A 57,671-nucleotide genomic window follows, 5' to 3' on the forward strand; every position below is an offset into this window, starting at 1 on the left:
TGTTTCAGAAAATATGCATGTTAATATGAAAAGCATTAGTTTTGAAAGCGAGGACGGCTTGTTCTCTGGAAAAATCAACCTTGTAGTAAAAAACAACACCATTATTAAAAAGATTCTTGAAAAACTAAAAAAAATTAATGGTATAGATAAGGTTACTAGAGTGTAAAAAATGTGTAAATTTGCACACGGAAATTATGAATGCAAAATCGGATACAAAAAATCAGGATATCGTAAAAAATGTTTTTACGAGCTTTTTAGAAAATAACGGGCACCGTAAAACGCCAGAACGTTATGCTATATTGCAGGAAATATATAATAGTGAAGAACATTTTGATATAGAGTCTCTATATCTTAATATGAAAAACAAAAAGTACCGCGTATCTCGCGCAACACTTTATAACACTATAGAACTACTTTTAGAATGTGGTTTGGTAAGAAAACATCAATTCGGACAAAACCAAGCCCATTACGAGAAATCATACTTCGATAGACAACATGACCATGTTATATTGACCGATACCGGTGAAGTGATAGAGTTTTGTGACCCTAGAATTGAATCGATCAAAAAAACTATTGAAGAAGTTTTCGATATTAAAATTAACAACCACTCACTCTATTTTTACGGAAATAGAAAATCAACAACAAATAACTAATATTCACAATGGCGGTAGACTTACTACTAGGATTACAATGGGGAGACGAAGGCAAAGGAAAGATTGTTGACGTTCTTACCACAAACTATAATATTATAGCTCGTTTTCAAGGTGGTCCAAATGCAGGACACACTCTAGTTTTTAACGGTAAAAAACATGTTTTACATACTATTCCTTCAGGAATTTTCCATGATAACGCTACCAATTTAGTAGGAAACGGCGTTGTTATAGACCCTGTAATTTTTAAAGGTGAACTTGATAAACTTGAAGAACAAGACGTTGATTATAGAAAATCATTACTTATTTCAAGAAAAGCACATATCATTTTACCTACGCATCGTTTATTAGATGCTGCTAGTGAAGCTTCAAAAGGTAAAGCTAAAATTGGATCGACCCTTAAAGGAATTGGCCCAACTTACATGGATAAAACTGGAAGAAACGGTATTCGTGTTGGTGATTTAGAACTAAGCGACTGGAAAGAACGCTACAGAGCATTGGCTGATAAACACGAGTCAATGATTAAATTTTACAATGTTGAATTAGAATACAACTTAGAAGAGTTAGAAGTTGAATTTTTTAAAGCTGTTGAAGTTTTAAAATCTTTAAAATTTATCGATTCTGAAGAATATATATACCAATCTCAAAAATCTGGGCAATCCATTCTTGCTGAAGGTGCTCAAGGTTCATTATTAGATATCGACTTCGGAACTTATCCGTTTGTAACATCTAGTAATACAACTGCTGCTGGTGCTTGTACAGGTTTAGGTGTTGCCCCAAATCAAATAGGAGAAGTTTTTGGTATTTTTAAAGCTTACACCACACGTGTTGGATCTGGCCCATTCCCTACCGAACTTTTTGATGAAGATGGTGCAACTATGGCCAAAGTTGGAAATGAATTTGGAGCTACTACAGGACGACCAAGACGTTGTGGTTGGTTAGACCTTGTGGCTTTAAAATATGCTTGTCAAGTTAATGGGGTAACTCAATTAATGATGATGAAAGGTGATGTGCTTTCTGGTTTTAAAACCTTAAAAGTATGTACAGCTTACAAATATAAAGGTGAAGAAATCTCGCATCTTCCATATAATATAGAACCAGAAAATGTAGAACCTGTTTATACTGAATTTAGTGGTTGGAATGAAGATTTAACAGAAATGTCTGAAGCTTCTCAAATGCCAAAAGCTCTAAACGACTACATCGAATTTTTAGAAAAAGAATTAGAAACGCCTATTACTATTGTATCTGTTGGACCAGACAGAAAACAAACTATTTTTAGACAGAAATAGTAGCGTTGATACATTTTAAAATACAAAAAAGACCACATTAAATGTGGTCTTTTTTGTACTTGGATTTTACTTAATCCTTTTCCGCAAGTTCCTTTAATTCCATATTCATTTTCTCAAACCCACTCTTGGTATCCTTATCCAGGCTCTTAGAAAACAATTTCACCAAAATGCCACTAAATTGTTCACTCTGCTCAAAATTGGTTGTACCATTTCCATTATCAGTCAGAATAAATTTATGTTCTCCATCGAAAAGCCCCTTAAACCAAAGATGACCAAGCCATTTCAATTCGCTGTTTTCATTTAAGACCAACACCGTTGGTTTAAACGTCATTCCTTGTAGCTTTATAACGATTTGATTTCCAACTTTGACATCTCCAGAAACGGACCTAATAAAAGAATTCCATTTCGGATAATTTTCGAAGTCCGTTAATATGCTCCATATTTTCTCTTTGGTTGCGTTTATTGTTATCGACGTATTTATTTGCTTTGCCATAAGAATCATTTTTTTGACAAAGTTCGTTGCAATTTGAGTTGTTGCTCTTGACAAAAATCAAGAAATCTTTTTATTCCTAATTCGGCTGAACGTTTCGGGAGACATACCTAACATGGATGCGATATACTGCAGAGGAACTTGATTAAAAAGCACCTTGTTACTCTCAAAAAGTTTATCATATCGTTCTTCAGCACTAAGTGATAAATGACTAAAAACCCGATCTTCTAATTGAACAAAACAACTGGCAATAAATTGTTTTTCCAGCTCTACCCAATTTGGTAAGAGTTTGTTTAAAAGGGCATAATTTTCCTTATCAATGGTATAAAGTGCACAATCTGTTAAAGCTTGTATGTTCCATCTTGCTCTCTGCTTAAAAGCGAAGCTGTACAAATCGGTTATAAAATAGCCTTTACAAGAAATCCATTGCGTTATTTCCTTATCATTAGCATTTGCAAACACTCGAATAAATCCACTTCTTTGAAAACTCAGTTTTTCACAATATTGACCAGACTTTGTGAAATATTCGCCTTTTTTGAGTATTTCCTCTTTGAATAAGGCAGTTATTTTCTCCATATCCTGGTTGGTAACACCAAAGTAAGTCGAGATATAATTTTGTAATTCTGTCAATTTATTGAGTGTATTTTCACATTAAATAATACGATAATATAAAACATATGGCATTATTCAAAGTGATCATATTTATTAATTGTAGAATGCAACATAATTTTTGAAGCGTTTTTTGTTTCCATATCATAAATCATTTTTTTAATCGTTATTTTTGCGACAAATTTTTTATACTTTGAATAAACTTCAAGTCTTACTATTATTATTAATTGTTTGTTTTGTTTCAGTAAATAACGCTCAAGAGAAACGTAAAATTCAAATTGAGTACGCTGGTAAACTCACCATAGACGAAGAAAATTATCCTGGTGCGAAGGTTCTCACCCGTGACGACAAGCAACAAGTTCATATTATTCATGGCGGCTCCAACATGTGGTGCGACAAAGCCATTCACTACGGTGAAGAAAATTTTGTGGAAGCTTACGGTAATGTTTCTGTAAAACAAGGCGACACGATTAATATGACTTCCAAATATGTGGAGTATAGTGGTATAACCGAACTTGCTTTTGCTAGTGGCGACGTGGTTTTAACAGACCCGCATTCAACAATAACATCAGACACCCTTTACTTTGATCGTGTAAAACAACAAGCTTTTTATAGAAATGGTGGTAAAGTTGTAAAAGATTCATCTGGTACGATAACAAGTAAAATTGGTAGATATTACATGGATATCAAAAAATACCAATTTGTAAAAGATGTGGTTTTAGTTAATAAAGAATCAACCATCAATTCTGATTACTTCGATTTTTATTCTGATACGGGCTTTGCTTATCTTTTTGGACCTTCCACCATCACCACTGAAACCAGTAAAACCTATTGTGAAAAAGGATTTTATGACACCAAATTAGAAGTCGGATACGCCATTAAAAATGCGAGAATAGATTACGACCATAGAATTATTGAAGGAGACAGTTTATATTTTGATAACAATCAAAACTTTGCATCAGCAACCAATAACATCAAAGTAACAGACACCCTCAATAAAAGTGTGATAAAAGGGCATTATGCCGAAGTTTACAAGGCAAAAGACTCCCTTTTTATTACCAAACGAGCCTTAGCCATAACCGTTCAAGAAAAAGATTCTGTGTTCATGCACGCCGATAAAATTATGGTTACCGGAAAACCCGATAATCGTATTGTGAATGCTTACTATAACGCCAAACTTTTTAAATCGGATATTACAGGGAAATCAGATTCTATTTATGCGAATCAAAAAACAGGGATCACCAAATTAATAAACATTCCGAGGCTATCGGCTGGCGATAAATTTGCAAAAGCACGTAAACCCGTCTTATGGAATTTCGAAAACCAAATGACCGGTGATACCATTCATTTAATTTCAAATAATAAAACAGAAAAAATAGATTCACTTTTAGTTTTTAACCATGCTTTCATTATTAGCAAAGACACTTTAAGTACAGATGGATACAACCAAATTTACGGCTTAAGACTGGTGGGGTTATTTAATGATGAAAATGTTTTAAGAGAGGTTAACATCATTAAAAATGCCGAATCCATATTCTACGCACGTAATGAAAACCAAGAACTTATAGGGATTGATAAAGCCAAGTCGGGAAGTATTAAAATATTATTTGCTGAAGGCGATATTGAAGAATATTCCAGATTTAACCAAGTAGACGGCGATTTAATTCCGGAATCGAAATACCCTCAAAAAGACAAACGCCTCAAGGGTTTCGATTGGCGTGAAGAGGAACGCCCCAAAAGCGTAGAAGACCTCTTTAATGACGACCCTCCGTTGGAATTACCTGTTATTAAAGGCCTCGAAGATTATATACCATCGGGTCAATTCTTTGATCAAGACATGTTGGAGCGCATAAAATTAGCAGGAAAAGGGGAACCTCATCATAATAAAGCTGCTAGAAATATTCCTATTGACCATGAGTCAAAAAACTTGATTGAATACCCTAATGAATTTGAGCATCCAAGATGGTTTAAATCGGCCGTTAAAGCAAACATTAGCTCCATGGCAACGCCTGACGGTAAAAGTGTCGCCGATGAAATTACGGGGCTAGGAGAAAGCGACGGTCATATTTATCAAGTATTAAGCCATACCGAAGGTACTTTCAAATTCTCAATTTGGATGAAAGGCAAAGGAAAAACAAGACTACGTTTTCAAAGAGCGGATAAAGATTATGCCGTTTATAACACCCTAGTTATCAACCTTACTGATGACTGGAAGGAATATACCCTAACGGGCACTAAAAAAGCAGACGGCAGCAAGTTGCGATGTTTAATTAGTGATATTCAAACCGACGACACCATATACATGTGGGGCGCAAAAGTTATTGAAGTAAAAAAGGAATAACAGTATATGATTTCAGATTTTTTTAAATACCAAGCGCAAACTTCCACACACCCGTTGGCCATGGAAGTATCGCATGCTTCTGGCTCGTATATTTATGATACCTCGAACAAAAGGTATTTAGATTTTGTTGCTGGAGTTTCAGCTTGCCCATTAGGTCATAACCACCCAAAAGTAGTTAGCGCCATAAAAACGCAACTGGACAAATACATGCACGTCATGGTTTACGGTGAATATGCACAGCAACCCGCCGTGGAACTGACCAAACTTATCGCTAAACAACTACCCGCTCCTTTCGAAAAAACCTATTTAACCAATTCTGGCACAGAAGCGATTGAAGGCGCCTTAAAACTAGCTAGACGCGCAACAGGCCGTAGCGAATTTATAGCTGCAAAAACTGCTTATCACGGCAACACCATGGGTTCTATGAGTGTTATGGGTTATGAAGAGCGTAAACAAGCTTTCAGACCGTTAATTCCTGATGTAAGGTTTATTCAATTTAACGTTGAAGAAGATTTAAATCTAATCACATGTAAAACAGCCTGTGTGATTTTAGAAACCATTCAAGGTGGCGCTGGGTTTATTGAGCCTCAAGATGATTACTTGGCTAAAGTTAGAGCACGATGCCATGAGGTTGGCGCCCTTTTAATTTTAGATGAAATTCAGCCTGGTATCGGCCGTACAGGAAAACTTTTCGGATTTGAAAACTACAACTGTATTCCAGATATTATCGTATCGGGGAAAGGCCTTGGTGGCGGTATGCCCATAGGAGCGTTTACCACGTCTAGTGCCCTTATGGATTTATTACAAGATAAACCCAAACTTGGTCATATTACCACGTTTGGAGGGCATCCCGTAATTGCAGCTTCAGCTTTAGCGACCTTAAAGGAAATTACAGAAACCAATTTAATGGCCGAAGCTTTAGAAAAAGAAGCCCTTTTTAAAAAGCATTTGGTACACTCATTAATTTCAGAAATAAGAGGAAAAGGCCTTATGTTAGCCTTAATTTTACCAACGCCTGACATTGTAAACCAGCTGATTTTAACCGCTCAAGACCGCGGATTAATCTTGTTCTGGCTACTTTTTGAGCCTAAAGCAGTAAGAATTACCCCGCCTTTAACGGTTTCAAATGAAGAAATAATTGAAGGATGTCAGGTGATTTTAGACATTCTTGATGAAATTCAGTCTTCTTGACCAAAATTTAACCATTTGATTATCAACCACAAACAAATAAATCTTCGACAAAACACGACCTTTGTTGATTACTTTGTTGAAAACATTTAGTCCTTTTACGACTAACCTTAAAATAGAATAGTAACTTTAATAAAGTTGAACCTCACAAATGTGCATATGGAGTTTAGTCAGGATGACAACAATAATTTGCCGCTTACCAAGTTTGAATCGATGTTAAAAACAAATCATGTTTTATTCTTTGATTCTGAAGAATTTGAAAACATCATTCATCATTATCTTAATCAGGGTAAAATAGCATTGGCAAAGAAAGCTATTAAGTTAGGATTAGATCAACATCCAACGTCCATCAACTTAAGGCTTTTTAAAGTTGAAATATTTGTTTTCGAAGACAAACTCATAGAAGCCGACACCTTATTAAGTGAATTGTATAGTTTAGATCCTAATAACGAGGAAATCTACATTCAAAAAGCCAATATTTTTTCTAAACAAGATGATCATAAACAGGCTATTTCTGTTTTAAAAAAGGCACTAGAACTTACCGATGATGTTATAGACCTTTATTCCCTTATAGGAATGGAATATTTATTTTTAGACAATTTTGAAGAAGCTAAAGTTTACTTCATGAAATGTTTAGAATCCGATCTGGAAGATTACTCGGCTTTATATAACATCATTTATTGCTTTGAATTTTTAAATCAGCATGAAGACGCCATTTCATATTTAAACCTATTTTTAGATAAAAATCCATACTGTGAAGTCGCTTGGCACCAGTTAGGTAAACAATATTATCTTTTAAAAGATTATAAAAAGGCTTTAGCAGCTTACGACTTTGCCATCATTTCCGATGATACTTTTGTTGGCGCCTATTTAGAGCGTGGAAAAGTTTTAGAAAAACTAAAACGTTTTAAAGATGCCATTGAAAATTATACGATTACGTTAACTCTAGACGACCCTACTTCTTTTGCATTACTGCGAATTGGAAACTGCTACGAACAATTAGGAAACCATGAGTTAGCGCTTCAATATTATGACAGAACCGTTCATGAGGATCCCTTATTAGATAAAGGTTGGATAGCCATAACCAAGTTTTACAAAAAAAAGAACGACTACCAAAAAGCCTTATACTATATAAATAAAGCGATAAATATCGATTCTGAAAATGTGACGTATTGGAAGCTTTATTCACAAATTAACCACAGGCTAAATTTCTTTGAAGAAGCCGAAAGAGGATACAAAAAAACCTTAGAATTAGGAAATTACGAGTTAAACACCTGGTTATCACGTGGCGATTTACTAATAAAATTAGGTGAAGCTGAAGCTGCGATATATAACTTCGAACAAGCCATAGAGTTTTATCCGGAAAATGCCGAGATTGAATACCGATTGGCAGGCTTATATTTTCAATTAAACGAAAATGACAAGGGGAGTTTTCATTTAAAAAACGGCCTAAAACACAATCATGAATACTATTTTATTATTGATGAATTGTTTCCAAAAGTTTCTAATAAACGGTTGGTAAAGAAAATACTTAAAACAAATCTGTAACACATCCTTTAATTAAATTGTATACCTTTGGTTTTCTTAAAAAACCGACTATGCAACGACGTTTTAGTGACTACTTAATCATTACATTTAAAGGGTTAGCTATGGGGGCTGCCGATGCCGTTCCAGGGGTTTCTGGAGGAACAATCGCTTTTATTTCTGGAATTTATGAAGAGTTAATTTCCACGATAAGCAATGTTAATGCATCCCTTTTTAAAACACTGTTCAGTAAAGGTTTTAAAGCCTTTTGGGCACAGCTTAATGGCAATTTTATTTTAGCCCTTTTAACAGGTATTATAATCAGTTTTGTCACTTTTATGAAACTGGCCAACTACCTCCTTTTATATTATCCTATTTTAATATGGTCCTTTTTTTTCGGACTCATCCTTGCTAGTATCTATTTTGTTGGAAAGCAAATTACCAAATGGAATGCAGCCACTATTATAGCCCTTATTATAGGTGCTTCAGTTGCTTTTTATATTAGTAAAATGCCTTCTCTAGGCACTAATGATAGTTCCCTGTTTTTATTCTTTGCTGGTGCCCTAGCCATTTGCGCTATGATTCTCCCAGGAATTTCGGGTTCTTTTATATTAATTATCATAGGGGCATACAAAACCTTAAGCGATGCCATACGTGACATCGATATAAAGAAAATAATTATTTTCGGGACCGGTGCTGTTATTGGGTTGCTTAGTTTTAGTCATGTATTAAAATGGCTCTTTAAACACTACCACAATGTAACATTAGCCGTTTTAACTGGTTTTATTTTTGGATCTTTAAACAAAGTATGGCCATGGAAAAACACGCTTACTTGGCATACCAGCTCGAAAGGCATAAAAACACCTTTACTTCAAGAAAGCATTTCACCCTTTAATTTTGAAGGTAATAATTATGTGCTTTTAGCCGTAGGTTTAATGATTCTAGGATTTTTAACTATTTTTATTCTTGAAAAATTAGGTTCTAAAAAACAGTAATGCAAAGTACCAGAACATTCACCGATAAACTTTTTCTAGTTCTAAAAGGATTAGGTATGGGCGCTGCCAATAAGGTGCCTGGAGTTTCTGGTGGTGTGGTTGCTTTTGTAGCTGGCTTTTATGAAGAATTTATTTATTCCTTAAAAAAGGTGAATAAAAAGGCTTTTGGACTCCTCTTTAATGGACGCTATAAAAGCTTTTTCCATTATATCAATGGGCGATTTTTAAGCTTGCTTTTTCTTGGTATGCTTATTAGCTACTTCAGTATTTCTAAAGTATTAGATTTTCTTATTAAGCATTATGAATTGTATGTTTGGAGCGTATTCTTCGGCATGATTATCGGATCCATTTATTACATCTACAAAGATTTTGATGATTGGAATTCTAATACCTACCTTTCCCTTGGTATAGGTATAATCATTGGTCTAAGTATTAGTTTTTTAAATCCTGCTAAAGAAAATGACAACCTGTGGTTTGTGTTTTTCTGCGGCATCATTAGCGTTTCCGGTATGACTTTACCTGGTTTTTCTGGATCTTTTATCCTCATCCTTTTAGGCAATTATGTGCTGCTATTAGTTGATTCTGTTAATGCACTATACGATACCGCTTCAGAAATTATTACTGGTGATTTCAGTTTTATAGAAAATGCCCAACGTATTAGAATGCTTAAAATACTGGCCGTTTTTACCTTGGGTTCAATAACCGGTTTGGTCTCCTTTTCCCATTTATTGAGCTATATTTTAAAACGCTATAAAAGCATCACCCTTTCTTCCATTATCGGATTTATTGTGGGATCACTTGGCGTGGTTTGGCCTTGGAAAGAAACCGTCTATAGAACGCATGAAAACGGACATTTGTTAAAAGACTCCAAAGGACAACATATTGTACACAATTACCACCGTTATATACCAGAACTTCATACCGAAACCTACTTGGCCTTAACCTTTATCATTTTAGGCGTTGCCATTGTTTTAGGATTAGAGTGGTACGGACAAAAAACTAGAAAAACCACATGAACAAACTAGGATTATTAGGAAAAAATATTTCTTATTCATTTTCCAGAGCATACTTCAAAGAAAAATTTGAAAACGAAGCCATTACAGATGCATCTTATGAAAATTTCGATATCGAAGACATTAAAAATTTTCCAGATATCATAAAAAACACCCCAAATTTAAAAGGCTTAAACGTAACCATTCCGTATAAGGAGGACGTTATGCCCTACCTTGATAAAATTAACAAAAAAGCCAAAGCCATAGGTGCTGTTAACACCATAAGAATCACTAAAAAAGGCAAACTTATTGGATACAATACCGACTGTTATGGGTTTAAAAAAACCTTAGAACCATTTGTAAAACCACATCACAAAAAAGCTTTAATTTTAGGTACAGGAGGCGCCAGTAAAGCCGTGGCTTATAGCCTTAAGGAATTGGGAATTGAATACGCTTATGTCTCTAGAAAACTATTAGATCAAGTACAATTTTCATACGATACCCTAACAGAAAATGATGTTAAAAATCATGAAGTTATTATCAACTGTACGCCACTAGGGACCTTCCCAGATATAGAAGATTGTCCGAACATTCCCTACCAAGGTATAGGTGAAAATCATATTCTTTTCGATTTAATTTATAATCCAGAACAAACGACATTTTTGGGTCATGGCAAAAACAATGGCGCCACTATTATAAACGGCGCTAATATGCTAAAACTACAAGCCGAAAAATCTTGGTCGATTTGGAATCTTTATTAAATCCTCTATAATTCAACAGGTTAAACTTTTTTAATATGCTAAAAAACGGTCTTTTTTCGGCCATTTTTTAGCATAATTCATTCATAGCCCTGCTATGCATTTCAAAAAAGGTTTCAATTGACTAAAAATTTTTAAATTTCGATTAAACGCAAGAAGGTTAAATAAGTTAAAACACTAGCATGTCCTTTGTTTATACTTTACTTGTTAGTATCTTTAAACTCGAAAATAATTGATGAACCTTAACATTTTTAAAAATGTCTGACAACGAGAAATCACAAAAACCGGAAGAAGTTGATACACCTCATTCTATTGAAAATTCTACAGAATTAAATGAGAATCAAAACTTGGAATCAACATCGAATGCTGAAGTAGAAACTGTAAATTCTGTTGAAGACGCTAATGAAAGTGCTGAATCAGAAACTATTAAAAATTCAGCTGATGCTGATGACCAAGATGAAGTCTTAAATGAAATTGACGAATCGAATGCTGAAGACGCTGAAGATGAAGGAAATAAAGATCGTCATAAAATAGAAGTTAAAGAATACGACACCATGTCGTTAGAAGCTTTGGCCATAGAGTTGGAACGCCTTGTTTCAACCGAAAAAATTCAAGCCATTCGTAACCATGTTAATAGCATAAATTCAGAATTTAAGCAAAAACTACAATCTATTATTGATGAGAAAAAAGAAGATTTCATCAATGATGGTGGCAATGAAATAGACTTCTACTTTTCATCTCCTGTTCAAAAAAGATATAAGGATGCTTATAAAGTATACCGCACAAAACTTAATGAACATTACCAAAGTTTAGAGAAAAACTTAAAACAAAATTTAGAAGATAAATTAGCGATTATTGAAGAGTTAAAAGGACTAATTAACGTTGAAGAAAACATTAATACCACCTATAAACACTTTAAAGATCTACAGGAACGCTGGAGAAATACTGGTCCGATTCCAAGAGACAAATACAACAATGCTTGGAACAGCTACCACCACCATGTGGAGTTGTTTTATGACTTCTTACATTTAAACCGCGACTTACGTGATTTAGATTTCAAACATAATCTAGAAAAAAAGTTATTAATTATTGAGCGTGCCGAAGAGTTATCTAAGGACGATAATGTAATGCGTGCTTTTAGAGAACTTCAAGAACTACATAAAATGTGGAAAGAAGAGCTTGGTCCTGTAGGCCAAGAGCATCGTGAAGAAATCTGGGAGCGTTTTAAAGCAGCTACAAAAATTATTAACGACAAACGTCATGTTTATTACCAAGAAATTGACAAAGTCTACGAAAAGAATCTAGAGAAGAAGCTTGAAATCATTGAAAAAATAAAAGCTATTAGCGCCACGGGTTGTAAATCTCATGGTACGCTTCAGAAGAAAATTAAACAAATTGAAGCCTTACGAGAAGAATTTTTCAATGCCGGAAAAGTGCCTTTAAAGGTGAATGAAAAAACATGGGCAGAGTTTAAAGAGGCTGTAAGAACTTTTAACAGACAGAAAAATAGCTTTTACAAAGATTTAAAAAAGGAACAGTACAAAAACCTTCAATTAAAATTAGACTTGATTAAGGTGGCCGAGGACAATAAGGAAAGTGACGATTTTGAAACGGTGACGCCATTAATGAAGAAAATTCAAAGTGAATGGAAAAAAATTGGTCACGTTCCTAGAAAAGACAGCGATAAAATCTGGAAGCAATTTAAAGCGGCTTGTAATTACTATTTTGATAGAATTCATGCTAAAAGAAATGCTGCTAGCGCCGAACAAATAGAAGCTTATAATAAGAAAAACGAGTTTTTAAATACTTTAAAAGATCTTAAGTTACCTGAAGACAAAACAGAAAGTATTGCGTTAATTAAAGAGAAAATTAAAGATTGGCAGGCTTTAGGTCGTGTCCCTCAAGACAAACGTTATATTGATGCTAAGTTTCAAAAAGCAACCGATCAACTGTTATCTAACTTAGATCTTGGCAAGGTGGAGGCAGAAATGATTAAGTACGAAAACAAATTGGATGTCCTTAATGCTGCAGATGATGATAACAGAAACTTAGACAATGAACGAGTATTCATTAGAAAGAAGATAGACGAAGTTAAAAGTCAGATTAATCAATTGGAGAACAACTTACAGTTTTTTACTAATGTGGAAGATGACAATCCTTTAGTTAAGGAGGTTCATAACAACATTAAACTTCATGAAGAATCTTTAGAGTTATGGAAATCTAAACTTAGAAAAGTTAAGGATCTCTACTAATAAAGAGTTCTTCTTAAACATATTTAAAAAGCGAAAACCCTGTGAAAACAATTATTCACAGGGTTTTTCTATATATAATGATTTACTTGGGTCATTTTGTGATTTTCATAAACTCTCAATAAATAAAGATTAACTGCTGTAGGTAACCACACCTACAGCAGCTCCATTAATCTTTAAAAACCAAACTAAACTAACTTTATGAAAAAAATGTAATTACTTCTAATTACACTACAAATTTACGCCTGGTTAATCGTTTTTTTTACGACATAAGATGTCGGATCTCATATACAAGCAAAGTTTTAGAAGAAAAACATGAATCCGAAACTCAATCGTAAGGCATCACGTTGAAAAGTATCATTTAAATACAGGTTATTATTGGCACCACCTTCAATATCTAATTGTTTTATACCGTAATCGACTTCCAGACCAATAACCATTCTCTCATAGGCATCATACATCACATTTAAAATTCCGTAATACTGGTTATGCCCAAAATCTCCAGCAATTTCTGTTAAATCTAAAGAATCGGTTAAAACATAGCGTGATGAATCTGTTAAACTAAAACTTGTCATTCCAAAAACGGCATTGGTATGCCATTTTTCAGACCAAAAATATTCATAAGCCATCCAGCCTCCAAAAGCAGGTGTAGCCTTAAACATATTATTATCTTCAGGGTAACCATCGTAACCAAAACCAGAAATGGTGGTTAAATACGAAGATATGCCTTTACCGCCCACAACTTGATATTGAAAACTATTTTTATTAGGTTTATAAATACCACTTAAAGTGAGTCCGTAACCCATAAAATAATCTTTATTCCCTTCAAGCTTATAGTTGATATGCCTTAGTATGGATGATGCTCTTAAGTGGCCCCATTGACGTTTATAAGTAACCGCAAAGGTGAAATCGGGAGTTGTTTGGTGTGTATCTTCAACAAAAGGCTGAATGTCTTCATAAGCAAAGTAATCATCTTGAGGTGCTTCAACACTCACCTCATATTTCCATTTGGGGCTACCAAAGCTATTCATATATTTAATATGAGGGTTACGCAGCCATATTCCTGAAGGTGGTCCCTCCCATTCCATGATATTGGGCCAAAGGTCTTCATCACCAAAATTATTCCAGTTTTGTCCGATTTGCCAATGGTCTGTCTCAACATAGGCCTTTCTTAGTCTTAATCTTCCATTACCTCCCCAAAAATCAGATTCAACAATAGCTTTTATTTGCTTTCCGTTAGGCATTACCAAGGTGGTTTCCCATTTAATTTGCGTTTGATACAAATCAACATTTAAACTATTTGAATCATCGGAACCAAATACATTTATTTTTCCAACGTTAAATGTGTCAGAATCCTGCAGCCCACCAAAAACATCGAAATAGCCGTTAAGTTTCATATTAACCCCCAAGCTACTTTTAAACTTTGGAGCCTGACCAATAGAATCTTTTGATGTTAACGTGAAAAAACGTTCTTGAGCATTAATAGAAAGACAAGTAGAAACACTCAAAACAAATAAACTGAACCACCTCATTTACCTCTATTTTTAGTTACATAGTAAGTAGAAATATGCTCAATTAATTTTAAATATCATGGTAAAACACATCTCTTACAACCAAAGGTAACTAAAAATCCATTTGAATATCGTACTAGAAAGGACACACAATAAGAGCTTATAATCATAAAAGTGAAAACCCTGCGAAAAAATATCTCCACAGGGTTTTTCTATATATAATGATTTACTTGGGTCTCTTTAAATTTTTCATCGTTTATATCTCAATAAAGATTAACTGCTGCAGGTAACCACACCTACAGCAGCTCCATTAATCTTTAAAAACTAAACTAACTTATGAAAAAACGTAATTACTTCTAATTACACTACAAATTTACAGCCGTTTGGGATGATTAATGGCGACATGTGGTGTCGTAACCTAAAGCATTACCTAATCGAACATAGCAACCCGGATAGCGCTAACTTGCAGTCCGTGCCTAAATCCACACCCTTATCACACTCTTTTTACCCCAAATACCCTTAACCTAAAAGTAAATAGAGCAATTAAATTCAACTAAAAAACACCTTACTTTCTTTAAACTTCTTATGACTATCGTAATTAAACAAAAAATGCCCCTACATCTTTGTTAAAGCTTTCTTGGTTATTACTTATTATTACGGGCACGGACTGCAACCTTAAATCCGTAGGTATAGAGTAAAAAACAACCGCAAACTATTTGTTTACAAAGGTTTGCGGTTTTGTGTGTTTTCACCTAAATTGGTGTTGCTACAAAAACACATTATGAAAATAATAAAATCTCAACGTATTAATCCTTTTGGAGGATTAAATTTTGTTATCAATGAGTTTGAACAGCTTGGTTTAGGCACATTGCTTGAAAACAATTTACCACATATAGTACAGCAAGCTTCTTATAGTTGGAAAGACTTATTATATTCCTTTTGGTCTATCTATTTTTGTGGAGGAGATTGTATTGAAGATATCTCGTTGAACTTAAAAGAGCATCTAAGAGATAATCCTTTTTTTAGAGTACCAAGTCCTGATAGGATTCTTGATAGATTCAAAGAATTATCACAGACAAAAGACCTTTTTACATTACCCAGAGGCACTAGTTTACATCAATTTGGCTTGAACTTTACTTTAAATGAGTTGAATTTAAGATTATTGAAAAAGTTGAACTTAACTACCACGAATGATCATATTTTAGATTATGACAATACGATTCTATACACCAATAAGAAAGACAGCATAAGAACTTACAAAAAGGGCTCTGGATACTGCCCAGGAGTGGGGATAATTAAGAATAATATTGTTTATGTTGAAAATCGAAATGGAAATAGTGCAGCCAAAGATTTACAGTTAGAAACATTAACTAGAATGTTTTATGAACTCGAAAATCAAGGAATACAAATTGATGCTTTTAGAGCCGATGCAGCTTCTTATCAAGTTAATGTGGTTGATTTTATTTCTACAAAAGTTAATCGATTCTTTATTAGAGCATGTATGAGCGACGCATTGGCTAAAAGGATATCTGAAATAACTAACTGGTCTGAACAAAGGGTCGGCTCCGAAACAATTTTCAGAGGAGAAATAAAATTCACTCCCTTTATAAGATCATTAAAACGAAAAAAACAACTCCATAAAACTAAGGAATACAGGCTTGTTGTAAGTAAAATAGAGCGTAATGACAAACAGGTAAATTTATTTACTAAAGATGCTTATTTGTATTCAGCGATATTGACCAACGACTTTTCGATGTCCATCAATGAAGTTGTTGATTTTTATAATCAACGTGGAGCGATTGAAAAAGAATTTGATATTCTCAAGAATGACTTTGGATGGAACAACTTGCCGTTTTCAAAATTAGAGCAAAATACAGTTTTTCTGTTATTTACTGCTATGTGCAGGAATTTGTATCAGTATATTATAGAACGGTTTTCCAAACGATTTAAGGGATTAAAGGCAAACTATAGAATTAAAAAATTCATCTTTAGATTTATATCCATTCCTGCCAAATGGATAAAAACGGCTAGGCAATATAAATTAAGGGTGTATGGAATTATTCACTTTAAAACTTAACAAAGAAAAGTGTCAAGCCCCAACAGTTTAATGTAAAAAAAATTAAACCCCAACAAAGTTGGGGCTATCCTATATACAGTAGCTTCCTTGTGTAAGCAAACAGATCAAACACAAACACAAGAACCTTAAAAACTTCAAACATTTAACACCTGAAAAAATGAGAAATACTACCAGAAATCATTACAGCTAAACAAAATACTATAACCTACGGATTTAAGGTGCAAGTCCGCGCTATCGGGTAATTTCTTAGCAATTCTATTAAAAAAAAATCTAGTTATTTAATTGTTGTCTTTGATCCCCTTTTGTTGTGTGTGAATTAATTAAGATTCGTTTTCCAAAAAACCAAACAAAAAAAGCTCCCAATTTCTTGGAAGCTTTTTTAACTCTAGTGACCGCGCCAGGATTCAAACCTGGAACCTCTTGAGCCGTAATCAAGTGCGCTATTCAGTTGCGCCACGCGGCCTTATTTTGTGGGTGCAAATATACATTTTTATTTAAAACATATGCAAACATTTTCATCAATTTTCTAATCATTACTTTTGAAAAAACATCTGAGCATCCATTTAATTTTGTAATTTAATTGATTTAGATGTGACTAAATCACACAAAAACAAATATAACCTCATGAAAGAGAATCTTTTAAGAAAACTATACCATAATATCTTAGACCAAGCACTTATTGACGAAATTTTTGAGATAGGTATAAATAAAACTTTTAAAAAGGATGAAATTATCATTGATGTAAATCAAACGCTCAAATTTATCCCCCTTTTATTAAGTGGAAATATTAAAATTTTGAGAGAAGATCAAGATGGCAACGAATTACTTATTTATTTCTTAGAAGCTGGAGAAACTTGCACCATGTCGTTAACCTGCTGCATTGGCACCGCAAAAAGTAAAATACGTGCGGTTGCCGAGAGCGACTCTAGCCTTATCATGATTCCTGTTTCATATATGCAAAAGTGGTTTCAGAATAATGAAAGCTGGCGCAACTTTATCTTAGAAAGTTATCAAAATCGATTTGATGAAATGCTAGAAGCTATTGACAATCTAGCCTTTATGAAAATGGACGAGCGTTTATATAAATATCTCGTTAATAAAACCGTACTCCATGAATCTAAAAATATCATTATTAAACATCAAGATATCGCAGAAGATTTACACACCTCGCGTGTGGTGGTTTCGAGACTTTTAAAACAATTAGAAAACGAAAACAAAATTGTACTAAGCCGAAACAAAATTGAAATCCTATAATTTTTCATAGGCCCCCGTCCCTGCTTAGGTAACATTTATCACAAAGTTTGTATGATCTACACCATACTTTTGTGGTAAAATTAATAGCATGGAACATATTTTAAACCCGTGGCCTTGGTATATTTCTGGCCCACTTATCGCCATTGTTATGGCGCTTCTACTCTACTTCGGTAAAACATTTGGTATGTCTTCGAACTTAAGAACCATGTGTGCCATTGGTGGAGCAGGTAAATTCTCCGATTTTTTTAATTTTAAATGGAAAGACCAACTATGGAACCTAACGGTTGTACTTGGTGCCATAATTGGTGGATACATCGCCGTTACCTACTTATCTAACGACAGCGGAACAACCTTAAATCCCACTACGGTTGCAGAACTTCAACATATGGGTTTTGAATCCCCAGGAACTACATTAGTACCTAATGAAATATTTAGTTTAGAGGCTTTGGCTACTCCAAAAAACATTATTCTTTTAATTGTTGGTGGCCTTTTAGTAGGTTTTGGAACACGCTATGCCGGTGGTTGTACTTCTGGCCATGCTATTACAGGCTTAAGTAGCTTACAAAAGCCTTCACTAATTGCTGTGATTGGTTTCTTTATCGGTGGCCTTATTATGGCTAATCTCATTTTACCACTCTTATTTTAAAATTAAACGAAACACATGAAATTTATAAAATTCTTACTCGTAGGTATCTTCTTTGGTATTGTATTAGTTAAATCGGAAGCCGTTTCTTGGTACCGCATTTACGAAATGTTCCGTTTTCAATCCTTTCACATGTATGGCATTATAGGAACAGCTATTGCTGTTGGTGTATTGTTTTTACAAATATCAAAACGCGGCCATATTAAAACCATGCAAGGGGCCGACTTATATGTTCCAAAAAAGGAAAATGGTTTTGCCCGATACATCATTGGGGGCACTATTTTCGGACTTGGCTGGGCGCTTATAGGTGCTTGTCCTGGCCCCATGTACATTCTTTTAGGCACGGGAGTTTGGAGTATGCTTATTGTTATTGCAGCCGCTCTTTTAGGGACATTCATCTATGGTTTATTAAAAAATAAACTGCCGCATTAAATATGGACAGCATCCACATTATAGGTTATTTTGGCGCTCTAATTGTAGGTCTTGTTTTGGGTTTAATTGGCGGTGGAGGTTCCATACTTACGGTACCATTACTTGTTTACCTTCTTGGGTATAACCCGGTTGTGGCTACGGCCTATTCACTTTTTGTTGTTGGTATTTCATCGTTAGTTGGAACCTATCATAAATACAAAAAAGGATTGGTAGATTTTGAAATAGGTTTAGCCTTTTCATTTCCATCATTTATGGCGGTTTATCTCTCAAGACGCTTTTTAGTTCCTAGCATTCCAGACACTCTTTTAACCGTTGGTAGTTTGCAGCTTACTAAAGACATAACCATCATGGTCTTTTTCGCATTCATCATGCTTTTTGCCGCAATTTCCATGATAAAAAAGAAAAAAAATATAACACCTACAACAGGAAAGCAAGCCTATTACAAAACCTTTATTCAAGGAATCACCATAGGCGTGATTACGGGTTTAATAGGCGCCGGTGGCGGATTTTTATACGTTCCCGCTTTAGTACTTTGGGCCAATATTCCTATGAAAAAAGCCGTAGGCACCTCATTAATTATAGTAACGATTAATTCATTAATAGGTTTTTTAGGGGATGTTCAAACATTAGACATTGAATGGGTTTTCCTTTTAACCTTTACTGCTATTTCCGTGTTAGGTATTTTAGTAGGTGGGGCTTTTTCAAAATACGTCAGCGCTAAAAAGCTAAAACAAAGCTTTGGTGTTTTTGTATTGATTATGGCAACCTTTATTATATATAGAGAACTATTGGAACTTCATGTTATATAAGTTACAAAGTAATCTTCAAGGGTTTTATACTTTTGAATACATAAATAAAACAATAAAATTTCCTTTTTCTAGGAAATAAAAAAATATAAGATTATGAAAATTGAACAAATATATACTGGTTGTTTAGCTCAAGGCGCGTATTATATCGAATCTGAAGGTGAAGTAGCCATTATCGATCCGCTACGTGAAACTCAACAGTATGTGGATAAAGCTGAAGCCGAAAATGCCACCATTAAGTATATTTTTGAAACGCATTTTCACGCCGATTTTGTATCTGGACATATCGATTTGGCTAAAAAAACAGGCGCAACCATCGTTTTTGGTCCTGGTGCTAAAACCGATTACGACATCTATGCGGCAAAAGACAATGAAGTTTTTAAACTTGGAAATATTTCCATAAAAGTACTACACACCCCGGGGCACACCTTAGAGTCTTCAACCTTTTTACTAATAGATGAAAACGGTAAAGAACACGCTATTTTCTCGGGAGACACTTTATTTTTAGGTGATGTTGGCCGACCTGATTTAGCGATTAAATCGGATTTAACTAAAGAAGATTTAGCTGGGATGCTTTTTGATTCTTTAAGAAACAAAATCATGACATTACCAGATGACACCATTGTTTACCCTGCTCATGGCGCTGGTTCGGCATGTGGAAAAAATCTAAGTAAAGAAACCGTAGGTGTTTTAGGTGAACAAAAAAAGACAAACTATGCTTTAAGAGGCGATATGACTAAAGCTGAATTTGTAAAAGAAGTGTTAGACGGTATTGCTCCACCACCACAGTATTTTGCAAAAAATGCCATGATGAATAAATCGGGATACCATGAGTTTGAAACGGTACTAGAAAGAGGAAACACCCCTTTAACACCAGAAGCATTTGAACATTTAGCAAACGAAGAAGGCGCTTTGGTATTAGATGTAAGACATGAAACTGAATTTGTAAAGGCACACATTCCGAATTCTATATTTATTGGTATTCATGGTGGATTTGCCCCTTGGGTTGGCGCTTTGATAACCGATTTAAAGCAACCTATCCTATTAATTACCCCAGAAGGTAAAGAAGAAGAAACCGTGACGCGTTTATCGCGCGTTGGTTATGACCATACTTTAGGGTATTTAGAAGGCGGTATTGAAGCTTGGAAACAAGCAGGCAAAGATGTTGAATCGATTACTTCAATAAACGTGGATGAATTTTCGAATCGATTTAAAAGTGACTCTATTCAGGTTTTAGATGTTCGTAAAGATGGTGAATACAAATCGCAACACTTAGAAGGTAATAATATTAAACACTTTCCTTTAGATTATATTAATGATAATATGTCGGCTATTGATAAAAACCAAGAATATTACGTGCATTGTGCTGGTGGTTATCGTTCGGTAATTGCAGCATCTATTTTAAAAGCTAGAGGTTTTAACAAATTAATTGATATTGCTGGTGGTTTTGGTGCCATCAAAAACTCCGATTTGCCAACAACCAATTTTGTTTGTCCGTCAACTTTATAATGTGAATAACGCGATACTTTAAATAAAAAAAGCCAAGATTTAACCTTTGTCAAATCTTGGCTTTTTTATTTCATTCTATTTCTCAGAGGTTTCCTTCTGAATAAAATTTAATTCCGTTTACTGAAAACTATACGATTTCAGCACTTAAACCAGCCTCTAAAAGCATGGTACAGCGAGGCTTTAAGTCGTCGTAATCACCTGTCTTTACAGTACATTTTCCGTTATAATGCACTATCAAAGAACATTGTTCTGCTTGCTCTGCCGTATGATCGCAGGCGTAGATTAGCGTTTCTATAACATGATCGAAGGTATTCACATCATCATTATACACTACTATTTCATTTTGAGTTGAAACCGCTTCCTCGAGCAGTACCTCTTCGGATGTTTTTTCTTTAATACTCATCTTTTTTTTATTACTAATTTATAAATTTTAAAGCGACCCAATTGTTTCTCTCTAATTTCTCTTGAAATTTTAACTGAAGCGCTTCACAAGCTTCTTGAATAACCGGAATATCATCATTATAGAAACCGCTTAAAAACAAGGTACCGTTATCATTTAGACAGGACACATAAGTTTTCATGTCTTGTAATAAGATATTTCGGTTGATGTTAGCAATAATAACGTCGTAATTTTTTCCCTCAAGCACGGAAGCATCTCCTTCAATAACGGTGATATGTTCGCAATTATTACGCTCTACATTCTCCAAACTATTCAAATAACACCAGTTGTCATAATCGACAGCATCAATAGGTTGAGCGCCTTTCATCTCGGCTAGAATTGCCAAAACGCCAGTTCCGCAGCCCATATCTAAAACCGATTTACCCGAAAAATCATTTTTTAAAATATGCTGAATCATCATGTGGGTCGTTTCATGATGTCCGGTTCCGAAACTCATTTTAGGTTCGATAACAATATCGTATTCGGTATCGAATTTCTCATGAAAAGGCGCTCTTACCGCACAAACATCATCAACTACAATAGGATTGAAATTCTTTTCCCATTCGGCATTCCAATTGGTTTGCTCTATTTCGTTGAATTCGTATGAAATTTCAAATTCATCGGATTGCAAAATCTGAATATCATCTAAAATATTGGCATGCCATTCTTCCTTTTGAATGTAGGCTGTAGTTCCTTGCTCGGTTTCTACAAAACTTTCAAAACCAGCATAGCCCAATTCTGCAATTAAAATCTCAACACCTGGTTGTAAAGGGGTTACCTTAAATTCGTACCCGATATAAATGATATTCGACATAGTTATTTTTTTCGGACTACAAAGATAGAAGTAAATGTCGAAATTATACGAATTGTTCTCATAAAGAGTTCTTAAACTTAACGGAAGTTTGATTTGATAGCGCAATCGTCATACTGAACTCGTTTCAGTATCGCACAAGTTGATCATGAAATGAACTTGCTTAATGATGAAATTAATATTAAACATGGAAGAGGAATTTGAATTCGTTTCGTTGTAATGTTATAACCTAAAACATCATAGAATAAGATTATTAATTATTTTAAGTTTTACATTTACTATTTTGAATTGTATATCTGGAAGTAATAAGTATTATATGGAAACAGTAAAAAAGAATTACAAGTCAGTAGAAAACTTATGGAATAACTTTCTAAAAGACAACCCTAATAACAAAATAAAAGAAATACCTATATCCTTTTATTTTTGCGATAACAAAAAAGACGCTGATGAATGTGCTGAATTAGTTTTTAAAGGCATAAAACAGGCTACAGCAACATCATTATGGTGGTTTGAAAAGCACAATGAACCACTTCCAAAAGTTAATGACCAATATATAGTAACAGACTGGAATGGGAATGCCAAAGCAGTAATTGAAACTATCAAAATAGAACAGGTTCCTTACAATAAAATCACCGCAGATTTTGCAGCAATGGAAGGCGAAGGCGATAAATCCTTAGACCACTGGAAAAAGGTTCACGAAGCCTATTATAAAAGAGAAATGGAACCTCACGGAGACAAGTTTGATGAAAATATGCTTATCGTTTGTGAATATTTCAAAACAATATATAAAGTAGAAAAATAAACCACAAAACAACTATAAGTCATTGATTGTTATCGTCTACAATCGGCATCAACTACACTACTAGTTTTACTGACAGTACTATTCACTGTATTCATCCTTGCAACACTTTTCAACAAGTCATATCTAGGATGAGATTCTGAATCAGGTTCAGAATGACGTAGCAGCCATGAAGCCGTCATACTGAACTCGTTTCAGTATCGCACATGTTGATTGAAAATTGAAATTAAGATAAAAGCAGCAAGGAGAATTTTTATTTTAAATGCTTCTCGCCTACGCTCGAAACCAACGACACTACTGAATATCATTGATTAGAACTATTCACAGACTTAATGTTATAACTCTGAATTGACGGTTTATTTAGAGGTTGAGATTCTGAAACACTTTCAGAATGACGAAAATACATGCGGTACCGCGTTAGCGATTGAAGTGGCATCCTTTTTTGACCTTAGGAAAAAAAGATATAACGTAAAGCGCGACCCCGATTTTTCATCGGGGTAACGCCCAAAATATTAAAAGCTATTTCCGAATTAACGAAAATAAACTAAGTTGTTAGGAATTAAAACGCATTAACTATGGCGAAAAAATCTTCGGCATTAAGTGAAGCACCTCCAATTAAACCACCATCTACATCTGGCTTAGAGAAAATCTCCTCGGCGTTGTTTGGTTTTACACTGCCACCATAAAGAATAGAAACTGTTTCTGCAATATCGTTTCCGTATTTATCAGCTAATGTTTTTCTAATAAATGCATGCATGTCTTGTGCTTGCTCGGCAGTAGCCGTTTCTCCTGTTCCTATGGCCCAAACTGGCTCATAGGCTAAAACTATATTCTGAAAATCGGCTGCAGTAAGGTGGAATAAAGCATTTTTAATTTGACTGCCAACTACGGCCTCTTCTTTTCCTGCTTTTCTATCGGCTAACTCTTCACCGAAACAAAAAATGATACGCATACCTTTAGAAAGCGCCATATCTACCTTTTTGGCTAAGGTTTCATCGGTTTCATTAAAGTACTCACGACGCTCACTATGACCTAATATCACGGTATTGATGCCGATACTTTTTAGCATGCTTGCACTAACTTCGCCTGTATAGGCACCGTTTTCAGCGAAATGCATGTTTTGGGCTACAACTTCTATACCTGTACCTTTAGTACTGTTATAAGCATGCCATAAATTGGTTGCTGCTGGTGCAATCATAACTTCGGCATCGGTAGTTTTTGTTTGTTTAGATAAGCTTGTTATTAGCGTTTCGGTTTGCGCTAAATCGTTGTTCATTTTCCAGTTTCCTGCTACAATTTGTTTTCTCATGGTAGTATGTCCCTTGTTTTTTCAAGGTTTTTATTTAGTTATTTAATATGTGTTCAATCCTTTTATCGTCGGCTTCTACTGCCTTGAATAACTTAATATTTCCTTCGGCATCAACCACCATATATCGTGGTATCCAATCGATATTTACAAAATCTCCAAACGGACTTTTCTTTCCATTTTCGAGATAGTAATGCTCCCCCTCGACTTCATATTTTTTAATGCCATGTTTCCATGCATCAAGTTTTCTATCCAAAGATAAAAATACATAGGCCACATCAGGGTGGTTTTTCTGCAATGCTTTCACTTTAGGCATGCCTTTAATACAATCGCTACACCATGACGCCCAAACGTCTATAACGATATCTTTGCCTTTATGAGCACTTAAGATATCTTTAAAAACCGTTTTCTCGCCTTTCAAGCCTAAAAATACATCATTTAAGGCTTCTTCTGAAAATTTTGTTGGGGTTTGTGAGTTGCAAGAGGTTATACTGATTAAAACGATAAGTAAAGTGACTATTTTTTTCATTATTGAAGTATGTTTATTGTTAAATGAATCGGTCTCGCTTTAAGCATCAACCTAACATTAGAAATGTGCTTTATTATTCTAGCTTTACTTTAGGATCTAACCAAACATAAATAAGGTCTACAAAAATATTAATGATGATAAAAAGTAAAGCAATGATAAGTACAGCCCCCATGATAACGGGTAAATCTAATGTATTTAAGGCATTCACGATTTCTTTACCTAAGCCGTTCCAACCAAAAATATACTCTACAAAAACCGCTCCTGCAAGCATAGAAGCAAACCATCCCGAAATGGCTGTAACCACAGGATTTAAGGCGTTTTTAATGGCATGTTTTCTAATAATTTGAAACTCGCTTAAGCCTTTCGCTCTCGCGGTTCTGATATAATCCTGATTAAAAACTTCCAATAAGGAATTACGCATAAGCTGAATAACCACAGCCAAAGGTCTTATTCCTAAAACGATGGCTGGAAGAATCAAGTTTTTCCATCTGATATGCATGCCTTCACCAAAATCGTCTAACTCGTACAAGCTCCCCGTCATTTCTAAATGGGTATACTTATGTAATACAAATCCGAATAACCAAGCAAACAAAATGGCGCTAAAAAATGAAGGAACACTCATCCCAAAAGTACTTATAATTTGAATGCATTTGTCGAGCCAAGTATCTTTGTTTAAGGCAGAAACAACACCTAGAAACACCCCTAAAAGCATGGCAATAACAATAGCCGTAATGGCTAAAACGAAGGTATTAGGTAAAGTTTCGCTTAGCACCTGACTCACCAATTTCCCTTGTTTGGTAAAAGACTCTCGCAAGTAAGGTAATTTTAAAACTACAGTTTTATTTCCTACTGAAAACAAACGGTTTTCATGATATTTCCCTGGCTTTAGATAGGTGTAATCGTCCTCCGAATTGGAGTGTATAGAAATGGGAGATAAATCGTTTAGATAATATAAGTATTGTGTTGTGGTCGATTTATCGAAACCATATTTCTGCTTTATTAATTGGAGTTGCTCGCTGTCTTCATTTTGCCCCAACATCATTTGAGCAGGATCGCCGGGAAGTACATTAAATAAAAAGAATATGACCGTAACCACCCCAAAGAGTGTGAGTAAAGCATATCCTATTTTATTTAATAAATATCCTATCAAACAGTTATAAATTTATTTTTTTTAATGATCATCTCTTCAGATTTAAAGGTTTAAATCTTCGATGTCATTCCAATGCACTTTTTGCATCACGGTACCTTTATCGAGTTCTAACACGCCTGGATTAGAACGAACCACAGTTTTTAAAGCTTTTTCATCACATAAATAAAACTCAAAATCGATATTATAAGTTTCTTTAATGCGTTGTTTAGCGTCTTCACCTGAAGCGGTTAACCCTATAATTTTATAGCCTTTTTTACGGGCTTCATCTTGAAGACTTTTTAACTTCAATGCTCCATTTTTTTCAATATTCTCCAAGCTATAAGAAACTACTACAATGAGTTTTTCCTCAGCTAAAAATTGTGCTGTGAGGTCTTCTTCATCACTTTCAATAGAGAAATCGTAAATAGGTGGTTGGTATCCTTCTTGAATCACCTTGGTTTCAACACCAACAAAATCGCCATCTACCGACGGGTAAGAACCATTTGTTTTTATCGTTTTTTCCTCGCCATTTACATTAAAGGTCCAGCTATATTCTTGTATTGGTTTAGGCGCGTCTTCTGGAACAGACATCCCTTCTGAAATATTGGCTCCAATTTTATAGGCTCTAAAATCGACGGCAGGTAAATGTTCTAAAACATGAAAACCAAACCATAAACTTAAAATAAAACTCAATAAAGCGAAAATGGTGGTTTGTAGTTTTCCAAAAACAGGATGTATGTATTTTACGCCTACAAATAATATTAATATAAAAACCAGAAGTATGACATCCTTAATAAAGCTTTCCCATGGGGTTAGTTTAAGGGCATCGCCAAAGCAGCCGCAATCTTTTACTTTATCGAAATAAGCCGAATAGAAAGTTAAAAAAGTGAAAAACACAATCATTAACAGTAAGCTCCAAACCGTAAATTTAGGTTTATACCCTATTAATAAGAATACACCTAAAACAACTTCGAAAACCACTACTAGTACAGAAATCCCTAAAGCATATGGGATTAGAAATTCCATATTTAGTACATCGGCACTAAAATATTCCTGTAATTTATAAGAAAATCCTAGGGGGTCGTTCAGCTTAATTAACCCTGAAATTATAAATAAAACACCTACAAAAATTCTAGAAATGGCTACTAATACTCTCATTTATTTTTTACCTGCATTTAAGTGAATCATAGCGAAAATCGCGTAATTAATCATATCTTGATAATTCGCATCAATACCTTCACTTACAATAGTTTTTCCTTGATTATCTTCAATTTGTTTCACACGTAGTAACTTTTGTAATATTAAATCGGTTAAGCTACTCACACGCATATCACGCCAAGCTTCGCCATAATCGTGATTTTTGTCCTCCATCAGTTTTTTAGTTGCAGCGGCCATTTTTGTGTATAGGTCTATAGCTTCATCATGAGATAAATCAGGTTGTTCTACAACGCCCTTTTCTATTTGAATTAATGCCATAATACTATAGTTTATAATCCCTATAAACTCACTTTCCTGACCCTCATTTACTTTTTGAACGTCATTTTCTTGTAAGCCACGAATACGTTGGGCTTTAATAAAAATTTGATCGGTTAATGATGGTAGTCTCAAGATTCTCCAGGCACAGCCATAATCGCTCATTTTCTTTGTGAATAAACTTTTACAGATATCTATGACAGCGTCGTATTGTTTTGAAGTATCTTGCATAAATAAATTGAATTTTGCGTAAATTTCGCATAAATTATTAGAATGTTCAAAGGTTTAAGGCTTAATCTTCGATTTATATTCCTAGACCTCACAAAACCACATCAATGACTATAAATTGCAAAGGACAACTCATCGATTTATCAACCCCAAAAGTCATGGGAATATTAAATATAACACCAGACTCATTTTATGATGGTGGTGCTCATAAAAATGAAAAAGAAGTACTTTTAGCTGTAGATAAAATGCTGAAAGAAGGTGCTACTTTTATCGATGTTGGTGCATATAGCTCCCGCCCCAACGCCGATGATGTGAGCGAAACTGAAGAATTAAACCGTATTCTACCAATTGTAAAATCGCTTGTAATAAATTTTCCAGATATTTTACTTTCCATAGATACCTTTAGAAGTGAGGTTGCTAAGCAATGTATACACGCTGGAGCTGCCTTGATTAACGATATTTCAGCTGGAAAATTAGATAGTAATATGTTAGATACTGTTGCTAAATTAAAAGCACCCTACATTATGATGCATATGCGGGGCACACCAAAAACCATGCAACAGCAAACCGATTATAACGATATGATAAAAGATGTTTTATTCTATTTTTCGGAACGTTTAGCCGCTGCAAAAGCACTTGGGATTATTGATGTGATTGTAGATCCTGGCTTCGGATTTGCTAAAAATTTAGAGCAGAATTATGAACTTCTCAACAAACTGGAACTTCTAAAAATGACCGATAAACCGATGCTTATCGGTCTCTCAAGAAAATCCATGATTTACAAAAAACTACAAACTGATGCCCAAAAGGCTCTAAACGGTACTTCAGTATTAAACACGATAGCCTTACAAAAAGGTGCTTCGATTTTAAGAGTTCACGATGTTAAAGAAGCTGTAGAATGTATAACATTGGTTGATGCCCTAAATTCATAATAAACCATGAAACTGAATTTTGTATTCCTTTGTCTGTTGGTTTTAAATTCCTGCGGAAATGAAAAAGTACTAGAATTACCAGAGATAAATCATTCTGAAATTTCTGAAATTAACGATGTCTCACCTGGCTATTTGTTTTACGATGAGACCCAAACGGATAGTATAGAACTAAATAGAAAAAACTTAATAGTTTCAACCAACTGGCTTATTAATGTCGACAAACGATTAAGCTTAAAACAGGTTATTCCGAAGATTAAATTCCTTCAGGACAAAAAAAACAATTCTAGTCATAAAAACGAAAACGCCAGAAACTATTATACTTGTCATGATTTAAGTAGAAAAACCTTAGGATTTATCGACTTTACAGACGTGGTTTATACAATTGAAGATAGCATTTCAAATACTACAAGACATCAAATTATAGTGCGGTTTGACAACAACGATAACATAACGGTTGATCAAAATGACAAAGCAATAGAAAACATCAAATCTAATTCAGATGACCTGTTTTCTGACTTGAATAAAATTTATACGACCGGCAGCACCATAACCTTATGTTTTCATGAAGATTTAAGTTTTCAGGACTATATTGATTACAAAACCTTGTTTCAAAACAAGAACAGTAGGCCTCTAAAATTCTCAAAAAAAGAGTTTCTTTACAATTAATCATATTTCATTACATTTACCAAAAACCCCAACAATCATTGGAAATTTTTAAAGACATTTTAAATTTTACGGTAGTTGATATTATCGATGTTATTCTTGTGGCTTTGCTCCTTTACTACCTATATCGTTTAGTGAAAGGTACCGTAGCCATTAATATTTTCATTGGAATTATTATTATTTATGGGGCGTGGCGATTAACCGATTTCCTAAACATGGAACTCCTTTCTAGTATTTTTGGAGGTTTTATGAAGGTAGGTATTATTGCTTTAATTGTTGTTTTTCAACCTGAAATTAGGAAATTCCTACTCATGGTCGGCTCAACCAATTTTGGTCGCCGTGGTAAATTATTTAAGCAACTTAATTTTCTTAAAACTGAAAACAGTAATGAAACCGATGTTGATGCCATCATTTCGGCATGTAATAAAATGGCGCAATCCAAAACAGGCGCCTTAATTGTTTTTGAACGCAACAACAACCTAGATTTTTTATCGGAGTCGGGTGACGAAATGAATATTAAAGTCACTCAACCCATCATAGAAAGCATTTTCTTTAAGAATAGTCCGCTGCACGATGGCGCGATAATTATAAACCACAACACAGTAAAAGCCACCCGTGTTATCCTTCCTGTAAATAACGAAAAAAACATCCCGAAACGTTTTGGTTTACGCCACCGAGCTGGTATTGGAGTTTCTGAAAAAACCGATGCCCTGGCCCTTGTTGTTAGCGAAGAAACTGGACACATCTCTTGTTTTAAAGATGGGGAATTTGTGGTTTACAGTGATTTGAATGAACTAAAACAAATTATTAAAAGTGATTTGGTTTAGGAGGGGTTTGGGGTATGCCTACAAAAAGTTTCTTTTAATTGTTGATATATTGTAGTTGTAACAAATTTGAGAAAAACTAAAAACATATTAATTTTCGTATTTGCTATAATTGTAGTTTCGGCTTTAGCTTATGTTATTTTTTTATTCTTTTATGTTCAAAAGAGATACGCTGAAATACCTACCGACCCAAAATCAATTTTTACGGAATCGAGATATTTATACGGAATATCATCTAATGACAATCTGAAACTTAGAACGGAATATTTACTCATAAAAACCGTTCGTGATTCTGTAATCAAATATGAATATAAAAGTACGACAGATTCAACTCGGAATTTTAAAGTAAGTTACTTGACCAAAAATCAAGAAATTCAATTTGACTTTACCGATTACGTAAAATATGAAAGCAATACTTTTTGGAGTAACTCGAACTCTGAAATTTGGTTTGATATGTACGAAATGAAAGAGCCGATTATTGACGGAATGAGTCCAGTAATGTTTAATAAAGATTATGGAATTTTAGCTATTGCGAATCCACTCGGTCCTTCCGCTTTTTTTATGGATAAACAAAATGACAGTTTACAAGTAATGAAAATAAGTAAAAAATTATACTAAATAAAAAACGTGTTACAACAAGGTATATAGCTCATAGCTAATTAGTTGCTTAAACAAAGTTAAGGTATATTTGAAAAGTCGCCAAATTTTTAAATTTGACGATTTCCAATAATAAACATAATAGTAAAATTTAAAAATATGGCTTGTGCTCAACCGAAAAGAACCAGCTAATTTGCAAGCTACGAGCCATACACAAAACCGTCAGCAATAATCCTCACTAAAAAACTAAAAACTCCTCAGTAGGTAAGCTAATGTAAAGTTGAGCAAATTGCAGCAATCAATTCTAATAATTATGAAAAAGTTAAATTTTTATAAATTACTTATTTTCATAATCATATTTTTACGTTAGTCAGAATTAAAAAAAAGAGAATGGCTTTATACAAATCAAAAAATCCAGCATTAAGCACCAAAGTATTTACTAAAGTAAAAAGAATAGATGAGTCATCTGAAGTAATGACCATTAATGGAACCGTAAATAAAGCAACATTTCTAGGATTAATTGTTCTTGCATCCTCACTTATAACCTGGAATTTATATCTAGAAAGTCAAGACTTTTTATTAGTTAAACCTTATGTAATCGGAGGTTCAATTGCAGCATTTGTAGTAGCATTGGTTATAATTTTTAAAAATACAACTGCGCCATATTTATCACCAGTTTATTGTGGTCTTGAAGGGTTAGCTTTAGGTGGTTTATCCGCATTTATGGAAGCCAAATTTCCTGGTATCGTATTACAATCTGTCATTTTAACTTTTGGAATACTATTCAGTTTATTAGCCATTTATAGATTAGGAATTATTAAAGCAACTGAAAACTTTAAACTAATTGTTGCATCCTCAACTGCTGGAATTGCAATTTATTATATAGCTTCTCTAGCTGGAGGTTTTTTTGGTTTTGAGTTACCTTACATACACGATAACTCAACAGGTGGAATAATTTTTTCTTTATTCGTAGTTGTAATTGCATCTCTAAATTTAGTAGTTGACTTTGACTTTATTGAAAAAGGAGCTGAATCAAAATCACCTAAATATATGGAGTGGTATGCAGCCTTTGGCTTAATGATTACGATAATTTGGTTATATCTAGAAATCCTAAGATTATTAGCCAAATCAAGGAGTAAAAAATAAAAACTATAGTCAACACCGTGAAGAATTAATAGCTTGCCCTCGCCTTCTTGGATAATTCCTGCGGATTTTTCCGATGGTAAGTCTTTCTTTACTAATTTAGTCTCTAGAACAACGCCACAAAAAACTCACAAGTCCATTTTTTAACACTACCAAAAACCCCTAAAAATGAAAAAAGCACTTAAAATCACCTCTACTGTTTCAATCTTATTATTTGGAATTTTATGGTTAGCAAGCAAATTCGATTTCTTAACAGCGTATCAATCCCCTGAAATCAGGAACCTATTAGTACTTGTTTATTTAATTACCAGTTTAAAATATTTTCAAATGTCTGTTAAAGACAAAGATGCTGAAATTAAAGAATTGAAATTAAAATTGGAGGAGAAGTAAAAGCAAGGACATATTTTTTCAACTACAAGTACTTGTCTGCTGAATCCCAAGTCTCATCGACACCTCTAAGCCACATGCTCCTTTAAAAACTGTACTTCATACAAGTTTTTATAGTAGCCATTTTCCTTTTTAAGGAGTTCGTCGTGAGTGCCTTTTTCTACAATTTCGCCGGCGTCCATCACAATAATCTGATCAGCCTTTTGAATGGTTGCTAAGCGGTGTGCAATCACAATAGACGTTCGTCCTTTGGTAATTTTATCGGTGGCATTTTGAATAAGCTGTTCTGAATAAGAATCTACCGAAGAGGTTGCTTCATCCAGCACCAAAATACTCGGGTTCGTAACATAAGCTCTTAAAAATGAAATTAATTGCCGTTGGCCGGAAGAAAGCATCACTCCTCTTTCTTTCACATTATATTGGTAGCCGTTTGGCAAGGACATAATAAAATCGTGAATCCCTATATCTTTAGCCGCTTGATAGACGTGTGCTTCGGTAATCTCAGGATGATTCAGGGTGATGTTATTCATGATCGTATCGGCAAACAAAAACACATCTTGTAACACCACCGCTATTTGGGTACGTAAAGAGGCTAAAGTCACGTCTTTAATATCAATGCCGTCTACAGTAATCTTACCTGATTTAATTTCATAAAAACGACTAAGTAAATTTATTATGGTAGATTTTCCTGCTCCGGTAGCACCAACAATGGCAATGGTTTCCCCTGCTTCAACATCAAAAGAAATGCCCTTTAAAACGGTTTCATCCTCAACATAATTAAAATAAACCTTATCAAAGGATATGGCACCTTCAAAATTTTCAGCAATGTAAGTGCCATGGTCATCAATTTGAGACGTGGTATCTATCACTTTAAACACTCTATTGGCAGCAACCATTCCCATTTGAAGGGTGTTAAATTTATCTGCAATCTGACGCAAGGGTCTAAAAAGCATCGGGATAAACATGATAAAAGCTACCAGATCTCCTTGAGAAACGCCGCCTTCATTTAAAACCACATTTAAACCGCCATACCAAGCGACTAAACCAATGGTTATCGACGCTGATAAATCTGCAATCGGAAAGAATATGGAGTTATACCAAACGGTTTTAAGCCAACCTTTTTTATGACGCTCATTAATGGCTTTAAAATTATCGTGTTCAATGTTTTCTCTGGTGAATAATTGGAGAATTTTCATCCCTGTTAAACGCTCCTGAACAAATGAATTTAGATTCGACACTTCGGTACGCACCTCTTCAAAAGCTTTTTTCATGTACTTCTGAAAAAGGCGGGTCGCATATAATAATAAAGGTAGCATCGCAAAAACGATCAAACTCAATTTTAAATTCAAATAAACCATGACACCAAAAACCACGGCCATGGTAAGGAGGTCGCGAACAATCATAAAAAGTCCCTGACCAAAAATATCGGCAATACGTTCCATATCGGTTACGGCTCTGGTAATTAAAACCCCTACCGAAGAATTATCGTAATACTTCATTTTAAAACGCAACAAGTGATTGAACAACTTAATACGCACATCGACCACTAAATTTTGCCCCAACCAAGTCGCATAATAAATAAACAGCAACTGAAAAACCGTAGACACCACGAGAATCCCAAGCATAATCACGATATAGAACAGAAAGTCCTTTTCTTCTCTAGTGGTGATGCTATTATCTATAGCATATTTAGTTAAATATGGGGTAGCAGCACTAAAAACAGCCAATAAAATCACTAAAACAACAAGACTATAAAACACCAATTTATAAGGCTTTATATAGTCAAAAAGCCGCTTAAAAAGTGCGAAGTCGAAAATATTTTCTTTTGGTTTACTCATTTATTTCTTTATATCTTCAGGATACTCAATATGTGTTAAAAACAAAGCATGCGCCGGTACAGAGAATCCAGCTTCACTCCTGCTTTTCGATTGGATGATGCTATGCATCTCTTCCACTGCTATTTTCCCTAAACCAATATTTACCATCGTACCAACAATAGCACGCACCATATTTCTTAAAAACCTATTCGCTTTAATAACAAAATGAAGTTCATCATCTTTATAAAACCATTCTGCTTTCATAATCTCACAATTATAGGTTTTCACATCAGTGTTGCTTTTTGAAAAACATTGAAAGTCTTCATAGTCGAACAATATTTTTGAAGCCGCATTCATTTTATCTACATCCAGAGGTTTTTTAACAAAATAACTCTGCTCAAATTGAAACACATTTTTTTTGGTCGTAATACGGTATAAATACTGTCTGCTTAGCGCATCAAAACGTGTGTGTGCTTCATCATGAACTCTAAAAATATCATGAATAGCGATATCCAATGGCAAATAAGAATTGAGTTTATAAAGAAACTTTTCTTTTTCGAAAGCCATTTGGGAATCAAAATGCGCAAACATTTGTGAGGCATGTACCCCAGCATCGGTACGTCCGGCGCCCATAATGGAGATTTTCTCTCCCAAAATGGTTGTTAAGGCCTTTTCTATAACCTCTTGCACTGAAATCGCATTGGGCTGATTTTGCCAACCATGATAAGGTTTTCCGTTATAAGAAAGTTCTAAAAAATATCTCAATTTTAATACATTTGTTCAAACAACAAAGATAGGCAGTTTTATGCTTCTTAAGAAGTATGCGTCCTAATTCTACATTAAAAGATTTTCATGACTAAAATCCTACTGCTTTCCGATACCCATGGCTACATTGACGATGATATTTTAAAATATGTAAAACAAGTTGATGAAGTCTGGCATGCGGGTGACATAGGCAGTTTAAAAGTAACCGATGCTATAAAAAAGATTAAGCCTTTACGCGGGGTTTATGGTAATATTGACGATGCCGAAGTACGTGTGGAATTCCCAGAACATAACCGTTTTATGTGTGAAGATGTGGATGTCTGGATCACCCATATTGGAGGCTATCCTCCCAAATACAATAGCCGCGTTATTGATGGTATTAATGAAAATCCGCCACGGATATTCATCTGCGGGCATTCGCATATTTTAAAAGTGATGCCTGACAAAAAACGCCATTTAATTCATATGAATCCTGGTGCCGTTGGGAAACACGGTTTTCACAAAGTTCGAACCATGCTGCGTTTTACTATAGACGAAAAAAAAATAGAGAATCTTGAAGTGATTGAATTTCCGGTACGTCATCCGAGATAGGTTTTTGGTTTTTGGTAAGTTGTACTTCGTCTTGAAACTGGAAACAAAAATCATAAAAAAGACACAGATTCCACAAATTATCACGAATCGTATTACACAACAAACCATCTTAACAACTAAACTCCAGTAGAATGTATACAAAGGAAGTCGCCCCTTGACTATAGGTAATTCCATCTTTGAAACTTTGGAGCTTTGAAACTATAAAACCCTAAGCAATAAGCTGTAAGCTACAGGTTACTCCGTCTTTGGAACTATGCCTTTATGTAACTTTTTCACTTTCTAACTTCTAACTTTATTACTCTGTAACTTTGAATCTTCTCTAAATTAACAGTATTTAACGTATAAAACCATAAGTTTAAATTGATAAATTGTAGTTTTGCCTTTCGATTTATTAAAACAGTAAACATTAATATTTATGAGTCAAGTAAAAGAAAATGATACCGTAAAAGTTCATTACACAGGAAAATTAGGAAATGGTCAAGTTTTTGACAGTTCTTTAGAAAGAGAGCCTCTAGAAATTACTCTAGGTCAAGGGATGCTTATTCCTGGTTTTGAAAAAGGTATGATTGACATGAAAGTAAACGAGAAAAAAACAATTAATATTCCTGTTGCTGAAGCTTATGGTGAGGTGAGACAAGAGTTGTTTTACGATGTTAAAAAAGAGCAATTACCACCAGAAATGGCTCCTGAAGTTGGTATGGGATTAGCCTCTAAGGATCCTGAAGGACGTGAAGTACAATTTAGAGTTGCCGAAGTTCATGATGATTACATCGTTGTTGATGCCAATCACCCTTTAGCTGGTCAAGATTTAACTTTCGATTTAGAGCTTGTTGAAATCAAGTAATTAACGATAACGAGTTAACATATATTTGAAAGCCCAGAACTTAGTTCTGGGCTTTTTATTTTGTGCTATACTCTAATTTAAAAATCTATGTTATTTAGAGACTAGCTAATTGGTTTATTTGATGTCATATTGAGCTTGTCGAAATATACTGCAACAATGAAATTCTATGATGATGAGAACCTGAAATAAATTCAGGTTGACGTAAGAGTAACTGTTTTACATGTCATATTCAGCTTGTCGAAATATTTCAATAAACACCTTTATAATTAGGGTTTCGACGGGCTCAACCTGACAAATATCAGTAACGACCAACTAGCTAAACCTAAACCTCAACTACCCTTTCGGATTTATAAACGTTTCAATGTCAAAAGTTGATAATTTAGGATTTGCCCCTTCACGCTGGGCTACTAAGGCGCCAACGGCACTTGCAAAATTAATGGCTATTTGAGGCGTAATTCCGTTTAACAACTGACTTATTAAAGACGCTAAAAAAGAATCGCCGGCCCCAACGGTATCGGCAACCTTTATTTGGTAACCACTATTATAATACAAGTCGTCATCGTAAAGCAACACCGCGCCATGAGATCCCTTTGTGACACAAATATGCTTGGTATTGGTGTTTTCGGCTATAAAGTGTAAATTTTGCTCTAAACCATTGAATTTAGACCCCAAAAAAGCAGCTACTTCAAAAAGCTCATCATCATTAAATTTGATAAAATCGGCTTTATGCATTAAATAAACTAAGAGCTCTTTGTTATAAAAAGGAGGTCTTAAATTAAGATCGAATATTTTATACGTCTCTTCTACTTCAAGTAAATTAAAAAGGGTTTGTTTAGATACGGCATCGCGGGCGGCCAAACTACCAAACACAAAAGCATCAGCTTCTTGCACCGCCAATTTAGCCGCTTGTTTCAAGCTAATTTTATCCCATGCACGCGGATGTTCAATCGTGTAACTTGCCGATCCTTTTGCATTCAAAATCACCTGAACTTCACCTGTTTTATATTCTTCTAGAGCTTGTACGTGATTTGTATTTATTCGATGTTCTTCTAAATAATTCCATATCAAAGCACCCAATTCGTCTTGTCCAACAGCACTAATCATAGTCACATCATGATTAAACGAGGCCAAACGCAAGGCTACATTTAAAGGTGCTCCGCCTATTTTTTTATGTTCAGGAAAAACATCCCAAAGAACTTCTCCAAAACAAACAATATGAGCCATATTATATTTTTTTAGAATTAAATTTCATGAATTATTTTATACCAGACTAAGACTAGCTATTAAAAATCTTAATAAATATTAGACTCCATAGTGCGCTGGTTTATAGAGTTTTTAAATATCTCTAAAATACGCTTGGCAATTCCAGTCCATCCAAAGTTACGACGTGCAAATCGTGCGCCTTCTACCGACAACTCGTTTCTTAAATTAGGATACAATAACGGCATAGACAACATGGCTCCAAATTCTATAGGGCGGTGCGGATCGGCAAAAAGAGCTTGATTTCCGAAATCGATTAAGTCATATAAACCACCATGAACAGTTACAACACTTGGTGTTCCGCAGGCCATAGCTTCAATAGCCACCATACCAAAAGGCTCATACCTTGAAGGCATAGCAAAAATATTTGCCGAACGATATACATTCGCTAAATCTTCATCGGCGATATAATTTTTCCATTTAATTTTATCAGCAACACCTAATTCATTTGCTAATTTTTGAAGTTTTTCAACACCTAACTTATCCTGCTCCGAATCACCACCAACGGCAGCTACCAATCGGGCTTCCGGACAGAGTTCAAAAACAGTTGGCAAGGCCTGAATAAGTAAATCATAGCCTTTATTATGTGCCATTCTTCCCAGGGCTAAAATATCCGTGGGATGAATATCATATTTTAGTCGAATTTTATCATTTTCCTTGGTGGGCACCGGGTAAAACCGATTTTCATCGATACCAGGAGGAATCATACCACAATTTCGAGGTAATACATCGTATTGCTGTGTTAGTAAATCTACCTGAGGTAAGGTGGTTGCAATCACATAATTACACATTTGAAATACAAAATATTCTTTTCGAATACGCTCTTTGAAACGGTAGGTTTTCTCCATCTCCTTTTCATCCATATCACTACCCATGCTATGCTGTTTCCACCAGCCTAATGAGTGTGGTGTATGCACGTGTGAAATACCTAGTTCTTCAGCAATTTTTTGTCCTGCCCATCCAGCATCCCAATAATGTGAGTACACGATATCGTATTTTTTACGTTCCTTTTGTATCGCCGCCAAAGTATTGGTAACAAACTTCTTGAGGTGATCGTGCATATCTTCCTTTCTAATGAATTTTTTTCCGCCGAAAGGGATACGCCAAACGCTAAAATTATCGTCTACATGGTCGTATTCTGGTTGGTCTTCAAATTGACGGGTTACCAAATCGACAGTTCTTCCTAGTCTACTAAAACGATCAGCGAGTTCTAAAACATAAACTACTTGTCCGCCTGTATCTGGTTTTCCTAATTCTGGGTTTGCTGCTACATAACCGTGCAGCGAGATCATTAATATTGACTTCATCGTATTTATATTTAGTTATTTGATATTATTTTTAAATCATGACAAGCAGAAATGTACTGCGCTGCCGACCAAGCTTGATAGGCTTTCCCCATAGGTTGCCCTGTGGTACCGTGTGCCCATTCGGTAAATTCCCATTCGTTATTAATACCTTCTTTATTGATTAAAGCGAGTTTGTGCAATTCGGAAATCGCGACTTCACGTTGACCGAGTTTATTAACAAACTTCACCCAAAATCCGCCTACAAAGGGCCAAATACCTCCATTGTGATAATGGTTAGGTAAATTCAATAAATTTACAGTGTAGTAAGGACGCCAATCCGGATCGCCAGGCATCACAACGGGATACACATTAGCAACAGGAAAAGGGTCGTTAACCCCAACCCCTAGCATAAAACGGAAAGTTTGGTGTGCTTTTTCGGCATCGACGGTACCGTGTAAAAAGGCTAAAATATTTCCTAGTGTGTCGCAGCGCCAACTAAAGTCGAAAGGTGTTGTTTGGGCAATTAAATAAGAAGTATCCCCTAAGGTAAATTGCTTTTCGGCGAAAGACACCGAATTAAACATTTGCTGTTTTGTTGATGGCCAGAAATTTTGAACGATTTCTTTTTTTATAACCTGCGACCAGCGGATGTACTCCCCTGCTTGTTCGGAGTCACCTAACATTTCTAACATACGACCAAAACATACATTGGCACGATACCACAGAATTTCATCGTAAAGAATGTTATAACTTCTACCAAAAAGATCGGTCCAGTCGCCAGCTTCAGGGATTTCTAGAAGCGCATCATTATTACTATCATGCGCGCCTAACCAAATCATGGTTCTTTTAATATCTTCGATATGTGTTCTAAGGAATTCGATATCCTTTGTCACATTCACGTATTCATAAAACGCAATAATCACCCAAATCCCAGAGTCGATAGAGCAAATGCCTCCTACGCCAGAGTAATCCGGCACATTGTCTTTAATACGCACATTGGAAGGAATTTGTCCATTTCTAGAAATATGCTCAAATAAAGTTAATAAGGTTTGTCTCTGACATTTATGTATCTCTTCATCGTGAATTAAAGGCAGCGATCCAATTACCGTTATAGCCCCATCACGAGCCCAAACACTATAATAATTCTCATCGGTACCATGGGCCACATTGTCGGCTATAGAACAAGCAGAAAAACCAAGTGGTGTGATGTTTTTCTTTAAAGCTTCAACAGCTTTGTCATAGCCTTCTTTGATTAAAGCTATCTTCTCATTTTCATCTTCCGCGGCAATATGATTTAACTCCTGTTGAATAAAAAAATCATCGGAATGATCAACATTCATATCGGCATTTGCTTTCTCTGGCAAGACTCCATAAAAGATCAATCCTTCAATAATACCATCACCTTGTTCCTTTTCGGAATGATATACTTTACGATGTTTGGTATACGTATATAACTCTTCATGAGCATTAGCAACCACAATACCTTTAATATCTTTTAAGTCGAACATGGCGGAATCGTTACCACTATCGCCAGCAACAATAACGTCGCACGGATCAATACTTAAATTTCGTAATAACCATTGCAAGGCATTCCCTTTATTGGCCCATTTTGGTAAAATATCGAGATACCTTTCACCAGAATATACCACATTAATATCCATATTCGCATTGGCAAAATCCTGCTCAATACTTTCTATAAGGGCAGGCGTGGCATCGTGAAAAAAGTAACTTCGTTTATAGGCATGTTGAAATTTAGAAGGTTGATCGCTAATGGGGTGTGTGATACCTTTTATGACATTTTCTACAGCATCTAAATTCCAGCCGTCGTCTAGAATATCATTAAATTCTTTAACGACACTTTTTGTATTATAGTTGTAAATGTGGGTTCCAACGCCAGAAATGATATAATCGGGTTCTGGTAAAACCTTAGTTTTAATAAGATTTAAAACATCGTCGATGAGGCGACCGGTATTGTAGGTGAGTAAAACCTCGTTAGAGGGCTTGTGTTTTTTCCAAATTTTACGAAAGTTACTTTTGTAGGTATGAAAATCTATTAACGTATTGTCAATATCAAAAGACAAGAGCTTAATAGGGCTCTTTTCAACAGGGTTTGTATCCATATTTTAAAAAGACGGTTTTTATGAATTTTCGATTGAATTTTACTAAAAACAAGCAAAAAAACATGGTTATTGGCTTAATTTACGCAAAAAAAGCCACCAAACCGTCCTTTATCGGATTGGATATGAACTGTCCATTTTATTTTTACTGAAATAAAAATATTACATACCTCAAAATAAATATTTGAAAATATAAACTATTTATTCCATGAATATGAAAATAGCCCAGAAAAACCTTAGATTCCACTTATAAAACTACCATAAGGATCCTTGAATTGAATCCCTTCTGTAAACCGGTGTTTACTTAATTCTTTAAATTCAACAAGCGCCCACAGTACAAACTCCTTTACAAAACAACTGTCTTCCTGTGCTAAATTAGGTTGATATTTTGCTAGCAGATCGTCTAAAGGTGTGATAGCTCCCAACAATCGTTGATATTCTTTATCCTTAGCATCGTCTAACAGCTCAAAACCTTCCTTTTGGTTGAAAAACCAAGAGACAATATCATCATAATCGCTTTCATCATCTTGCTTTTTAAGTTTTTCAATTTTAGGAAAATACTCGACAAACAAACTTTTAACTGCCTCTCCTATTAAATTATAGGCTACAAGTGCTGCACCTTCCTGTTCCCCTTCGTATACCAACTCCACTTTCCCTGTAATAGAAGGGATAACACCAACAAAATCGGATAAGCGTACCATAGTTTGGTCGTCGCCAGCTAATAAGGCTCGGCGCTCGGCCGTACTTAGTAAATTTTCTAAAGCGGTAATACTTAAACGGGCACTTACCCCACTTTTAGCATCGATATAATCGTTCTCACGGGCTTCAAATACGATTTGCTCTAATAAATCTCTTGCCAAATCAGGTACTAAAACCATAGATTTCTGAGCTTCTACAAGCTTGGCTTCCTGCTCTGTAATTTGTCTAGCCGTTTCGATATTTACTGGATAATGGGTTAAAATTTGCGATCCTATTCGGTCTTTTAACGGCGTCACGATGCTACCTCTATTGGTGTAATCTTCTGGATTTGCCGTAAACAAAAACTGAATATCTAAGGGTAAGCGTAATTTAAAACCACGAATTTGGATATCGCCTTCTTGTAGAATATTAAAAAGTGCCACTTGGATACGCGCTTGTAAATCGGGCAACTCGTTAATTACAAAAATACAGCGGTTGGCTCTAGGAATCATACCGTAGTGAATCACGCGATCATCGGCGTAGCTTAACTTTAAATTCGCCGCTTTAATCGGATCAACATCACCAATAATATCGGCTACCGTAACATCTGGTGTTGCTAGTTTTTCAGCAAAACGTTCGCTACGATGCAACCAAGCGATTGGCGTATCGTCTCCTTTTTCTTTAATAAGTTCCACAGCAAATCTCGAAATAGGTTGTAATGGATCGTCGTTAATCTCAGAACCTTCAACGTATGGTATATACTCGTCCAATAAATTTAGCATCAAACGCGCCAATCGTGTTTTTGCTTGTCCTCGTAAACCCAACAAATTAATATTGTGACGCGATAAAATAGCACGTTCTAACTCTGGAATTACAGTATGCTCATAACCATGAACTCCTTCAAAAGTGGTTTCTTTATTTTTTATTTTCTGAATTAAATTCGTTCTTAATTCGTCTTTTATTGATTTACTTTGATATCCAGAAGCTTTAAGCTCCCCTAGTGTTTTTATATTCATACTAAAATTGAAATTGACTATTTATTATTGATTACTGGTTGTTAAATTTATTATTGGTTACTGGTTGCTAGCTATTAGTTGTTGGTTTTGAATATTGCTTACAGCTTAAAGCCTATCGTCTACTTTTAACTTTTAACTTCTAACTCTTAACTTAACCTTTAATCCTTTTCTTCCTATTGGTTTCGTAATCTTCAAAAATCATTTCACCCAAACCTTTAATACCTGTATAAAATGCTTTGCCCTGATTCGCATAAGTAAACTCACGAACAAATTGCATTAAATAGGCATCTTTAGCAATCATGAAAGTCGTTATAGGAATATGCAAACGTCTGGCTTGTTGCGCCATGGCGTAGCATTTATTTACGATATGCGCATCCAAGCCCATACTGTTTTTATAATATTCGCCATCGGGAAGTCTTAAGCAACTGGGTTTCCCATCGGTTATCATAAAAATTTGCTTGTTGGTGTTTCGCTTTCTGCGGAGTAAATCCATGGCCAGTTGCAGTCCTGCAACAGTGTTGGTATGGTACGGTCCAACTTTCAGATACGGCAAATCTTTTATTTCAATTTGCCATGCATCGTTTCCAAAAACCAAAATATCGAGCGTGTCTTTCGGGTAGCGTGTGGTAATTAATTCAGCTAAAGCCATGGCTACTTTTTTTGCTGGTGTAATACGATCTTCACCATACAAAATCATACTGTGGCTTATATCAATCATAAGCACGGTACTCATTTGTGACTTATGCATGGTTTCTTCAACCACTAAATCGTCTTCCGAAAGGGTAAAATCACCTATTCCATGACTTATCTGGGCATTTTTCAAACTTTCAGTCATAGACACCTTATCTAGAGCATCTCCAAACTGGTAGTTTCTAAAATCGCCTGTATGTTCGTCGCCAGCGCCCGAACTTTTACTTTTATGATTCCCCTGTCCGCTACGCTTTATTTTTCCGAAAATATGATTTAGAGCTTGCTGCCTAATGGCGCGCTCGGTTTTAGCTGTAATGGCTGTACCGCCTTTACCATCGGGTTTAATTTCCTCACGGATATAACCTTTCTTTTTAAGGTCTTCAATAAAATCGTCTATAGTGTAATCGGGTGTTGTTAGTTTGTATTCGACATCTAACTCCCTTAACCAATCAATGGCTTCGTCAAAATCACCAGAAGTATGTGTAATAAGCTCCTTGAAAATTTCAAAGAGTTTATCAAAAGGTGACTGATAAGGTGCTTCATAACTTTTAAATATGAAACCCTTTTTTAGTGTCTTTTTATCTTTCATAGCCCTATAAAAATAACACATTTTATACAGAAACAAGAAATAGGTAAAATTATGATTAAAATTAACTGAAGATTAATAAGAAAATACGTCGAATAAAATATTTTAAACTATTTTTAGCCGCCCATAAACCAACCAAATAAAGACACCATGAAACTACTTATTTCTTTAAGCTTAGTTATGCTTCCCCTTTTTGGCCAAGCACAAGTCGTACTGAATGCCTATGGTCCAGGAGACACCTACGCCCTTATAACATCTGTTTTAGCTCCTGGCTACAATCCTATAGAAACTCCAGATTGCAGTCATACTAGCTTTGGCGATCATATCGATGAAGTTTTTGATAACAATTTAAACAGCTACGTGTTTCGCTTTCATATTCATGCTAATGAAGACAATGACCGTTGCATCAATTACGATAGACAACGTAATGAAATTAAAACTTACGACCAATCGCCTGATAATTTATTAGGCGTTGAAGGCGAAACCGTAATCTATAAATGGAAATTTAAACTTGAACAAGGCTTTCAATCTTCATCGAGTTTCACTCATATTCATCAATTAAAATCTGTTGGTGGTTCGTTGGAGAGTATGCCTATGTATACATTAACCACGCGCAAAGGAAACCCTGATCAACTGGAGTTACGCTATGCCGAAACGAACTCGCAAACTACGGTAAAGAAAACAGCTTTATCTCCTCTTGTTGGCACTTGGTTAGAGGTTACAGAAACCATTAAATATGGTACGGCAGGGACTTATGATATTATAATTAAAAAAGTTAGTGATAACAGTACTCTATTTTCATACACCAACAACAATATTAATAACTGGAGACCTGGGGCCACTTTTGTGCGTCCGAAATGGGGTATTTATAGAAGTTTAAATAGCGTAGCGGATCTTAGAGATGAAACACTTTTGTATGCTAATTTTAGTATTGAAGAAACCTCAACCCTGTCCACTACAGATATCGCATCTGAAAATGGGTTTATAATATATCCGAATCCGGTGAATGACACCCTATTTTTAAAACAAATCTCACCAAAAGCCCAAACGCTACAAGTCTTCTCTATGGATGGAAAAAAAGTGTTGGAGCAATCTTTGAACACGGCTTCAGAGATAAAACTTGATGTTTCAACCCTTTCCAACGGAAATTACATTCTAAAAATTCAAGGTGAGAACTGGAATCAATCTAAGCTTATTACTATTTCTAATAAGTAGATACTTGGTTAAAACTAATAAACATATTTTTCTAAACACAAACTACTGAACCTTAAATTATAATGAAAAAAGGCCTATTTGTTTTAGTATTCGGACTTTTAACAACTCTGAATTACGCTCAAGAAAAAAACAACATTGGAACTGAAAAAATTTGGCGTGTGAATTTTTTAAATCCCGCAATCGAATTAGAAATTCCGACTGGGCAATTTTCCACTTTTTCTTCAGCACTTGGAATTGGCTATGGTGGCGGGTATCCCGACTTAACATATGGAGGAAGTGGATGGATTTATATCATTAGCCCTTTTGCTGACTTTCAACATAAATGGTTTTACAACCGGAATAAAAGAAATCTAAAAAATAGAACTACTGAAAATAATTCTGGAAATTTTGTTTCATTAAGATTTATAACTCGGGGAAATTCTATTGTTGAAAATGTAAATCGGACTTCTAATTTTGATTTTGCATTTGGACCTACTTGGGGAATACAAAGAAAATATGGAAAGAATTTTCATCTACTATTTGATGTTGGACCACAGTATTATTTTGATACAAATGGAAATGGAAATATTTTTCCAATTATGTTTCAACTGAATTTAGGATTTGATTTAAAAAAGTAATAAAACCTTAAAAAACACGCCGTATTATTAACCACCAAAACAATGAACAAACACCTTTTTCTAGTAACCTGTCTTCTTTTAGTCTTCAGCTATAATGCAAAAGCACAAAACACCGAAATAACTATTGGGTTTAAAGCCGGAGCTAATTATTCTTCCTATACACCCAGATATATATTTCCTAACATTAAAGATATTCATTACGCCAGGAAAGTTGGTTTTTATATTGGTGGACTTGTGAATTTTGAAATATCTAATGATTTTAGAGTGCAACCTGAACTAATTTTTGCCTTGCAAGGCGCCAAATTAGTTAATAAAAATCTTGAATTTGTTGAGTCTGAATACTCTCCTCCAACTTATGGTGACTTTGAATTAAATATAAATGAATCTACAATCATCCTCCCTATTGTTGCGCAATACCTTATTAATGACAAGTTTTATCTTGAAGGTGGTCCGCAATTTGGGTACATCGTAAACAGAAAGGAACGTATTACAAAAAACCCAATTCCGGATGATTCTGAAACACCAACGGAATCTGCCGATTTCGATTATGACAAATTTGATTTCGGATTGACCTTTGGATTTGGTTATAATTTTTCAGAAAAAATTAGTGTAAACACAAGATACTTTTTCGGATTAATTGAACGAAACTATAACATTAAATCATCTGTGATTAGTTTAGGATTAGAGTACAAAATATAAACTAATTACTAGACAGACTTGGTTAAATTACGTACCATAAAGCTATAAGTTCCTTAGAAGTTAGCATAGCCATATGACGCTAAATAAAATAAGTAACCTACTCAACACGCTCCAAACCAGCGAAGTCGATAATTCTAATGTATTTCCCTACCGATTCGATTAAACCTTCTTTTTTAAATTGAGAAAGAACGCGAATAGCCGATTCTGTAGCGGTTCCTACAATACCTGCATAGTCTTCGCGAGACAAGAGAATACTTAAAGTATCATCTGGATTAGTTCCAAAATTCTCATGAATATACAGTAAAGTTTCAGCCAAACGTTGACGAACCGATTTTTGAGCCATATTTACAATAATATCATCCGAATCACGTAAATCGTGCGCCATGTCTTTTAAAACCTCAAATGAAAACTTCGGGTTTTTCTGTAAATCGGCAATAATTTCACTCTTAGGAATAAAACATACTTCCATATCATTCAAGGCCGTAGCTTGTAAATTAGAACTTTCTTCACTAATTAGTGAACGCTGCCCCAATAGTTGCCCCTTAACCACCATTTTTACAATTTGGTCTTTGCCGTTTTCACTAAGTTTCGATAACTTACAAATACCATCTTTTATACAGTAAACACCGTTTAAAACTTCACCTTCTTCAAAAATCACCTCGCCTTTTTTAATCGAATGAGATGTTTTGCACGCAGATATGCGCACCAACTCATCTTTTGTTAATGCTTTTAAAGAATTAAACTGTTTAATTATACACTGTTCGCACTTGCCCATACTTATAATTTTGTATTTTGTAAAAGTAATTAAATCATGACAATTATCATATGCTGTAAATTGTTGAATTTTCATTTTTGTTACTGAGAATTAATGAACGAACTTTCTATGGAACATAAAACGTGTTTCCACTGCGGATTAGACGCTACCGAAGCTGATATCACTTTTGACGAAAAACCCTTTTGCTGCAACGGTTGTAAAACCGTTTACGAGATTTTCTCTGAAAATGATTTAACGTCATACTACGATTTACAACAGGCTCCCGGAGCAACACCTAAAGACGTTGAAGGCAAATACAATTTCCTAGATAATGCTAAAATTGTAGAAAATCTACTCGAATTTAACGATGACAATACCCAAATTGTAAGTCTATACATACCCCACATTCACTGTAGCTCATGCATATGGATTTTAGAAAACTTGAACAAGCTTAATCCTGCTGTATCATCGTCCATGGTGAATTTCGGAAAGAAAACGGCTCGTATTACTTATAATGCGCACGAACTTTCATTAAAAAATTTAGTTCAGCTACTTAGTCGTATAGGTTACGAACCATTTATTAGCTTAGACGATTATTCCGTTGGCAAAAAAAATGTAGATCGCTCGCTAATTTACAAACTTGGGGTAGCCGGATTTGCCTTTGGAAACATCATGTTTTTATCTTTTCCAGAATATTTTCAAGTTGAAGAATTTTGGCTCGAGCAATTCAAATACCTTTTTAGATGGTTGATGTTTGCTTTTTCATTACCCGTTGTTTTCTATTCGGCACAAGATTATTTTATTTCAGCGTACAAAGGGTTAAAATCACGAATTTTAAATATTGATGTTCCTATAGCTCTCGGTGCAGCCGTCCTTTTTATAAGAAGTACTGCTGAAATTATTTTAGATATTGGCACAGGATTTTTTGACAGTCTAGCAGGACTTATCTTTTTTCTGCTTCTCGGCAAGTTTTTTCAGCAAAAAACATATAGCTTTTTATCGTTTGAACGCGATTATAAGTCCTATTTCCCTATCGGAATAACAAAAATATCTGCTGATGGCGATGAATCATCTATTCAAGTTTACGACGTTGAAAAAGGCGACCGTTTACTAATTAGAAACGAAGAACTCATTCCTGTTGATAGCATTTTAATAAAAGGAAAAGCCCGAATTGATTATAGTTTCGTGACCGGTGAATCTGAAGCCGTTTCAAAAAAATCGGGTGACAAACTTTACGCTGGCGGCAAACAAGTAGAAGGTAGCATCGAAATTGAAGTTTTAAAAAGTGTAGAACAAAGTTATTTAACACAGTTATGGAGTAACGATGTGTTTAATAAAAACAAAGAGGATGCTTTTACCACATTAACCAACGCGATAAGCAAACGGTTTACCGTAGCCATTTTAAGCATAGCTTTTCTAGCCACGAGCTATTGGCTTTTCACCGACTCGTCTAAAGCCCTGAATGTGTTTACAGCCGTACTTATTATTGCATGCCCTTGTGCTATTGCCCTAGCTGCCCCTTTTACACTAGGCAATATGCTTCGTATTTTCGGACGCCAAAAATTCTATGCTAAAAACGCCTCAGTTATTGAACAATTAGCGCATATAAACACCATTATTTTTGATAAAACAGGCACCATAACAGCCAACAAAGAAACTTCTATTAGCTATGAAGGCTCACAGCTTTCTAATGCCGAAGAAGATTTCTTAAAAAGTACTTTACGGAATTCCAACCATCCCCTAAGCCGTTCATTATATACCTTATTAAAGGAGAACAATATTGTGCCTATAGAAAATTACGAAGAACATATAGGGAAAGGCATTGAAGCCCAATACAATGAGAGTTTTATGAAAATTGGCTCGGCACCCTTTGTTGGTTTACAGTCGGAGGTCAAAAATCTAAATACCGAAGTTCACGTAAGCACCAATAACACCTACAAAGGCAAGTTTACCTTCTATAATCGCTACCGTAAAGGGCTTTCAAAGCTCTTCAATCAGCTTAAAGGGACATATGATTTGGTAATCTTATCTGGAGACAACGCTGGAGAACTTGAAAATCTCACCAAATTACTTCCAGCTAAAACCAAATTGCTTTTTAACCAGAAACCAGAAGACAAACTGGAGTACATAAAACACCATCAAAATTCGGGCGCAAAGGTTTTAATGGTGGGCGACGGATTAAATGATGCAGGTGCTTTAGCACAGAGTGATGTAGGTATTGCCATTTCAGAAAATGTGAATGTTTTCTCCCCGGCTTGTGATGCTATTCTAGATGCTTCAAACTTTAATAGCCTGTATTATTTCATAAAAGCATCAAAATCAGCTATAACCATTATAAAATGGAGTTTTATTCTATCTTTAGTATATAATTCTATTGGCCTTTATTTTGCGATTACCGGACAATTAGCACCAGTAATAGCCGCTATTTTAATGCCATTAAGTTCAATAAGTATCGTTATATTTACAACAATTAGTACTAACTTAGTCGGAAAAAAAATTCAACAGAAGGTTGAAAAAACATGACAAATGTCATATTTTAGGATGGCATTTAAAAATATTTTTGATTACTAAACTTTAATCGAGCACGCCTAAATGAGTGTAATTTATATTCTACTAGCAATCAGCATCCTAGTTGCCATAAGCTTCTTTATAGCATTTGTTGTTGCCGTAAAAAGCGGTCAGTACGACGACAGCTATACCCCTTCAGTGCGCATGCTCTTTGAAGATGAACTTGTAAAAGAAAAACCAAAAAAAATAAGCACTAACCAAAAGACTAATTCTTAACTATGGAAATGCAACAGTTTCATTACGATAACAAAATCGTTACTAAATTTATCTACGCTACAATAGTTTTCGGTGTAGTTGGCATGGCAGTAGGTTTACTACTTGCCTTTTTGTTTTTATTCCCTAATCTAACCGATGGTATTTCATGGTTAAGTTTTGGGCGATTAAGACCTCTACACACCAATGCTGTTATTTTTGCCTTTGTGGGTAATGCCATGTTTGCGGGTATTTATTATTCGCTTCAGCGTTTATTAAAAGCGCGTATGGCCAGTGATTTACTTAGTAATATTAATTTCTGGGGCTGGCAGCTTATCATCGTTGCTGCTGCAATATCACTGCCTTTAGGCTACACCTCATCTAAGGAATATGCCGAATTGGAATGGCCTATAGATATTGCCATAGCAGTTATTTGGGTGGTTTTTGGTATCAATATGATCTGGACCATTTTAAAACGTAGACAGCGTCATTTATATGTAGCCATTTGGTTTTACATTGCCACATTCGTAACTGTTGCTGTGCTTCATATATTTAATAATATTGAGTTACCGGTTAGCGCTATGAAAAGTTACTCGGTTTATGCCGGAGTTCAAGACGCCTTAGTGCAATGGTGGTACGGCCACAATGCGGTAGCTTTCTTTTTAACGACGCCGTTTTTAGGATTAATGTATTACTTTGTTCCTAAAGCCGCTAATAGACCTGTATACTCTTACAGACTTTCTATTGTTCACTTTTGGTCTTTAATCTTTATCTATATCTGGGCAGGACCTCACCACTTATTATATACCGCTTTACCTGAATGGGCTCAAAATTTAGGTGTTGCCTTTTCGGTGATGTTACTTATGCCTTCTTGGGGTGGTATGATAAACGGACTTCTAACCCTACGTGGGGCTTGGGATAAAGTACGTACCGATCCTGTTTTAAAATTTATGGTAGTCGCCATTACAGGTTATGGTATGGCCACCTTTGAAGGTCCGATGCTATCCTTAAAAAATGTAAACGCCGTGGCCCACTTTACCGATTGGATTATTGCCCACGTTCACGTAGGTGCACTAGCATGGAACGGTTTTATGGCATTTGGTATTATTTACTACCTCATCCCACGATTGTTTAAAACGAAACTTTATTCTTTAGCCCTTGCTAATCTTCATTTTTGGTTAGGAACCTTAGGAATTATCATGTATGCCTTACCGTTATATGTTGCTGGATTTACGCAATATTCTATGTGGCAACAATTTAACCCAGATGGCACTTTAGTTTACGGAAACTTCTTAGAAACCGTTACCGAAATTATGCCAATGTACTGGATGCGTGCCATTGGTGGTAGTTTATACATTATAGGAATGTTTGTTTTGGTTTACAATATTATTGTAACCATTAAGCAAGGAACGCCTGTTGAGGATGAATTAGCCCAAGCTCCTGCTTTAGAAAAAGTAACAAACAAAAGAACAGCTAATGAAGGATGGCACACTTGGTTAGAGCGTAGACCAATCCAACTTACTATTTTAGCCACCGTAGCCATTTTAATTGGAGGTATCATTCAAATTGTACCTACGATTATGGTGAAATCAAATATCCCTACCATTGCTAGCGTAAAACCTTATACGCCTTTAGAACTGGAAGGTCGTGATATCTATATTAGAGAAGGTTGTGTGAGCTGTCACTCTCAAATGATTCGTCCGTTTAGACACGAAGTAGAGCGTTATGGTGAATACTCTAAAGCGGGTGAATATGTTTACGACCACCCATTCCTATGGGGAAGTAAACGTACTGGACCTGATTTACATCGTATTGGTCAAAAGTATTCCGATAACTGGCACTTTAACCACATGTACGACCCACAAAGTACGTCTTCGGGTTCTATCATGCCACGTTACCCTTGGTTAATTACTGGTGAAAGCAGCCGATTAGACAAATCGATGACTGAAGCTAAAATGGAAGCCATGGTGTCTCTAGGGGTACCTTACACCGAGGAAGAGATTGCCAATGCGCAACAACACATGAATGAACAAGGTGCTCAAATTGAAAAGAATTTATATTCCGATCCTGACTTTGTAACAGCCTATGAAGCTGATAAAAAATCGGCCGCCCAAAACGGAGAAGATTTTATAGAAATGAAAGACAGAGAAATTGTTGCTATGATTGCTTATTTACAGCGATTAGGAACCGACATTAAAGTGGAAACCACACAACAATAATGACCTAAAACAAGCAACCATGTTAAAATATATAAAAAACCATATGGAGAGTATTGCCGGTATAGAAATATACCCAATCATCTCTTTATTAATCTTTTTCATCTTTTTTGTAGCCTTATTTTGGTGGGTTATCACCGCTAAAAAAGATTACATTAATAGAGTGAGTAATTTACCTTTAGACAACCACCAAAACGACGACATATTATGAGAAATTTAGTACCATCTTGGATTCGAGTTCCACTCCTATTTTTTATCGTAGCTGGAACTGTTGAATTCTTTGTAGACTCTGGAAATCAGCCGGCCTTTATTAAATACCCAGCCGTTTTAATGTTCTTACTTCTGGTGTTGTTTATATTAATTTCCATAGAAGCTATTGTGGGCTCGCTAGAGAATGTCATGTTTCAAAAATTGGATCCTGAAGCAAAGGCGCGTTTTATTGCCGACAAAGAAAAAGCATCACAGTTTCCTTGGTTAAAGAAAACCTACCTAAAATTATTAGGGTCGAAACCTTTAGAGAAAGAAGATGAAATTATTTTAGACCATAGTTACGATGGCATTAAAGAATTAGATAATGATTTACCACCATGGTGGAAATATGCCTTCTACATATCTATCGTTTTTGCTGTTATTTATCTTTTAAGATACGAAGTGTTTAGTGGCCCATCACAAATTGAAGAATTTGACACTGAATTGGCTGAAGCTAAAGTCGCTATTGAAGCTTATAAGAAAACAGCCAAAGGTTTGGTTGATGTAAATACTGTAACCGTACTTACAGAAACAGCCGATTTAGCCGCAGGTAAAACCATTTTTGAAACCAACTGTGTAGCTTGTCATATGGCTGATGGTGGCGGCGGTATTGGTCCGAATTTAACCGATAATCACTGGATTCTAGGTGGCGATATTAAAAGTATTTTCCATACCGTTTCTGAAGGTGGTCGTGCAGGAAAAGGGATGATTGCTTGGAAAGCGCAATTAAAACCTTTAGAAATTGCACAGGTAGCCAGTTATGTACTAACATTTCAAGGTACGACACCGGCAAATCCAAAAGCAGCTGAAGGCGATATTATTGTAGACCATACAGCTGAAACTGTAGAAGCAGCAACAGATACCACAGAAACAGCAGCATCAGAGGTAAAAGCTGATAGCATCGCTTTACCCGATGCAACACCAGCTGATATGCCTACGGAATAAACGCATTGATTATAAAAATTAAATTGACCTCTTGAGTTACCAAACCAAGAGGTCTTAAATACTAAAACCTTGGAAACCCCAGACAACGAAACATTTAGAGATTCAATTGGCACGGTAACCAAAGAAGGTAAACGTGCTTGGGTATTTCCTAAAAAACCAAACGGAAAATTTTACAAATACCGTAAATACGTCAGTTATGTATTATTGATATTTTTACTGGTTTCGCCTTTTATAAAAGTAAACGGCAATCAGTTTTTAATGTTCAATGTTTTAGAACGCCGCTTTAATATTTTCGGGTTTCCTTTTTGGCCTCAAGATTTTTATTTGTTTGTAATTTCCATGCTTATCGGCGTGATTTTTATTGCCCTCTTTACCGTGGCTTTTGGTAGGATTTTCTGCGGATGGATTTGTCCGCAAACCATTTTCATGGAAATGGTATTTCGTCGTATAGAATTTTGGATTGAAGGCGATCGCGGAAAACAAATGCGCTTGGCCAAGCAACCTTGGAATGCCGAAAAAATAAGAAAGAAGGGATTAAAACTTATCATTTTTTTAGCCATCTCATTTATAATCGCTAATGTTTTTCTTGCTTATCTTATTGGTAGCGATAAGCTTTTAAGCTATATCAAATCAGGCCCTACCGAGCATCTAAGCACACTGGTTTCGTTAATTATTTTTACCGCTGTATTTTATTTTGTTTTTGCTTGGTTTAGAGAGCAAGTCTGTATTATAGCTTGCCCCTACGGCCGATTACAAGGCACCCTTTTAGACAACAAATCTATAGTTGTAGCCTATGACCATAAACGTGGTGAAGCTGAAAATGGCAGAAAAAAATTCAAGAAAAATGAAGATCGCGAAGCCCTAGGTTTTGGCGATTGTATTGACTGTAAGCAATGTGTGAATGTGTGCCCTACCGGTATTGATATTCGAAATGGCACCCAATTAGAATGTGTTAATTGTACAGCATGTATTGACGAGTGCGACCATATCATGGAAAGTGTCAACTTACCAAAAGGACTTATTCGATATGCTAGTGAAGAAGAAATAGAAAATAAAGCGACCTTTAAGCTAACTCCAAGAATGAAAGGTTACGCGGCCGTTTTAGTCATTTTAGTAGGTTTACTTACAGGCATGTTGTTTTTAAGAAATGATATAGAAGCCACTGTATTAAGGCTTCCAGGACAACTTTACGAGCATAAAGACAATAACATCATTAGTAATGTGTTCACTTATAAACTCGTGAATAAAACTACCCACGATTATAATGACGTCACGCTAAAACTGATGTCACATAAAGGCACTTTAAAAATCGTAGCTACTCGTGACACCCTTTTTGTGCCAAGCCAAGGTCTTGCGGAAGGCACTTTATTTGTTGAAATTAACAATGATGCCTTGTCGGGAGACCGCAATAAAATTGAAATTGGCGTTTATAAAGACAACGATTTAATTGAAACGACTACGGCAAACTTTTTAGGACCAAGAAGCTTTAAGTAGGATAACTAAAAAGGAATTAAACACAGGTTCTCGTTCTCACGAGAATAAAAAAACAAAGAACAGCGATGAAAATAAATTGGGGAACAGGCATTGTATTAGCATTCATAGGATTCATTTCCTTTATCATGTACTTTATCGTGACTATGAATGTGAACAAAGATTTTGAACACGAATTGGTCACAGAAGATTATTATGGTGTCGAATTAGCCTATCAGAATGATATCGATAAATTAAACAACGCGAATACACTTTCAGAAAATATTAGCTATACAAAAACCAAAGAAGGTCTGCTTATTACTTTTCCAAAAGACCTTAATTATAAAAATATCACAGGCAAAGTCATCCTATACAGACCTTCAAATAAAAAATTAGATTTTGAAGAACCCATTGCCCTAGAAGATTCCAAAATGTTTATTGTAAATGAACGCTTAATCGACGGACGTTGGAACCTGAGGATAGACTGGAACTATAACGGTACTTCATACTTGTTTAAAGAGGCCGTACATTTTTAATATGCTTGCTTCAGCATTCATATTAGGGTTATTAGGAAGTTTTCATTGTGTGGGCATGTGTGGTCCCATTGCTTTTATGTTACCCGTTGACCATAATAATTCCTTAAAAAAAGTATCTCAAATCTTTATTTATCATGTTGGTCGTTTGCTCTCTTATGCTATAATCGGACTCATTTTCGGTTTCATTGGGAAGCAATTCTACCTTTTTGGATTTCAGCAACAGCTATCTATTGTTATTGGAATCCTTATGATATTATTTGCCATAATTCCTCAAAAAACACTGAATAGCTACTCCATATCAAAACCTATTTATAGAATTATTTCAAAAGTAAAATCATCGTTAGGCAAGGCCTTTAAAAAGAAAACCTACGACACCTTTTTAACCATCGGTTTTTTGAATGGTTTTTTGCCTTGCGGATTGGTTTACGTCGCTGTTTTTGCCGCTATAGCCAGCGGAAATACCGCTTCAGGTAGTTTGTACATGGCTGTATTTGGATTAGGAACCATTCCGTTAATGACTACGGCTATATATTTCAGTCAGTTTTTAAAAGGAAAAGCCAGACAACGCATTCAAAATTTAATACCCGTTTTCATAGTCATTATAGGTCTTCTATTTATCATTCGAGGCCTCGGATTAGGTATACCTTACCTCTCTCCCAGCCCTATACACGATCATGTTTCGAGTGAGATTGAATGCCATTAATTCAGCATAACAGTTTAGCATATTGAATTTAATAATGATGACACATTAAATCTATGTTAACAAGATCACTTTTAATAGTAATACTATTATATTTGCAACCAAAATATACAAGCATGTATAGTTTACTAACAAATGTAAAAATTTCTGTAACTGAAAAAATCTATGTGAAAGACCCTGAATCATCTGATTTAGGCAAACGCATCATCCAAGAAAGTATTTTATTAATACATGACATTGGCTTTGAAGCTTTCACTTTTAAAAAACTAGGATCTAAAATAGGATCTAATGAAAGTTCGGTATACAGATATTTTGAAAACAAACATAAATTACTACTATACCTTTCATCTTGGTACTGGGCTTGGATTGAGTACCAGATTGTATTAGAAACGCATAGTATTCAAGATAATAAAGAAAAATTAATCAAAGCCATTGAGGTTTTATGTCGTACTATTGAAGAAGACTCCAATTTTTCTCATATTAATGAGGTGGTATTAAACGCCATTATCATCAACGAAAATTCAAAGTCATTTTTAACCAAAGCTGTTGACGCACAAAATAAAGAAGGTTATTTCAACATTTACAAACGTGTTGTAAATCGCCTAAAAGACATCATTGTAGAGAATGCACCTATTTATAAATACCCTGCCTCTTTAGCTAGTACCATTATAGAAGGCAGTTTACATCAACATTATTTAAAAGATCATTTTTGGTCTATTACCGATTGTAAAGAAAATGTATCCCCTGCATCTTTTTTTAAAAACCTAACCCTTAACGTTTTAAACTTACACGAATGAATCAACCCGAAATAACGCCTTGGCAGCGCCTTTTAGGCTTGTTAGAATTAGATAAAAAAGAAATCTTCCAAGTTTTTTATTACGCCATTTTCTCGGGAATCATTTCCTTAACGCTTCCCTTGGGAATCCAAGCGATTATCAACCTCATACAAGGCGCACAAGTGAGTACATCTTGGATCGTCCTTATCGTTTTAGTAACTTTAGGTGTAGCATTTGATGGTGGTTTAAAACTCATGCAACTTCGTATTATTGAAACCATACAACAACGTATTTTTACGCGTACTTCATTCGAGTTAAGTTTTAGGTTTCCAAAAATTAAAATGTCAGAATTACGAAATAATTACCCGCCAGAATTGGCCAATCGTTTTTTTGACACCTTAACCATTCAAAAAAGTTTATCTAAAATACTTATTGATGTGCCTTCGGCGGTACTTCAAATTATTTTTGCGCTTATTTTACTTTCGTTTTACCACGCATTCTTTATCA

General features: G+C 35.1%; 56 protein-coding genes and 1 tRNA gene (2 of these 57 running past the window's edge). 38 read left to right on the top strand and 19 right to left on the bottom strand.

Features of this window, described 5'->3' with window-relative positions:
• The 3 genes in view from JJL45_RS14140 to JJL45_RS14150 are tightly spaced (at most 28 nt apart) and all read left to right on the top strand, a layout consistent with a single transcriptional unit that may run on beyond the window.
• Nucleotides 1-166 carry the 3' end of a RelA/SpoT family protein gene (locus tag JJL45_RS14140; protein ID WP_068601813.1) on the top strand. Its footprint begins 2,054 nt before the window's first position, so the window shows 166 of its 2,220 coding nt (coding positions 2,055-2,220); its start codon lies off the left edge, out of view; it ends in the stop codon at nt 164-166.
• A 28-nt stretch (nt 167-194) separates the two neighbouring features.
• The gene (locus JJL45_RS14145) at nt 195-653 is read left to right on the top strand and encodes a Fur family transcriptional regulator (RefSeq protein WP_067145697.1); all 459 of its coding nucleotides are present in this window, start codon (nt 195-197) and stop codon (nt 651-653) included.
• A gap of 8 nt (nt 654-661) precedes the next feature.
• Nucleotides 662-1,939, top strand: coding sequence for an adenylosuccinate synthase (locus JJL45_RS14150; RefSeq protein WP_068601811.1), 1,278 nt, complete (start codon nt 662-664; stop codon nt 1,937-1,939).
• Nucleotides 1,940-2,009: 70 nt separating this feature from the next.
• Here the strand turns inward: JJL45_RS14150 and JJL45_RS14155 are convergent, their stop codons facing one another.
• Together JJL45_RS14155 and JJL45_RS14160 are read right to left on the bottom strand one after the other, a co-directional pair.
• Nucleotides 2,010-2,432, bottom strand: a complete 423-nt coding sequence (locus JJL45_RS14155; RefSeq protein ID WP_068602457.1) for an SRPBCC domain-containing protein — start codon at nt 2,430-2,432, stop codon at nt 2,010-2,012.
• Between the two features lie 57 nt (nt 2,433-2,489).
• On the bottom strand, nt 2,490-3,059 hold the full coding sequence (locus JJL45_RS14160) for a Crp/Fnr family transcriptional regulator (protein WP_068601808.1): 570 nt from the start codon (nt 3,057-3,059) through the stop codon (nt 2,490-2,492).
• Between the two features lie 172 nt (nt 3,060-3,231).
• On the opposite strand from JJL45_RS14160, the gene JJL45_RS14165 reads away from it, so the two are divergent.
• From JJL45_RS14165 to JJL45_RS14195, 7 genes are all read left to right on the top strand, one after another.
• The gene (locus JJL45_RS14165; RefSeq protein WP_068601806.1) at nt 3,232-5,379 is read left to right on the top strand and encodes an OstA-like protein; all 2,148 of its coding nucleotides are present in this window, start codon (nt 3,232-3,234) and stop codon (nt 5,377-5,379) included.
• Nucleotides 5,380-5,385: 6 nt separating this feature from the next.
• Nucleotides 5,386-6,570, top strand: coding sequence for an aspartate aminotransferase family protein (locus tag JJL45_RS14170; protein ID WP_068601804.1), 1,185 nt, complete (start codon nt 5,386-5,388; stop codon nt 6,568-6,570).
• A 156-nt stretch (nt 6,571-6,726) separates the two neighbouring features.
• Complete coding sequence (locus JJL45_RS14175) at nt 6,727-8,115, top strand: tetratricopeptide repeat protein (protein ID WP_067145684.1); 1,389 nt, start codon at nt 6,727-6,729, stop codon at nt 8,113-8,115.
• A 50-nt stretch (nt 8,116-8,165) separates the two neighbouring features.
• Nucleotides 8,166-9,086 carry a DUF368 domain-containing protein gene (locus JJL45_RS14180; protein ID WP_068601802.1) on the top strand — a complete coding sequence of 307 codons (921 nt, stop codon included), beginning with the start codon at nt 8,166-8,168 and terminating at the stop codon, nt 9,084-9,086.
• Nucleotides 9,086-10,102, top strand: a complete 1,017-nt coding sequence (locus JJL45_RS14185; RefSeq protein WP_068601800.1) for a DUF368 domain-containing protein — start codon at nt 9,086-9,088, stop codon at nt 10,100-10,102. The genes JJL45_RS14180 and JJL45_RS14185 overlap by 1 nt, the downstream gene beginning before the upstream one ends.
• Nucleotides 10,099-10,839 (top strand): shikimate dehydrogenase family protein, encoded by a 741-nt coding sequence (locus tag JJL45_RS14190; protein ID WP_068601798.1) that lies wholly within the window; start codon nt 10,099-10,101, stop codon nt 10,837-10,839. Before JJL45_RS14185 ends, JJL45_RS14190 begins: the two co-directional genes overlap by 4 nt.
• Before the next feature lie 254 nt (nt 10,840-11,093).
• Nucleotides 11,094-13,088, top strand: a complete 1,995-nt coding sequence (locus tag JJL45_RS14195; RefSeq protein WP_068601796.1) for a DUF349 domain-containing protein — start codon at nt 11,094-11,096, stop codon at nt 13,086-13,088.
• 299 nt (nt 13,089-13,387) lie between these two features.
• On the opposite strand, the gene JJL45_RS14200 is transcribed toward JJL45_RS14195, so the two are convergent.
• Complete coding sequence (locus JJL45_RS14200) at nt 13,388-14,617, bottom strand: hypothetical protein (RefSeq protein ID WP_068601794.1); 1,230 nt, start codon at nt 14,615-14,617, stop codon at nt 13,388-13,390.
• A gap of 760 nt (nt 14,618-15,377) precedes the next feature.
• Between JJL45_RS14200 and JJL45_RS14205 the strand changes: the two genes are divergently transcribed.
• Nucleotides 15,378-16,673, top strand: coding sequence for an IS1380 family transposase (locus JJL45_RS14205; RefSeq protein WP_202664122.1), 1,296 nt, complete (start codon nt 15,378-15,380; stop codon nt 16,671-16,673).
• Between the two features lie 389 nt (nt 16,674-17,062).
• Here JJL45_RS14205 and JJL45_RS14210 read toward each other — a convergent pair.
• A tRNA-Arg gene (locus JJL45_RS14210) sits at nt 17,063-17,136 on the bottom strand.
• Between the two features lie 161 nt (nt 17,137-17,297).
• Between JJL45_RS14210 and JJL45_RS14215 the strand changes: the two genes are divergently transcribed.
• From JJL45_RS14215 to JJL45_RS14235, 5 genes are all read left to right on the top strand, one after another.
• Complete coding sequence (locus JJL45_RS14215; protein ID WP_067151342.1) at nt 17,298-17,927, top strand: Crp/Fnr family transcriptional regulator; 630 nt, start codon at nt 17,298-17,300, stop codon at nt 17,925-17,927.
• 88 nt (nt 17,928-18,015) lie between these two features.
• Complete coding sequence (locus tag JJL45_RS14220) at nt 18,016-18,573, top strand: YeeE/YedE family protein (RefSeq protein WP_068603616.1); 558 nt, start codon at nt 18,016-18,018, stop codon at nt 18,571-18,573.
• A 15-nt stretch (nt 18,574-18,588) separates the two neighbouring features.
• Nucleotides 18,589-19,002 carry a DUF6691 family protein gene (locus tag JJL45_RS14225; RefSeq protein WP_067151335.1) on the top strand — a complete coding sequence of 138 codons (414 nt, stop codon included), beginning with the start codon at nt 18,589-18,591 and terminating at the stop codon, nt 19,000-19,002.
• Between the two features lie 2 nt (nt 19,003-19,004).
• Complete coding sequence (locus tag JJL45_RS14230; RefSeq protein WP_068603618.1) at nt 19,005-19,811, top strand: sulfite exporter TauE/SafE family protein; 807 nt, start codon at nt 19,005-19,007, stop codon at nt 19,809-19,811.
• Nucleotides 19,812-19,904: 93 nt separating this feature from the next.
• Complete coding sequence (locus JJL45_RS14235) at nt 19,905-21,317, top strand: MBL fold metallo-hydrolase (protein ID WP_068603620.1); 1,413 nt, start codon at nt 19,905-19,907, stop codon at nt 21,315-21,317.
• Between the two features lie 127 nt (nt 21,318-21,444).
• On the opposite strand, the gene JJL45_RS14240 is transcribed toward JJL45_RS14235, so the two are convergent.
• Both JJL45_RS14240 and prmA read right to left on the bottom strand, forming a co-directional pair.
• Nucleotides 21,445-21,720, bottom strand: coding sequence for an ATP-dependent Clp protease adaptor ClpS (locus tag JJL45_RS14240; RefSeq protein WP_067151326.1), 276 nt, complete (start codon nt 21,718-21,720; stop codon nt 21,445-21,447).
• A gap of 13 nt (nt 21,721-21,733) precedes the next feature.
• Nucleotides 21,734-22,570: a 50S ribosomal protein L11 methyltransferase gene (gene prmA / locus JJL45_RS14245; RefSeq protein ID WP_068603623.1), complete on the bottom strand. Its 837-nt coding sequence runs from the start codon at nt 22,568-22,570 to the stop codon at nt 21,734-21,736.
• A gap of 313 nt (nt 22,571-22,883) precedes the next feature.
• On the opposite strand from prmA, the gene JJL45_RS14250 reads away from it, so the two are divergent.
• Nucleotides 22,884-23,369, top strand: coding sequence for an ASCH domain-containing protein (locus JJL45_RS14250; protein WP_068603624.1), 486 nt, complete (start codon nt 22,884-22,886; stop codon nt 23,367-23,369).
• Between the two features lie 556 nt (nt 23,370-23,925).
• Here JJL45_RS14250 and tpiA read toward each other — a convergent pair.
• The 5 genes from tpiA to JJL45_RS14275 form a co-directional block, all read right to left on the bottom strand.
• A complete protein-coding gene (tpiA, locus tag JJL45_RS14255) occupies nt 23,926-24,675 on the bottom strand; it encodes a triose-phosphate isomerase (RefSeq protein ID WP_068603626.1) in 750 nt (249 codons plus the stop codon).
• 34 nt (nt 24,676-24,709) lie between these two features.
• Nucleotides 24,710-25,201 (bottom strand): TlpA family protein disulfide reductase, encoded by a 492-nt coding sequence (locus JJL45_RS14260; RefSeq protein ID WP_068603628.1) that lies wholly within the window; start codon nt 25,199-25,201, stop codon nt 24,710-24,712.
• Nucleotides 25,202-25,274: 73 nt separating this feature from the next.
• Nucleotides 25,275-26,351 (bottom strand): ABC transporter permease, encoded by a 1,077-nt coding sequence (locus tag JJL45_RS14265; protein WP_068603630.1) that lies wholly within the window; start codon nt 26,349-26,351, stop codon nt 25,275-25,277.
• A gap of 42 nt (nt 26,352-26,393) precedes the next feature.
• Entirely contained in the window at nt 26,394-27,488 is a 1,095-nt protein-coding gene (locus tag JJL45_RS14270; protein WP_068603632.1) for a BT_3928 family protein, read from the bottom strand.
• Nucleotides 27,489-28,034 carry a DUF1599 domain-containing protein gene (locus JJL45_RS14275; RefSeq protein WP_067151303.1) on the bottom strand — a complete coding sequence of 182 codons (546 nt, stop codon included), beginning with the start codon at nt 28,032-28,034 and terminating at the stop codon, nt 27,489-27,491. It lies immediately after the preceding gene.
• 104 nt (nt 28,035-28,138) lie between these two features.
• Between JJL45_RS14275 and folP the strand changes: the two genes are divergently transcribed.
• From folP to JJL45_RS14305, 6 genes are all read left to right on the top strand, one after another.
• On the top strand, nt 28,139-28,963 hold the full coding sequence (gene folP, locus JJL45_RS14280; RefSeq protein WP_068603634.1) for a dihydropteroate synthase: 825 nt from the start codon (nt 28,139-28,141) through the stop codon (nt 28,961-28,963).
• A gap of 6 nt (nt 28,964-28,969) precedes the next feature.
• Entirely contained in the window at nt 28,970-29,629 is a 660-nt protein-coding gene (locus tag JJL45_RS14285; RefSeq protein ID WP_202664179.1) for a hypothetical protein, read from the top strand.
• Between the two features lie 38 nt (nt 29,630-29,667).
• Nucleotides 29,668-30,453 carry a diadenylate cyclase CdaA gene (cdaA, locus tag JJL45_RS14290; protein ID WP_067151295.1) on the top strand — a complete coding sequence of 262 codons (786 nt, stop codon included), beginning with the start codon at nt 29,668-29,670 and terminating at the stop codon, nt 30,451-30,453.
• Nucleotides 30,454-30,519: 66 nt separating this feature from the next.
• Nucleotides 30,520-31,068 carry a hypothetical protein gene (locus JJL45_RS14295; protein WP_068603638.1) on the top strand — a complete coding sequence of 183 codons (549 nt, stop codon included), beginning with the start codon at nt 30,520-30,522 and terminating at the stop codon, nt 31,066-31,068.
• A gap of 369 nt (nt 31,069-31,437) precedes the next feature.
• Nucleotides 31,438-32,193 carry a Bax inhibitor-1/YccA family protein gene (locus JJL45_RS14300; protein WP_068603640.1) on the top strand — a complete coding sequence of 252 codons (756 nt, stop codon included), beginning with the start codon at nt 31,438-31,440 and terminating at the stop codon, nt 32,191-32,193.
• Between the two features lie 165 nt (nt 32,194-32,358).
• A complete protein-coding gene (locus JJL45_RS14305) occupies nt 32,359-32,580 on the top strand; it encodes a hypothetical protein (protein ID WP_068603642.1) in 222 nt (73 codons plus the stop codon).
• A 65-nt stretch (nt 32,581-32,645) separates the two neighbouring features.
• Here the strand turns inward: JJL45_RS14305 and JJL45_RS14310 are convergent, their stop codons facing one another.
• Together JJL45_RS14310 and truA are read right to left on the bottom strand one after the other, a co-directional pair.
• Complete coding sequence (locus JJL45_RS14310) at nt 32,646-34,415, bottom strand: ABC transporter ATP-binding protein (protein ID WP_068603644.1); 1,770 nt, start codon at nt 34,413-34,415, stop codon at nt 32,646-32,648.
• The gene (gene truA / locus JJL45_RS14315) at nt 34,416-35,159 is read right to left on the bottom strand and encodes a tRNA pseudouridine(38-40) synthase TruA (protein WP_068603646.1); all 744 of its coding nucleotides are present in this window, start codon (nt 35,157-35,159) and stop codon (nt 34,416-34,418) included.
• A gap of 87 nt (nt 35,160-35,246) precedes the next feature.
• Here truA and JJL45_RS14320 point away from each other — a divergent pair, with 87 nt between their 5' ends.
• A complete protein-coding gene (locus tag JJL45_RS14320; protein WP_068603647.1) occupies nt 35,247-35,750 on the top strand; it encodes a metallophosphoesterase family protein in 504 nt (167 codons plus the stop codon).
• 415 nt (nt 35,751-36,165) lie between these two features.
• Nucleotides 36,166-36,594 carry a peptidylprolyl isomerase gene (locus JJL45_RS14325; RefSeq protein ID WP_067151279.1) on the top strand — a complete coding sequence of 143 codons (429 nt, stop codon included), beginning with the start codon at nt 36,166-36,168 and terminating at the stop codon, nt 36,592-36,594.
• Between the two features lie 333 nt (nt 36,595-36,927).
• Here JJL45_RS14325 and JJL45_RS14330 read toward each other — a convergent pair whose 3' ends face one another.
• The 5 genes from JJL45_RS14330 to JJL45_RS14350 form a co-directional block, all read right to left on the bottom strand.
• Complete coding sequence (locus tag JJL45_RS14330; protein ID WP_068603649.1) at nt 36,928-37,818, bottom strand: carbohydrate kinase family protein; 891 nt, start codon at nt 37,816-37,818, stop codon at nt 36,928-36,930.
• Between the two features lie 68 nt (nt 37,819-37,886).
• Nucleotides 37,887-39,161, bottom strand: coding sequence for a glycosyltransferase (locus tag JJL45_RS14335; RefSeq protein WP_068603651.1), 1,275 nt, complete (start codon nt 39,159-39,161; stop codon nt 37,887-37,889).
• 11 nt (nt 39,162-39,172) lie between these two features.
• Nucleotides 39,173-41,260, bottom strand: a complete 2,088-nt coding sequence (locus JJL45_RS14340) for an HAD-IIB family hydrolase (protein WP_068603653.1) — start codon at nt 41,258-41,260, stop codon at nt 39,173-39,175.
• A 233-nt stretch (nt 41,261-41,493) separates the two neighbouring features.
• Complete coding sequence (locus JJL45_RS14345) at nt 41,494-42,951, bottom strand: magnesium chelatase (RefSeq protein ID WP_068603655.1); 1,458 nt, start codon at nt 42,949-42,951, stop codon at nt 41,494-41,496.
• Between the two features lie 151 nt (nt 42,952-43,102).
• Nucleotides 43,103-44,230, bottom strand: coding sequence for a vWA domain-containing protein (locus JJL45_RS14350; protein WP_068603656.1), 1,128 nt, complete (start codon nt 44,228-44,230; stop codon nt 43,103-43,105).
• A 147-nt stretch (nt 44,231-44,377) separates the two neighbouring features.
• Here JJL45_RS14350 and JJL45_RS14355 point away from each other — a divergent pair, with 147 nt between their 5' ends.
• From JJL45_RS14355 to JJL45_RS14365, 3 genes are all read left to right on the top strand, one after another.
• Nucleotides 44,378-45,442, top strand: a complete 1,065-nt coding sequence (locus JJL45_RS14355) for a T9SS type A sorting domain-containing protein (RefSeq protein ID WP_068603658.1) — start codon at nt 44,378-44,380, stop codon at nt 45,440-45,442.
• A 62-nt stretch (nt 45,443-45,504) separates the two neighbouring features.
• A complete protein-coding gene (locus JJL45_RS14360) occupies nt 45,505-46,059 on the top strand; it encodes a hypothetical protein (RefSeq protein WP_068603660.1) in 555 nt (184 codons plus the stop codon).
• A gap of 42 nt (nt 46,060-46,101) precedes the next feature.
• On the top strand, nt 46,102-46,758 hold the full coding sequence (locus JJL45_RS14365; RefSeq protein WP_068603661.1) for a porin family protein: 657 nt from the start codon (nt 46,102-46,104) through the stop codon (nt 46,756-46,758).
• A gap of 97 nt (nt 46,759-46,855) precedes the next feature.
• Here JJL45_RS14365 and JJL45_RS14370 read toward each other — a convergent pair whose 3' ends face one another.
• Entirely contained in the window at nt 46,856-47,533 is a 678-nt protein-coding gene (locus tag JJL45_RS14370; protein WP_067150142.1) for a Crp/Fnr family transcriptional regulator, read from the bottom strand.
• A gap of 108 nt (nt 47,534-47,641) precedes the next feature.
• On the opposite strand from JJL45_RS14370, the gene JJL45_RS14375 reads away from it, so the two are divergent.
• The 10 genes from JJL45_RS14375 to JJL45_RS14420 form a co-directional block, all read left to right on the top strand.
• Nucleotides 47,642-50,035: a heavy metal translocating P-type ATPase gene (locus tag JJL45_RS14375; protein ID WP_068603957.1), complete on the top strand. Its 2,394-nt coding sequence runs from the start codon at nt 47,642-47,644 to the stop codon at nt 50,033-50,035.
• 69 nt (nt 50,036-50,104) lie between these two features.
• Nucleotides 50,105-50,296 (top strand): cbb3-type cytochrome oxidase assembly protein CcoS, encoded by a 192-nt coding sequence (gene ccoS / locus JJL45_RS14380; protein ID WP_067149722.1) that lies wholly within the window; start codon nt 50,105-50,107, stop codon nt 50,294-50,296.
• A gap of 2 nt (nt 50,297-50,298) precedes the next feature.
• Nucleotides 50,299-52,491 carry a cytochrome-c oxidase, cbb3-type subunit I gene (gene ccoN / locus JJL45_RS14385; RefSeq protein ID WP_068603662.1) on the top strand — a complete coding sequence of 731 codons (2,193 nt, stop codon included), beginning with the start codon at nt 50,299-50,301 and terminating at the stop codon, nt 52,489-52,491.
• A 19-nt stretch (nt 52,492-52,510) separates the two neighbouring features.
• The gene (locus tag JJL45_RS14390; protein ID WP_067149724.1) at nt 52,511-52,699 is read left to right on the top strand and encodes a cytochrome C oxidase subunit IV; all 189 of its coding nucleotides are present in this window, start codon (nt 52,511-52,513) and stop codon (nt 52,697-52,699) included.
• Complete coding sequence (locus tag JJL45_RS14395) at nt 52,696-53,682, top strand: cbb3-type cytochrome c oxidase N-terminal domain-containing protein (RefSeq protein WP_082935946.1); 987 nt, start codon at nt 52,696-52,698, stop codon at nt 53,680-53,682. Before JJL45_RS14390 ends, JJL45_RS14395 begins: the two co-directional genes overlap by 4 nt.
• 69 nt (nt 53,683-53,751) lie before the next feature.
• Complete coding sequence (gene ccoG / locus JJL45_RS14400) at nt 53,752-55,176, top strand: cytochrome c oxidase accessory protein CcoG (RefSeq protein WP_068603664.1); 1,425 nt, start codon at nt 53,752-53,754, stop codon at nt 55,174-55,176.
• A gap of 65 nt (nt 55,177-55,241) precedes the next feature.
• Nucleotides 55,242-55,688: a FixH family protein gene (locus JJL45_RS14405; protein WP_068603666.1), complete on the top strand. Its 447-nt coding sequence runs from the start codon at nt 55,242-55,244 to the stop codon at nt 55,686-55,688.
• 1 nt (nt 55,689) lies between these two features.
• Nucleotides 55,690-56,391, top strand: a complete 702-nt coding sequence (locus tag JJL45_RS14410; protein ID WP_068603668.1) for a sulfite exporter TauE/SafE family protein — start codon at nt 55,690-55,692, stop codon at nt 56,389-56,391.
• A gap of 113 nt (nt 56,392-56,504) precedes the next feature.
• Entirely contained in the window at nt 56,505-57,185 is a 681-nt protein-coding gene (locus tag JJL45_RS14415; RefSeq protein ID WP_068603670.1) for a TetR/AcrR family transcriptional regulator, read from the top strand.
• Nucleotides 57,182-57,671 carry the start of a peptidase domain-containing ABC transporter gene (locus JJL45_RS14420; RefSeq protein WP_068603671.1) on the top strand. Its footprint extends 1,169 nt past the window's final position, so only the first 490 of its 1,659 coding nucleotides appear in the window; it begins with the start codon at nt 57,182-57,184; the stop codon falls past the right edge of the window. Before JJL45_RS14415 ends, JJL45_RS14420 begins: the two co-directional genes overlap by 4 nt.

The organism is Tamlana sp. s12 (assembly GCF_016767215.1).
GTDB classification, from domain to species: Bacteria; Bacteroidota; Bacteroidia; order Flavobacteriales; family Flavobacteriaceae; genus Pseudotamlana; species Pseudotamlana agarivorans.

What these genes read in the sequence shown, in the direction of transcription:
- JJL45_RS14325 (WP_067151279.1), top strand. Translation starts at nt 36,166, where the DNA reads ATGAGTCAAGTAAAAGAAAATGATACCGTAAAAGTTCATTACACAGGA.
- JJL45_RS14300 (WP_068603640.1), top strand. Translation starts at nt 31,438, where the DNA reads ATGGCTTTATACAAATCAAAAAATCCAGCATTAAGCACCAAAGTATTT.
- JJL45_RS14150 (WP_068601811.1), top strand. Translation starts at nt 662, where the DNA reads ATGGCGGTAGACTTACTACTAGGATTACAATGGGGAGACGAAGGCAAA.
- JJL45_RS14250 (WP_068603624.1), top strand. Translation starts at nt 22,884, where the DNA reads ATGGAAACAGTAAAAAAGAATTACAAGTCAGTAGAAAACTTATGGAAT.
- JJL45_RS14180 (WP_068601802.1), top strand. Translation starts at nt 8,166, where the DNA reads ATGCAACGACGTTTTAGTGACTACTTAATCATTACATTTAAAGGGTTA.
- JJL45_RS14220 (WP_068603616.1), top strand. Translation starts at nt 18,016, where the DNA reads ATGGAACATATTTTAAACCCGTGGCCTTGGTATATTTCTGGCCCACTT.
- JJL45_RS14390 (WP_067149724.1), top strand. Translation starts at nt 52,511, where the DNA reads ATGTTAAAATATATAAAAAACCATATGGAGAGTATTGCCGGTATAGAA.
- folP (WP_068603634.1), top strand. Translation starts at nt 28,139, where the DNA reads ATGACTATAAATTGCAAAGGACAACTCATCGATTTATCAACCCCAAAA.
- JJL45_RS14375 (WP_068603957.1), top strand. Translation starts at nt 47,642, where the DNA reads ATGGAACATAAAACGTGTTTCCACTGCGGATTAGACGCTACCGAAGCT.
- JJL45_RS14410 (WP_068603668.1), top strand. Translation starts at nt 55,690, where the DNA reads ATGCTTGCTTCAGCATTCATATTAGGGTTATTAGGAAGTTTTCATTGT.
- JJL45_RS14335 (WP_068603651.1), bottom strand. Translation starts at nt 39,161, where the DNA reads ATGAAGTCAATATTAATGATCTCGCTGCACGGTTATGTAGCAGCAAAC.
- JJL45_RS14310 (WP_068603644.1), bottom strand. Translation starts at nt 34,415, where the DNA reads ATGAGTAAACCAAAAGAAAATATTTTCGACTTCGCACTTTTTAAGCGG.
- JJL45_RS14345 (WP_068603655.1), bottom strand. Translation starts at nt 42,951, where the DNA reads ATGAATATAAAAACACTAGGGGAGCTTAAAGCTTCTGGATATCAAAGT.
- JJL45_RS14145 (WP_067145697.1), top strand. Translation starts at nt 195, where the DNA reads ATGAATGCAAAATCGGATACAAAAAATCAGGATATCGTAAAAAATGTT.
- JJL45_RS14270 (WP_068603632.1), bottom strand. Translation starts at nt 27,488, where the DNA reads ATGAGAGTATTAGTAGCCATTTCTAGAATTTTTGTAGGTGTTTTATTT.
- JJL45_RS14185 (WP_068601800.1), top strand. Translation starts at nt 9,086, where the DNA reads ATGCAAAGTACCAGAACATTCACCGATAAACTTTTTCTAGTTCTAAAA.
- ccoN (WP_068603662.1), top strand. Translation starts at nt 50,299, where the DNA reads ATGGAAATGCAACAGTTTCATTACGATAACAAAATCGTTACTAAATTT.
- JJL45_RS14405 (WP_068603666.1), top strand. Translation starts at nt 55,242, where the DNA reads ATGAAAATAAATTGGGGAACAGGCATTGTATTAGCATTCATAGGATTC.
- JJL45_RS14260 (WP_068603628.1), bottom strand. Translation starts at nt 25,201, where the DNA reads ATGAAAAAAATAGTCACTTTACTTATCGTTTTAATCAGTATAACCTCT.
- JJL45_RS14350 (WP_068603656.1), bottom strand. Translation starts at nt 44,230, where the DNA reads ATGAAAGATAAAAAGACACTAAAAAAGGGTTTCATATTTAAAAGTTAT.
- JJL45_RS14195 (WP_068601796.1), top strand. Translation starts at nt 11,094, where the DNA reads ATGTCTGACAACGAGAAATCACAAAAACCGGAAGAAGTTGATACACCT.
- JJL45_RS14200 (WP_068601794.1), bottom strand. Translation starts at nt 14,617, where the DNA reads ATGAGGTGGTTCAGTTTATTTGTTTTGAGTGTTTCTACTTGTCTTTCT.
- prmA (WP_068603623.1), bottom strand. Translation starts at nt 22,570, where the DNA reads ATGTCGAATATCATTTATATCGGGTACGAATTTAAGGTAACCCCTTTA.
- JJL45_RS14305 (WP_068603642.1), top strand. Translation starts at nt 32,359, where the DNA reads ATGAAAAAAGCACTTAAAATCACCTCTACTGTTTCAATCTTATTATTT.
- JJL45_RS14415 (WP_068603670.1), top strand. Translation starts at nt 56,505, where the DNA reads ATGTATAGTTTACTAACAAATGTAAAAATTTCTGTAACTGAAAAAATC.
- JJL45_RS14275 (WP_067151303.1), bottom strand. Translation starts at nt 28,034, where the DNA reads ATGCAAGATACTTCAAAACAATACGACGCTGTCATAGATATCTGTAAA.
- JJL45_RS14225 (WP_067151335.1), top strand. Translation starts at nt 18,589, where the DNA reads ATGAAATTTATAAAATTCTTACTCGTAGGTATCTTCTTTGGTATTGTA.
- JJL45_RS14155 (WP_068602457.1), bottom strand. Translation starts at nt 2,432, where the DNA reads ATGGCAAAGCAAATAAATACGTCGATAACAATAAACGCAACCAAAGAG.
- JJL45_RS14395 (WP_082935946.1), top strand. Translation starts at nt 52,696, where the DNA reads ATGAGAAATTTAGTACCATCTTGGATTCGAGTTCCACTCCTATTTTTT.
- JJL45_RS14170 (WP_068601804.1), top strand. Translation starts at nt 5,386, where the DNA reads ATGATTTCAGATTTTTTTAAATACCAAGCGCAAACTTCCACACACCCG.
- JJL45_RS14340 (WP_068603653.1), bottom strand. Translation starts at nt 41,260, where the DNA reads ATGGATACAAACCCTGTTGAAAAGAGCCCTATTAAGCTCTTGTCTTTT.
- JJL45_RS14285 (WP_202664179.1), top strand. Translation starts at nt 28,970, where the DNA reads ATGAAACTGAATTTTGTATTCCTTTGTCTGTTGGTTTTAAATTCCTGC.
- JJL45_RS14355 (WP_068603658.1), top strand. Translation starts at nt 44,378, where the DNA reads ATGAAACTACTTATTTCTTTAAGCTTAGTTATGCTTCCCCTTTTTGGC.
- JJL45_RS14370 (WP_067150142.1), bottom strand. Translation starts at nt 47,533, where the DNA reads ATGGGCAAGTGCGAACAGTGTATAATTAAACAGTTTAATTCTTTAAAA.
- JJL45_RS14205 (WP_202664122.1), top strand. Translation starts at nt 15,378, where the DNA reads ATGAAAATAATAAAATCTCAACGTATTAATCCTTTTGGAGGATTAAAT.
- ccoS (WP_067149722.1), top strand. Translation starts at nt 50,105, where the DNA reads ATGAGTGTAATTTATATTCTACTAGCAATCAGCATCCTAGTTGCCATA.
- JJL45_RS14360 (WP_068603660.1), top strand. Translation starts at nt 45,505, where the DNA reads ATGAAAAAAGGCCTATTTGTTTTAGTATTCGGACTTTTAACAACTCTG.
- JJL45_RS14175 (WP_067145684.1), top strand. Translation starts at nt 6,727, where the DNA reads ATGGAGTTTAGTCAGGATGACAACAATAATTTGCCGCTTACCAAGTTT.
- JJL45_RS14365 (WP_068603661.1), top strand. Translation starts at nt 46,102, where the DNA reads ATGAACAAACACCTTTTTCTAGTAACCTGTCTTCTTTTAGTCTTCAGC.
- tpiA (WP_068603626.1), bottom strand. Translation starts at nt 24,675, where the DNA reads ATGAGAAAACAAATTGTAGCAGGAAACTGGAAAATGAACAACGATTTA.
- JJL45_RS14320 (WP_068603647.1), top strand. Translation starts at nt 35,247, where the DNA reads ATGACTAAAATCCTACTGCTTTCCGATACCCATGGCTACATTGACGAT.
- JJL45_RS14190 (WP_068601798.1), top strand. Translation starts at nt 10,099, where the DNA reads ATGAACAAACTAGGATTATTAGGAAAAAATATTTCTTATTCATTTTCC.
- JJL45_RS14240 (WP_067151326.1), bottom strand. Translation starts at nt 21,720, where the DNA reads ATGAGTATTAAAGAAAAAACATCCGAAGAGGTACTGCTCGAGGAAGCG.
- JJL45_RS14235 (WP_068603620.1), top strand. Translation starts at nt 19,905, where the DNA reads ATGAAAATTGAACAAATATATACTGGTTGTTTAGCTCAAGGCGCGTAT.
- JJL45_RS14230 (WP_068603618.1), top strand. Translation starts at nt 19,005, where the DNA reads ATGGACAGCATCCACATTATAGGTTATTTTGGCGCTCTAATTGTAGGT.
- JJL45_RS14215 (WP_067151342.1), top strand. Translation starts at nt 17,298, where the DNA reads ATGAAAGAGAATCTTTTAAGAAAACTATACCATAATATCTTAGACCAA.
- JJL45_RS14330 (WP_068603649.1), bottom strand. Translation starts at nt 37,818, where the DNA reads ATGGCTCATATTGTTTGTTTTGGAGAAGTTCTTTGGGATGTTTTTCCT.